This window comes from Nocardiopsis oceanisediminis (assembly GCF_048595525.1).
Lineage (GTDB): Bacteria > Actinomycetota > Actinomycetes > Streptosporangiales > Streptosporangiaceae > Nocardiopsis_A > Nocardiopsis_A oceanisediminis.
Genome location: NZ_JAFMZJ010000001.1, coordinates 160250 through 215251 on the forward strand (window position 1 = coordinate 160250; position 55002 = coordinate 215251).

General features: G+C 74.1%; 58 protein-coding genes and 3 pseudogenes (2 of these 61 only partly in view). 36 read left to right on the forward strand and 25 right to left on the reverse strand.

Annotated elements, in window-relative coordinates; translation table 11 throughout:
* Positions 1–27 carry the 5' portion of a sporulation protein gene (locus tag J0910_RS00980; protein WP_420156615.1) on the reverse strand. Its footprint begins 774 nt before the window's first position, so only the first 27 of its 801 coding nucleotides appear in the window; it begins with the start codon at positions 25–27; its stop codon lies off the left edge, out of view.
* A gap of 496 nt (positions 28–523) precedes the next feature.
* Between J0910_RS00980 and J0910_RS00985 the strand changes: the two genes are divergently transcribed.
* The 10 genes from J0910_RS00985 to J0910_RS01030 all read left to right on the forward strand — a co-directional run bounded on the left by J0910_RS00985 (position 524) and on the right by J0910_RS01030 (position 11754).
* Positions 524–1594 (forward strand): sensor histidine kinase, encoded by a 1071-nt coding sequence (locus tag J0910_RS00985; protein ID WP_420156616.1) that lies wholly within the window; start codon positions 524–526, stop codon positions 1592–1594.
* Positions 1591–2400 (forward strand): LytR/AlgR family response regulator transcription factor, encoded by an 810-nt coding sequence (locus tag J0910_RS00990; protein ID WP_420156617.1) that lies wholly within the window; start codon positions 1591–1593, stop codon positions 2398–2400. The genes J0910_RS00985 and J0910_RS00990 overlap by 4 nt, the downstream gene beginning before the upstream one ends.
* A gap of 382 nt (positions 2401–2782) precedes the next feature.
* Positions 2783–3331, forward strand: coding sequence for a hypothetical protein (locus tag J0910_RS00995; RefSeq protein WP_420156618.1), 549 nt, complete (start codon positions 2783–2785; stop codon positions 3329–3331).
* Positions 3328–5016 (forward strand): sodium/solute symporter, encoded by a 1689-nt coding sequence (locus tag J0910_RS01000; protein ID WP_420156619.1) that lies wholly within the window; start codon positions 3328–3330, stop codon positions 5014–5016. Before J0910_RS00995 ends, J0910_RS01000 begins: the two co-directional genes overlap by 4 nt.
* Positions 5017–5125: 109 nt before the next feature.
* Positions 5126–5509: a DUF485 domain-containing protein gene (locus J0910_RS01005; protein WP_420156620.1), complete on the forward strand. Its 384-nt coding sequence runs from the start codon at positions 5126–5128 to the stop codon at positions 5507–5509.
* A gap of 41 nt (positions 5510–5550) precedes the next feature.
* Complete coding sequence (locus tag J0910_RS01010) at positions 5551–7137, forward strand: solute symporter family protein (RefSeq protein WP_474646605.1); 1587 nt, start codon at positions 5551–5553, stop codon at positions 7135–7137.
* Positions 7138–7358: 221 nt separating this feature from the next.
* Positions 7359–8081, forward strand: coding sequence for a hypothetical protein (locus J0910_RS01015; protein WP_420156621.1), 723 nt, complete (start codon positions 7359–7361; stop codon positions 8079–8081).
* Between the two features lie 133 nt (positions 8082–8214).
* Positions 8215–8466 carry a GlsB/YeaQ/YmgE family stress response membrane protein gene (locus J0910_RS01020; RefSeq protein WP_420156622.1) on the forward strand — a complete coding sequence of 84 codons (252 nt, stop codon included), beginning with the start codon at positions 8215–8217 and terminating at the stop codon, positions 8464–8466.
* A gap of 268 nt (positions 8467–8734) precedes the next feature.
* Positions 8735–10213 (forward strand): LCP family protein, encoded by a 1479-nt coding sequence (locus J0910_RS01025; RefSeq protein WP_420156623.1) that lies wholly within the window; start codon positions 8735–8737, stop codon positions 10211–10213.
* Positions 10214–10434: 221 nt separating this feature from the next.
* Positions 10435–11754, forward strand: a complete 1320-nt coding sequence (locus tag J0910_RS01030) for a L,D-transpeptidase (protein WP_420156624.1) — start codon at positions 10435–10437, stop codon at positions 11752–11754.
* A gap of 90 nt (positions 11755–11844) precedes the next feature.
* Here J0910_RS01030 and J0910_RS01035 read toward each other — a convergent pair whose 3' ends face one another.
* Both J0910_RS01035 and J0910_RS01040 read right to left on the reverse strand, forming a co-directional pair.
* Positions 11845–12090 carry a hypothetical protein gene (locus J0910_RS01035; RefSeq protein WP_420156625.1) on the reverse strand — a complete coding sequence of 82 codons (246 nt, stop codon included), beginning with the start codon at positions 12088–12090 and terminating at the stop codon, positions 11845–11847.
* Positions 12087–12599: a hypothetical protein gene (locus J0910_RS01040; RefSeq protein ID WP_420156626.1), complete on the reverse strand. Its 513-nt coding sequence runs from the start codon at positions 12597–12599 to the stop codon at positions 12087–12089. The genes J0910_RS01035 and J0910_RS01040 overlap by 4 nt, the downstream gene beginning before the upstream one ends.
* A 218-nt stretch (positions 12600–12817) precedes the next feature.
* Between J0910_RS01040 and J0910_RS01045 the strand changes: the two genes are divergently transcribed.
* Complete coding sequence (locus J0910_RS01045) at positions 12818–13567, forward strand: GntR family transcriptional regulator (protein WP_420156627.1); 750 nt, start codon at positions 12818–12820, stop codon at positions 13565–13567.
* Positions 13568–13696: 129 nt separating this feature from the next.
* Positions 13697–13891 (forward strand): DUF397 domain-containing protein, encoded by a 195-nt coding sequence (locus J0910_RS01050; protein WP_420156628.1) that lies wholly within the window; start codon positions 13697–13699, stop codon positions 13889–13891.
* 1262 nt (positions 13892–15153) lie between these two features.
* Here the strand turns inward: J0910_RS01050 and J0910_RS01055 are convergent.
* On the reverse strand, positions 15154–15729 hold the full coding sequence (locus tag J0910_RS01055) for a dihydrofolate reductase family protein (RefSeq protein ID WP_420156629.1): 576 nt from the start codon (positions 15727–15729) through the stop codon (positions 15154–15156).
* A gap of 183 nt (positions 15730–15912) precedes the next feature.
* On the opposite strand from J0910_RS01055, the gene J0910_RS01060 reads away from it, so the two are divergent.
* Together J0910_RS01060 and J0910_RS01065 are read left to right on the forward strand one after the other, a co-directional pair.
* A complete protein-coding gene (locus J0910_RS01060; protein WP_420156630.1) occupies positions 15913–16896 on the forward strand; it encodes a LysR family transcriptional regulator in 984 nt (327 codons plus the stop codon).
* Positions 16897–16960: 64 nt separating this feature from the next.
* Positions 16961–17485: a DapH/DapD/GlmU-related protein gene (locus J0910_RS01065; RefSeq protein ID WP_420161856.1), complete on the forward strand. Its 525-nt coding sequence runs from the start codon at positions 16961–16963 to the stop codon at positions 17483–17485.
* A gap of 66 nt (positions 17486–17551) precedes the next feature.
* On the opposite strand, the gene J0910_RS01070 is transcribed toward J0910_RS01065, so the two are convergent.
* Genes J0910_RS01070 through J0910_RS01085 form a run of 4 tightly spaced genes read right to left on the reverse strand, consistent with a single transcriptional unit; the run spans position 17552 to position 19402 of the window.
* Positions 17552–17893: a hypothetical protein gene (locus J0910_RS01070; RefSeq protein WP_420156631.1), complete on the reverse strand. Its 342-nt coding sequence runs from the start codon at positions 17891–17893 to the stop codon at positions 17552–17554.
* Entirely contained in the window at positions 17890–18471 is a 582-nt protein-coding gene (locus J0910_RS01075; RefSeq protein WP_420156632.1) for a class IV adenylate cyclase, read from the reverse strand. Before J0910_RS01075 ends, J0910_RS01070 begins: the two co-directional genes overlap by 4 nt.
* Positions 18468–18983 (reverse strand): hypothetical protein, encoded by a 516-nt coding sequence (locus tag J0910_RS01080; protein WP_420156633.1) that lies wholly within the window; start codon positions 18981–18983, stop codon positions 18468–18470. The genes J0910_RS01075 and J0910_RS01080 overlap by 4 nt, the downstream gene beginning before the upstream one ends.
* 38 nt (positions 18984–19021) lie before the next feature.
* A complete protein-coding gene (locus J0910_RS01085) occupies positions 19022–19402 on the reverse strand; it encodes a VOC family protein (RefSeq protein WP_420156634.1) in 381 nt (126 codons plus the stop codon).
* Positions 19403–19668: 266 nt separating this feature from the next.
* On the opposite strand from J0910_RS01085, the pseudogene J0910_RS01090 reads away from it, so the two are divergent.
* Positions 19669–19836 (forward strand): annotated as a pseudogene (locus J0910_RS01090) (type II toxin-antitoxin system Phd/YefM family antitoxin); the annotation flags it as partial.
* A 90-nt stretch (positions 19837–19926) separates the two neighbouring features.
* Here the strand turns inward: J0910_RS01090 and J0910_RS01095 are convergent.
* Positions 19927–20616 carry an NsdA family TPR-like regulatory protein gene (locus J0910_RS01095; RefSeq protein WP_420156635.1) on the reverse strand — a complete coding sequence of 230 codons (690 nt, stop codon included), beginning with the start codon at positions 20614–20616 and terminating at the stop codon, positions 19927–19929.
* Entirely contained in the window at positions 20537–21361 is an 825-nt protein-coding gene (locus J0910_RS01100; protein ID WP_420156636.1) for an NsdA family TPR-like regulatory protein, read from the reverse strand. Before J0910_RS01100 ends, J0910_RS01095 begins: the two co-directional genes overlap by 80 nt.
* A gap of 19 nt (positions 21362–21380) precedes the next feature.
* On the opposite strand from J0910_RS01100, the gene J0910_RS01105 reads away from it, so the two are divergent.
* Positions 21381–21539 (forward strand): hypothetical protein, encoded by a 159-nt coding sequence (locus J0910_RS01105; protein ID WP_420156637.1) that lies wholly within the window; start codon positions 21381–21383, stop codon positions 21537–21539.
* 54 nt (positions 21540–21593) lie between these two features.
* A complete protein-coding gene (locus J0910_RS01110) occupies positions 21594–23216 on the forward strand; it encodes an asparagine synthetase B family protein (RefSeq protein ID WP_420156638.1) in 1623 nt (540 codons plus the stop codon).
* On the opposite strand, the gene J0910_RS01115 is transcribed toward J0910_RS01110, so the two are convergent.
* Positions 23164–23688, reverse strand: a complete 525-nt coding sequence (locus J0910_RS01115) for a GNAT family N-acetyltransferase (RefSeq protein WP_420156639.1) — start codon at positions 23686–23688, stop codon at positions 23164–23166. The genes J0910_RS01110 and J0910_RS01115 overlap by 53 nt on opposite strands.
* Before the next feature lie 56 nt (positions 23689–23744).
* Positions 23745–23870: pseudogene (locus J0910_RS01120) on the reverse strand (VOC family protein); the annotation flags it as partial.
* A 335-nt stretch (positions 23871–24205) separates the two neighbouring features.
* Between J0910_RS01120 and J0910_RS01125 the strand changes: the two are divergent.
* From J0910_RS01125 to J0910_RS01135, 3 genes are all read left to right on the forward strand, one after another.
* Positions 24206–25357 carry a methyltransferase domain-containing protein gene (locus J0910_RS01125; RefSeq protein WP_420156640.1) on the forward strand — a complete coding sequence of 384 codons (1152 nt, stop codon included), beginning with the start codon at positions 24206–24208 and terminating at the stop codon, positions 25355–25357.
* Positions 25358–25438: 81 nt separating this feature from the next.
* Positions 25439–25693 carry a type II toxin-antitoxin system Phd/YefM family antitoxin gene (locus J0910_RS01130; RefSeq protein WP_420156641.1) on the forward strand — a complete coding sequence of 85 codons (255 nt, stop codon included), beginning with the start codon at positions 25439–25441 and terminating at the stop codon, positions 25691–25693.
* A gap of 40 nt (positions 25694–25733) precedes the next feature.
* A complete protein-coding gene (locus J0910_RS01135) occupies positions 25734–26054 on the forward strand; it encodes an ASCH domain-containing protein (RefSeq protein WP_420156642.1) in 321 nt (106 codons plus the stop codon).
* Between the two features lie 505 nt (positions 26055–26559).
* Here the strand turns inward: J0910_RS01135 and J0910_RS01140 are convergent.
* Both J0910_RS01140 and J0910_RS01145 read right to left on the reverse strand, forming a co-directional pair.
* Complete coding sequence (locus tag J0910_RS01140; protein WP_420156643.1) at positions 26560–27402, reverse strand: hypothetical protein; 843 nt, start codon at positions 27400–27402, stop codon at positions 26560–26562.
* Positions 27403–27741: 339 nt separating this feature from the next.
* Complete coding sequence (locus tag J0910_RS01145) at positions 27742–28737, reverse strand: hypothetical protein (RefSeq protein ID WP_420156644.1); 996 nt, start codon at positions 28735–28737, stop codon at positions 27742–27744.
* A 284-nt stretch (positions 28738–29021) separates the two neighbouring features.
* Between J0910_RS01145 and J0910_RS01150 the strand changes: the two are divergent.
* Positions 29022–30749 (forward strand): annotated as a pseudogene (locus J0910_RS01150) (GAF domain-containing sensor histidine kinase).
* Between the two features lie 86 nt (positions 30750–30835).
* Entirely contained in the window at positions 30836–31210 is a 375-nt protein-coding gene (locus tag J0910_RS01155) for a hypothetical protein (RefSeq protein ID WP_420156645.1), read from the forward strand.
* A 40-nt stretch (positions 31211–31250) separates the two neighbouring features.
* On the opposite strand, the gene J0910_RS01160 is transcribed toward J0910_RS01155, so the two are convergent.
* From J0910_RS01160 to J0910_RS01185, 6 genes are all read right to left on the reverse strand, one after another.
* Positions 31251–31931 carry a response regulator gene (locus J0910_RS01160; RefSeq protein WP_420156646.1) on the reverse strand — a complete coding sequence of 227 codons (681 nt, stop codon included), beginning with the start codon at positions 31929–31931 and terminating at the stop codon, positions 31251–31253.
* 228 nt (positions 31932–32159) lie between these two features.
* Entirely contained in the window at positions 32160–32597 is a 438-nt protein-coding gene (locus J0910_RS01165) for an SRPBCC family protein (RefSeq protein WP_420156647.1), read from the reverse strand.
* Positions 32598–32687: 90 nt separating this feature from the next.
* A complete protein-coding gene (locus J0910_RS01170; RefSeq protein ID WP_420156648.1) occupies positions 32688–33974 on the reverse strand; it encodes an APC family permease in 1287 nt (428 codons plus the stop codon).
* Positions 33967–35049 carry a class I SAM-dependent methyltransferase gene (locus J0910_RS01175; protein ID WP_420156649.1) on the reverse strand — a complete coding sequence of 361 codons (1083 nt, stop codon included), beginning with the start codon at positions 35047–35049 and terminating at the stop codon, positions 33967–33969. Before J0910_RS01175 ends, J0910_RS01170 begins: the two co-directional genes overlap by 8 nt.
* An 11-nt stretch (positions 35050–35060) precedes the next feature.
* The gene (locus tag J0910_RS01180) at positions 35061–35393 is read right to left on the reverse strand and encodes a Rieske 2Fe-2S domain-containing protein (RefSeq protein ID WP_420156650.1); all 333 of its coding nucleotides are present in this window, start codon (positions 35391–35393) and stop codon (positions 35061–35063) included.
* Positions 35390–36736, reverse strand: coding sequence for an iron-containing redox enzyme family protein (locus J0910_RS01185; RefSeq protein ID WP_420156651.1), 1347 nt, complete (start codon positions 36734–36736; stop codon positions 35390–35392). The genes J0910_RS01180 and J0910_RS01185 overlap by 4 nt, the downstream gene beginning before the upstream one ends.
* Positions 36737–37091: 355 nt before the next feature.
* Here J0910_RS01185 and J0910_RS01190 point away from each other — a divergent pair, with 355 nt between their 5' ends.
* From J0910_RS01190 to J0910_RS01205, 4 genes are all read left to right on the forward strand, one after another.
* A complete protein-coding gene (locus J0910_RS01190; RefSeq protein WP_420156652.1) occupies positions 37092–37676 on the forward strand; it encodes a hypothetical protein in 585 nt (194 codons plus the stop codon).
* Between the two features lie 109 nt (positions 37677–37785).
* Positions 37786–38913, forward strand: a complete 1128-nt coding sequence (locus J0910_RS01195) for an epoxide hydrolase family protein (protein WP_420156653.1) — start codon at positions 37786–37788, stop codon at positions 38911–38913.
* 77 nt (positions 38914–38990) lie between these two features.
* Positions 38991–40055, forward strand: coding sequence for a hypothetical protein (locus J0910_RS01200; RefSeq protein WP_420156654.1), 1065 nt, complete (start codon positions 38991–38993; stop codon positions 40053–40055).
* Between the two features lie 168 nt (positions 40056–40223).
* Positions 40224–40427: a hypothetical protein gene (locus tag J0910_RS01205; RefSeq protein ID WP_420156655.1), complete on the forward strand. Its 204-nt coding sequence runs from the start codon at positions 40224–40226 to the stop codon at positions 40425–40427.
* Between the two features lie 119 nt (positions 40428–40546).
* Here J0910_RS01205 and J0910_RS01210 read toward each other — a convergent pair whose 3' ends face one another.
* The 3 genes from J0910_RS01210 to J0910_RS01220 are packed head-to-tail and all read right to left on the reverse strand — an operon-like array spanning position 40547 to position 43598.
* Positions 40547–41911 carry a HAMP domain-containing sensor histidine kinase gene (locus J0910_RS01210; protein ID WP_420156656.1) on the reverse strand — a complete coding sequence of 455 codons (1365 nt, stop codon included), beginning with the start codon at positions 41909–41911 and terminating at the stop codon, positions 40547–40549.
* A gap of 1 nt (position 41912) precedes the next feature.
* Entirely contained in the window at positions 41913–42593 is a 681-nt protein-coding gene (locus J0910_RS01215) for a response regulator (RefSeq protein WP_420156657.1), read from the reverse strand.
* A gap of 60 nt (positions 42594–42653) precedes the next feature.
* Positions 42654–43598, reverse strand: coding sequence for an alpha/beta hydrolase family protein (locus J0910_RS01220; RefSeq protein WP_420156658.1), 945 nt, complete (start codon positions 43596–43598; stop codon positions 42654–42656).
* 172 nt (positions 43599–43770) lie between these two features.
* Between J0910_RS01220 and J0910_RS01225 the strand changes: the two genes are divergently transcribed.
* Positions 43771–44367, forward strand: a complete 597-nt coding sequence (locus tag J0910_RS01225; protein ID WP_420156659.1) for a TetR/AcrR family transcriptional regulator — start codon at positions 43771–43773, stop codon at positions 44365–44367.
* A 243-nt stretch (positions 44368–44610) separates the two neighbouring features.
* Here the strand turns inward: J0910_RS01225 and J0910_RS01230 are convergent, their stop codons facing one another.
* Positions 44611–45084: a hypothetical protein gene (locus tag J0910_RS01230; RefSeq protein ID WP_420156660.1), complete on the reverse strand. Its 474-nt coding sequence runs from the start codon at positions 45082–45084 to the stop codon at positions 44611–44613.
* 142 nt (positions 45085–45226) lie between these two features.
* Complete coding sequence (locus J0910_RS01235) at positions 45227–45886, reverse strand: GNAT family N-acetyltransferase (RefSeq protein ID WP_420156661.1); 660 nt, start codon at positions 45884–45886, stop codon at positions 45227–45229.
* Between the two features lie 154 nt (positions 45887–46040).
* Between J0910_RS01235 and J0910_RS01240 the strand changes: the two genes are divergently transcribed.
* The 9 genes from J0910_RS01240 to J0910_RS01280 all read left to right on the forward strand — a co-directional run.
* On the forward strand, positions 46041–47036 hold the full coding sequence (locus J0910_RS01240) for an ATP-grasp domain-containing protein (RefSeq protein ID WP_420156662.1): 996 nt from the start codon (positions 46041–46043) through the stop codon (positions 47034–47036).
* Between the two features lie 3 nt (positions 47037–47039).
* The gene (locus J0910_RS01245; RefSeq protein ID WP_420156663.1) at positions 47040–48062 is read left to right on the forward strand and encodes a hypothetical protein; all 1023 of its coding nucleotides are present in this window, start codon (positions 47040–47042) and stop codon (positions 48060–48062) included.
* Between the two features lie 192 nt (positions 48063–48254).
* Positions 48255–48626, forward strand: coding sequence for a BlaI/MecI/CopY family transcriptional regulator (locus J0910_RS01250; RefSeq protein WP_017595903.1), 372 nt, complete (start codon positions 48255–48257; stop codon positions 48624–48626).
* Positions 48623–49501, forward strand: coding sequence for a M56 family metallopeptidase (locus tag J0910_RS01255; RefSeq protein WP_420156664.1), 879 nt, complete (start codon positions 48623–48625; stop codon positions 49499–49501). Before J0910_RS01250 ends, J0910_RS01255 begins: the two co-directional genes overlap by 4 nt.
* A gap of 110 nt (positions 49502–49611) precedes the next feature.
* Complete coding sequence (locus J0910_RS01260) at positions 49612–50037, forward strand: DUF6153 family protein (protein ID WP_420156665.1); 426 nt, start codon at positions 49612–49614, stop codon at positions 50035–50037.
* A 68-nt stretch (positions 50038–50105) separates the two neighbouring features.
* Positions 50106–51617, forward strand: a complete 1512-nt coding sequence (locus tag J0910_RS01265; RefSeq protein WP_420156666.1) for a multicopper oxidase family protein — start codon at positions 50106–50108, stop codon at positions 51615–51617.
* 448 nt (positions 51618–52065) lie between these two features.
* On the forward strand, positions 52066–53322 hold the full coding sequence (locus J0910_RS01270) for an MFS transporter (RefSeq protein WP_420156667.1): 1257 nt from the start codon (positions 52066–52068) through the stop codon (positions 53320–53322).
* Positions 53323–54087: 765 nt separating this feature from the next.
* Positions 54088–54426: a helix-turn-helix domain-containing protein gene (locus J0910_RS01275; RefSeq protein WP_420156668.1), complete on the forward strand. Its 339-nt coding sequence runs from the start codon at positions 54088–54090 to the stop codon at positions 54424–54426.
* A gap of 17 nt (positions 54427–54443) precedes the next feature.
* Positions 54444–55002, forward strand: partial view of an ImmA/IrrE family metallo-endopeptidase gene (locus J0910_RS01280; protein WP_420156669.1) — the 5' portion only. It continues 311 nt past the right edge of the window; only the first 559 of its 870 coding nucleotides appear in the window; it begins with the start codon at positions 54444–54446; its stop codon lies beyond the right edge, outside the window.

Genomic DNA, 55002 nt, shown 5'->3' on the forward strand with positions numbered 1-55002 from the left:
GGCCGCGAGCAGGCGCTTGAAGACCATGGGTTCCTCCGCCGGGGCCGCTCGGGCGCCCCGGATCGTCGCTGGTGGGGGGCGGTTCGGGTGGCGGGGGCGGCCTCCCGCCCCCGCACTGTCCGACGGCCCGGACGGCCGTTGAGTTCCGCGGGAGGGCGCGGCGGGGCGGTCGGGCGGCGTCGGGGTCGCGGCCGAGCGGCTCGGCGGGCCCGGCCGGCGCGGCATCGGCGCCGTCCCCCTCGGCGGCCGGGGTGGCGGTGTCGCCGTGCCCGGCGCCCAGGGCCACCACCCCGAGCAGGCTGCGCGCGCCGACCGGGGCGCCGCCCTGCTCGGCGGTCAAGAGGGGTGGGCGCCTTCCCCCGCCCCGGAGGCGCGCGCCCGCGCAGGCCGGAACCGGCCGATGGGCCCGGGGCCGGTGCAGGGAGGACGGGCGGCGGGCCCTGGATCTAGAATTCCGGTGTCCGTGTCCCGCATCACCCGCACCGACCGACCCGACCGCTCGCCACTCGTGACGGAACCGGCCATGCCATCGCGCCCCGCCCGACTCGACCGCGTCCCGTTCGTGCGCGCCCGGACGGAGACCGACCCCACCGCGACGCTGGTCGCCGCGCGCACCGTGACCGAGCGGCTGAAGGACGGGTTGTCCGGGCCCGGCTGCCGGGTCGCGGCGCGGCGGCTGCGCCGGCTGCTCGGCGCGCGCGGGCTGGCCATGGCCGACCTGTCCGGCTCCCCGGTGTGGGCCGGGCGGCCCGCCGAGCACGCCGACACCGCGCCGCTGCTGGACGCGGTGCTGCGCACCGAGGCGGCGGCCGGCCGGGCGCCGCTGGCGGCGGTGCCGCTGCACGTCGACGACGAGCTGGCCGGGGCGCTGGTGGTCTACGGCGACGTCCCCGCATCCGCGGTGCGCGAGGCGGCGGCGCTGGTCTCGGCCGCGCTGGAGCGGGCCCGGCTGGAGGCCACCGCGGAGCGCGCCGCCCAGGCGGAGTTCCGGGCGCTGCGCGCGGAGATCTCCCCGCACTTCGTGTACAACGCGCTCACCGTCATCGCGTCGCTGGCCCGGTCCGACCCGGACCGCGCCCAGGACCTCATGCTCGACTTCGCCGACTACACCCGGTACAGCCTGGCCTCGCACGGCGACTACACCACCGTCTCCGACGAGTTCCACGCCATCGAGACCTACCTGGCGCTGCAGCGGGCGCTGCTCGGCGACCGGCTCCGGGTGCAGGTGCGGGTGGCGCCGGAGGTCCTCGGGGTGGCCGTGCCCTACCTGGTGCTGCAGCCGCTGGTGGAGAACGCGATCCGGCACGGCATCGAGCCGCGCGCCGGGGCCGGCCGGGTGCTGGTCTCCGGCGAGGCCGAGGGGAACGACTGCGTGATCAGCGTGGAGGACGACGGGCGGGGCATGCCGCCGCGGACCGCGCGCGAGGTGCTGGCCGGCCGGGGCGACCCGGACTCGGTCGGGCTGGCCAACGTGGACCGGCGGCTGCGGCACGTCTACGGCCCCTGGTACGGGCTGGTCGTGGAGACCGCCGAGGACGCCGGGACCCGGGTGGTGGTCCGGGTCCCCCGGTTCCAGCCGGGGGTGCTGCCGTGACCGCCGGCGCGCCGCGCCCGCGCGCCCGGCTCCGGGTGCTCGCCGTGGACGACGTGCTGCCCGCCCTGGAGGAGCTGGCCCGGCTGCTCGGAGACGCCCCGGACGTCGCCGAGGTGGTCACCGCGGAGGAGCCGATCGGCGCGCTGAAGAGCATCCAGGCCGGCCGGTTCGACGCGGTCTTCCTGGACATCTCCATGCCCGGCCTGGACGGGCTGGAGCTGGGCTCGCTGCTGGCCCGGCTGAGCGAGCCGCCGGCGATCGTGTTCGTCACCGCGCACGAGCGGCACGCGGTCGCCGCCTACCGGATCGGCGCCGTGGACTACCTGCTGAAGCCGGTGCGCGCCGAGCACCTGGCCGCCGCGCTGGACAAGGTGGTGCGGATGGCCGGCCCGTCCCCCGCCGGCGCGCCCCGGGTGCCGCCGCCCGCCCCCGTCCCGCCGGACACCATGCCGGTGCTCCCGGTGGAGAACGCCGGGCGCACCCGCTACGTGCGCCGCAGCGAGGTGCTGTTCGCCGAGGCCAACGGGGACTACGTGCGGCTGCACACCCGCTCCGGGGTGCACCTGCTGCGGATGCCGCTCTCCCGGTTGGAGGAGTACTGGTCGGAGGCGGGCTTCAGCCGGGTGCACCGCGGCTACCTGGTCTCCCTGGACGCGGTCCGGGAGCTGCGCAGCGACACCGCGGGCGGCCTGCTCGCGCACACCGACATCGGCGACGTCCCGGTCAGCCGCCGGCACGCCCGCGAGCTCCGCGAGCAGCTGATGGCCGCCGCCCGCCGCGGCGAACTCGGCGGAGGCCGCCCATGACCGGGCCGGCCCCGGTCCCGGCCGGGCCCCGCGCCGCGGACGGGGCGCGGCGTTCCCGGCCCGCTCGGGAACCGGTGGGCGGAGCGCCCTGGCGGAGGGCGGCCGCGGCTCGCCGGTCCCCCCGCTCCGGACCGCCGCCGGCCGCCCGCGCGACGCGCTCCTGCGCCCGGGTGAAGGAGGCGGGCCCAGAGGCTGCCGGGTACGCGGCCGACCGCCGGGGGTCTTCGCCCCCGTGCCGCCCCGCTTCCCCGCTGATCTCGGCGCTGCGGCCCTATCAGGGCGCCCTGGTAGGGCCGCAGCGCCGAGATCGACGCGAGGGGCCGGGGCGGGCCGGGGCGGGCCGGGGTCCCGGCGGGCCCGCGACGGTGCGGGGGCGGGGCTGATGGAGCGGTCCCGGCGGGTGGCGGTGAGCAGTCCGCAGACGCGGCTGGCGCACGCGCGCGGGCGGGCGCGGGGGCGGTGGCGGGTGGCCCGGCTGGACCCCGGGGACGCCGAGCGGGCCGAGGCGCTCTACCGGCGGCAGCGGGCGCAGGCCGGGGTGGCGCTGCTGCTGGTCGCGGTGCTGGTGTCCGGGCTGCCGCTGCTGCTGTGGGCCCGGCCCGGCCTGGACGACCTGCGGCTGCTCGACGTCCCGGTGTCCTGGCTGATGATCGGGGTGCTGCCGTACCCGGCGATGGCCGCGCTGGGGTTCTGGCAGCTGCTCCGGGCCGAGCGGATCGAACGCGCCCCCGGCGGGCCGGACGCCCCCGCCGACCGCCCGCCAGGCGGATCCGCGGGACCGGCGGCCCGCCTCCCGGGCGGGCCTCCCGGCCGCCCCTCCGGCGAGGCGGCGGACCGGCCCGGAGGCGATCCGGAGTGCGGCCCCGACCGGCCGGCGGGGCAGGACTCCGGCGGGCCCGCACGGCGGCCTGATCCGGGCGAGGACCGGTGACCGCGTTCGCCGCGCTGGTGCCGCTGCTGGTGGTGACCCTGGCGATCGGGCTGCGCGGGGTGGCGGCGATGCGCACCACCTCCGACTTCCTGGTCGCCTCGCGGCGGGTGTCGCCGCTGCTCAACTCCGCCGCGGTCTCCGGGGAGTACCTGTCCGCCGCGTCCTTCCTCGGGGTGGCCGGGCTGATGCTCAAGCACGGTGCGGGCGCGCTCTGGTACCCGGTCGGGTTCGCCGCCGGCTACCTGGCGATGCTGGTGCTGGTCGCCGCGCCGATGCGCCGGTCCGGCGCGCTCACCGTGCCCGACTTCGCCGAGGCGCGGCTCGGCTCGCCCGGGCTGCGCCGGCTCGGCGCCGTGGTGGTGCTGGTCGTCGCCGGCCTCTACCTGGTCCCCCAGCTGCGCACCGCCGGGCTGGTGCTCAGCGCGGTCAGCCCCACCCCCTACTGGGTCGGCGTGGTGATCGCCGGGGCGGTGGTCGCCACCGCGCTGGCGCTGGGCGGCATGCGGGCCGCCACCTACGTGCAGGCCTTCCAGTTCTGCCTGAAGCTGGTGCTGTTCATCGTGCCGGCGCTGTGGCTGCTCGCGCTGGCCGGGCCGGACGTCCGGCAGGAGGCGCTGGACCCGGAGGCCTTCACCCACTTCGAGCGGGACACCCCGGTCTCCTTCCAGACCGCCGCCACGCTGCGGGTGAGCGAACCGGTGCTGATCACCGAGGCGGACGGCACCGCGTGGCGGGCCGCCCCCGGCGACCACCGGGTGGACGCCGGCCGCACGCTGGTCTTCGCCGAGGGCGGCCGGGTCCCCGAGGTGCTGGGCAGTGCCCCGCCGGGCGGCCCGGACTGGCAGCGGCCGCTGCTCGACGTGGACGGCTCCGGCCACCCGCTGCTGGGCACCCTGGCGGTGCTCACCGCGACCGTGCTGGGCACCATGGGCCTGCCGCACGTGCTGATGCGCTTCCACACCAGCCCGGACGGCCGGTCGGCGCGGCGCACCGCGGCGATCACGGTGGCGCTGCTCGGCGTCTTCTACCTGTTCCCCGGGGTGTACGGGGCGCTCTCCCGGGTGCTGGTGCCGCAGCTGTACCTGTCCGGCGCCACCGACACCGCGGTGGTGGCGCTGCCCGCGCAGGTCGACGACGGCTGGCAGGGGTCGCTGCTCACCGCGCTGCTCACCGCGGGCGCGTTCGCCGCGTTCCTGGCCACCTCGATGGGGCTGCTGCTGGTGATCGCCGGCGCGCTCGCCCACGACCTGCTGCCCGGCGGCGGGCTGCGCCGGCTGCGGGCGGCGGTGCTGGCGGCCGCGCCGGTGGCGGTGCTGCTCGCGCTGGCCGCCGCGAGGATCGACGCCGGCGTGCTGGTCACCTGGGGTTTCACCGTGGCGGCGTCCACCTTCTGCCCGCTGCTGGTGCTCGGGGTGTGGTGGTCCCGGCTCACCCCGGCCGGCGCGCTCGCCGGGGTGCTGACCGGGCTGCTGGCCTCCTCCGGGGCGATCGCGCTGGCGCTGTTCGCGCCGCCGGCCGACGGCTGGGCCGGGGTGCTGGTCGCCCAGCCCGCGCCGTGGACGGTCCCGCTGGCGTTCGCCGTGATGACCGGGGTGTCGCTGGCCGGCCGCCCGCCGGCCTGGGCGCGCACCGCGCTGCTCCGGCTGCACCTGGACGACGACCACCGCGGCCCCTCCCTGCGCTGACCCCGGCGGACGCCGCTCGTCGCGCCGGGGCGACCGCTCGTCGACCGCTCACCGCACCGTGCGGCGGTTCGGGCGAACGGAGGTGACGGGCCCGGACACCCGGTTTCTAATGTGGCGTGGAACACATGAACCCATCCCCCTGGAGGTCGAAGTGAGCGCCAGCGACGACGACGTGGGAGGCGCGCCCGAGCGCGACTGGGAGGAGGTGCAGTCCGGGCCGGAGTTCACCGAGCTGCGGCGGCGGCTGCGGGTCTTCGTCTTCCCGCTGACCGCCTTCTTCATCACCTGGTACCTGCTGTACGTCCTGATGGCGACCTACGCACCGGACTTCATGGCCGCCCCGGTGTTCGGCAACGTCAACGTCGGCCTGGTCTTCGGCCTGCTGCAGTTCGTCACCACCTTCGTGATCACCGGGCTGTACGCGCGCTACGCCAACCGGCGCCTCGACCCGATCGCCGACAAGCTCCGGCATGAACTGGAGGAGACGAAGTGACGACCCCCGCCTCCCTCCTCCTCGCCGACACCGGCGGCACCATCACCGAGATCAACCCGGTGCTCAACATGAGCGTGTTCGGGCTGTTCGTCCTGGTCACGCTCTTCATCGTGTTCCGCGCCAGCCGGAACACCAAGACCGCGGCCGACTACTACGCGGCCGGGCGGTCCTTCAGCGGGCCGCAGAACGGGTTCGCGATCGCCGGCGACTACCTGTCCGCCGCGTCGTTCCTCGGCATCTGCGGCGCCATCGCGATCAACGGCTACGACGGCTTCCTCTACTCCATCGGCTTCCTGGTGGCCTGGCTGGTGGCGCTGCTGCTCGTCGCCGAGCTGCTCCGCAACACCGGCAAGTTCACCATGGGCGACGTGCTCGCCTTCCGGATGCGGCAGCGCCCGGTGCGCGCGGCGGCCGCCATCGCCACCCTCGCGGTCTCCTTCTTCTACCTGCTGGCCCAGATGGCCGGCGGCGGCTCGCTGGTCAACCTGCTGCTCGGCATCGAGGGCGAGGTCGGCCAGAACGTGGTGATCGCCGTGGTCGGCGTGGTGATGATCGTCTACGTGCTGATCGGCGGCATGAAGGGCACCACCTGGGTGCAGATCATCAAGGCCGGGCTGCTGATCAGCGGCGCGCTGGCGATGACCGTGTGGGTGCTGGCGCTGCACGGCTTCAACCTGTCCGAGCTGCTCGCCGACGCCGCCGCCCGGCCGGACGGCAAGGGCGAGGCGCTGCTCGCACCGGGCGCCCAGTACGGCGAGAGCTGGCTGACCAAGCTGGACTTCCTCTCGCTGGGCATCGCGCTGGTGCTGGGCACCGCGGGCCTGCCGCACGTGCTGATGCGCTTCTACACCGTGCCCACCGCCAAGGAGGCGCGCCGCTCGGTGGTCTGGGCGATCGCGCTGATCGGGCTCTTCTACCTGTTCACCCTGGTGCTCGGGTACGGCGCGGGCGCGCTGGTCGGTGCGGACGAGATCAACGGCGCGCCGGGCGGGGTGAACTCCGCGGCGCCGCTGCTCGCGCTGGCGCTGGGCGGCCCGCTGCTGCTCGGCTTCATCGCGGCGGTCGCCTTCGCGACCATCCTCGCCGTGGTCGCCGGGCTGACCATCACCGCCTCGGCCTCGTTCGCGCACGACGTCTACGTCAACGTGCTGCGCAAGGGGGCGGGCGACCAGGTCAACGAGGTCAAGGTGGCCCGGATCACCGCCCTGGTGATCGGTGCCCTGGCGATCGCCGGCGGCATCCTGGCCAAGAACCAGAACGTGGCGTTCCTGGTCGCACTGGCCTTCGCGGTGGCGGCCTCGGCCAACCTGCCGACCATCCTCTACACGCTGTTCTGGCGGCGGTTCAACACCAGCGGCGCGCTGTGGAGCATGTACGGCGGGCTGAGCGCCGCGCTGCTGCTGATCGTCTTCTCGCCGGCGGTCTCCGGCGGTGAGAAGTCGATGATCCCCGGGGCCGACTTCGCGCTGTTCCCGCTGAGCAACCCGGGCCTGGTCTCCATTCCGCTGTCCTTCCTGCTCGGCTGGGTGGGGACGATGCTCTCCTCGGAGCGGAACCCGAAGAAGCAGGCGGAGATGGAGGTCCGCTCGCTCACCGGCGCGGGCGCGGAAAAGGCCGTCGCGCACTGACGCGGCACCGCCCCGTTTCCGCGGGGAGGGACGGGGGTTCCGATTCCCGCCCCTCCCCCTTCCGCTTTTCCGGAACCCTGTCCACACCCTGTGGATTTCCGGTCCTCGAACCGCCGGTGGACGGACGGTGCATTTCCGCTCGGACTTGACAATCCACCCTCGGCTCGCGAATGCTGCCGGATCACGCGCGGCGCCCCGCCCCCCGCCTTCCGGAGGATCCCGTGAACGAATTCCTGCTCGTGCTGACCGGCGGTGGAATCTGCCTGGTCAGCAGCGTGACCGTGACCTGGCTGCACTCCCGCCACGTGCACCGCGGCGAGGCGCGCACCGCCGCCCGCGAATCGACCCGGCAGCTCACCGCCCTGTTCATCGCCGAGCGGGACGCGGCCCTGGAGGGCGGCGCCCCCACCGACGGCCTGGCCGAGGCCGAGATGCTCTCCATCGCGGTGGCCGACCGCCGGGTCCGGGACCGGATCCGGGCCGCCGTCCGGCTCCTGCGCGAGCTGCACCTGCCCGAGCTGCAGGAGCTCAGCGGCCAGCGCCCGGAGGCCGGCCGCCGGATGCTCTGCGACCACGCCCTGGAGGTGCTGGGCGCGCACTACCGCGGCGAGCGGCCGCCCGCGGTGCCGCAGGCCATGCAGCGCATGCTCACCGTGGAGGACGAGGCGCTGAACATCCACACCGGCGGCGGGCCGGCGCCCGCTCCGGCGCCCGCCGCCCCTGCCGCCCCGGCCGCCGAGCCGGCCGCGGACAAGGAGCAGGAGAAGAAGGCCGCCACCCGCAAGCCGGGCCGGCGTCCGCGCTCCACCGCGTCCTCTTCCGCCGCCTCCCCGGCCGCCGCGGCCCCCGCCGCCACCGAGACCGAGGAGCGCCCCGCCTCGCGCCGCCGCACCGCCAAGTCCAAGACCAAGGACCCCGAGGAGAGCGACTTCTGGAACGGATGACCGCGCGCCCGCCCCGCCAAAGCGGCACCCGCACGCCGGTCTAGCAACGGCAAAAGCGCAGTTCAGAGACATTATCGGCCGTCCGGGCGGAAAGAAACCCCCCAGGGAGAGATCCCGATGGAGGGGGGATTCCATGACTATCACGGGCATCATCAGCGCGATCGTGGTCGGCCTGATCATCGGTGCGCTCGGCAGGCTGGTCGTCCCCGGCAAGCAGCACATCGCCATCTGGCTCACCCTGCTGCTGGGCATCGTCGCGGCGTTCGTCGGCGGGTGGATCGCCTCGCTGTTCTCGACTTTCTGGCTGTTCGTGCTGATCGTGCAGATCGTGGTCGCCGCGGCGCTGGTCTACCTCGCCGACGGGCTCTATGCGCGCAAGGCCTGACCTCGGCCTTCCGGGGGCGCGGCAACGCGCCCCCGGAGATTTTCCCCGGGTTTCCGGGCACCGTTCCTGAATTCGGGCGCCCCCCGCGCACATTAGGGCCCGGCCATCTCGTAGGATCTCCCTCACCGCCTTCCCCGGCGGTTCTGCGGACGCCCCCGCCGCACTGCGCTGTGATCCGCCCGGCCCCCGTCCCGGCAGCCCTTCCCCCGGCGCCCGGCGGGCCCGGTACGCCCCGTCCCAACGCCCTCTCGTCGAGAAGAACCCCTCCATGCCCGATGACGAAGCCCGCACGCCCCGGAACGACGGCGAGGCGGACGCCCCGCAGAGCACGGACAGCGCGAACGGCGGCAGCGGCACCGAAGGCACCCCGGCCCCGGCCGGGGAGGAAGGCGCCGCGGAGCCGCAGGAGGCCGCCGAGTCCGAAGAGGCCGCGGCCGCCGCGGAGCCCGCCGAGGAGAAGCCCGGCTCCGGCGATCCGGCTCCGGCGGCCGCCGCGCCCGCCCGCCGCCGGCGCTGGCCCCGGGTGGCGGCCTGGACCGCCGCCTGCCTGGCCCTGGTGCTGCTGGCCGGGGCGGCCGGCGCCTACGGCTACTACCGGTCGCTCCGCGCCGACATGGTCCAGCACGACCTGGACAGCGCGCTGCCCGAAGAGGAGCGGCCGGAGAAGATCGGCGACGACGTCAACATCCTGTTCATCGGCTCCGACGGCCGGGAGAACGGGAACGCCGCCTACGGCGGCCGCGACTTCGTCGGCGAGCGGTCCGACTCGCTGATGCTGGCGCACATCTCGCCGGACAGCCGGGTCACCGTGGTGAACTTCCCGCGCGACTCGCTGGTGCAGATCCCGCAGTGCGACGCCTACGGCGAGACCGAGGGGACCACCGGCTACTACGGCATGATCAACGCGGCGCTGTTCCACGGCGGCCCGCCCTGCGTGGTGAAGACGATCGAGTCGCTCACCGACATCCGCATCGACCACTTCGCCCACCTCAGCTTCGTGGGCTTCCGCGACATGGTGGACGCGATCGGCGGCGTGCCGATGTGCATCCCCGAGCCGATGCGGGACGAGCGGTCCAAGCTCGACCTGGACGCCGGCGAGCAGGTGCTCGACGGCGAGGAGTCGCTCGCCTTCGTCCGCGCCCGCTACGAGATCGGCGACGGCGGCGACATCGGCCGGATCGACCGGCAGCAGATGTTCCTCGGCGCCCTGGCCGCCGAGGCGACCAGCAGCGACGTGCTGACCGACCCGCGCAAGCTGGACGGCCTGCTGCGCGCGGTCTCCGCGCACACCGCCACCGACAGCGACCTGACGCTGGACGCGATGGTCTCGCTCGGCTCCACCCTGGCCGACTCCGAACTGGACGAGATCTCCTTCTACACCGTCCCGTGGGCCCAGGCGCCCACCGACCCCAACCGGGTGGTCTGGCGCGAGGAGGACGCCGCCCGGCTGTTCACCGCGATCAGGGAGGACCGGCCGGTCGAGGAGACCGGGCTGGAGACCGACGGGTCCGACGGGTCCGAGGACGGCGAGGAGGAGAGCGGGGAGGGCGGCCCGGCCCCGGAGCCGGCGAGCGGTCCGGCCCCCGCGCTCGCCGGGTCCGGTCCGTTCTCCCTGCCCGTCTCCCTCGGCGACGGGCAGGACCCCGGCGATGAGGGCATCGAGGGCCGCGACGCCACCGCGAACCCGTGCGAGGACGGGCTCGGCGAGGGCACCGAGGACGAGCCCTCCGCGGACGGCCGGAGGTGAGGGCGGATCCGGCCGGACCGACCGTCCGGCCGGATCCGGCCAGCGGGGCCCCTGCCGCTCCGGGCCCCGGACCGATGCGGTGAAATGGGCCCGGTGGATTATTTCGGGTCGATTCGGCATATCCCTGAACCGATCACCCGCCCCACGAGTCTCAGAGTGCGGAGGCGCCCCCGCCGCTGCCGCCGCGCCGCTCCCCCCTTTGAAGACGACCTGGAGGATCAGTGACTCCCCGCTCCCCCTTCCCCCTCGCCCTGAAGCACGGGGCGATCGGCGCCGCCGCCGTCCTCCTCGCCACCGGCTGCAGCACCGGCGAGGGAGATCTGACCGGCGCCGCGGAGGACGCGGTCATCTCCATCTCCCCTGAGGACGGCGCGAAGGAGGTCCCCTTCGGCGAGCCGATCACCGTCAGCGCGGAGAACGGCGAGATCACCGACGTGACCGTCGAGCAGACCGACCCCTCCGGGGAGGGCGAGCCCGACACCTCGATGACCGGTGCGCTGAACAAGGACAAGAGCACCTGGACCAGCCACTGGACGCTCATCCCGGGGAGCGAGGTGGAGGTCACCGCGGTCGCGGAGAACGCCGACGGCGAGGAGACCGAGACCACCGGCTCCTTCGTCGCCGCCGCGGCACCGGACGGCCAGCGGCTGGAGGTCAAGGACGACACCTTCGAGCGCGGCCTGGCCACCGACACCGAGGTCGGCGTCGGCATGCCGGTCATCATCGACTTCGACATGCCGGTGGAGAACAAGGCGCAGGTGGAGGCGGCCATGGAGGTCACCTCGGAGAAGCCGGCCAAGGGCGCCTGGAACTGGTTCGGCGACAAGCGCGCGGTGTTCCGCACCGAGGAGTACTGGGAGCCGGACCAGACCGTCACCGTCGACCTCAACCTGGCCGGGGTGGAGTCCTCCGACGGGGTGTACGGCATGGAGAACTCGTCGTTCGAGATGAAGGTCGGCCGGTCCCAGATCACCGAGATCGACAACGACACCCACCAGATGACGGTGGAGCGCGACGGGAAGCAGGTCAAGGAGTTCCCGGTCAGCCTGGGGCAGAACACCCAGCACCAGTTCATCACCCGCAGCGGCGTGCACCTCACCATGGAGAAGCACACCGACTACCGGATGAGCAACGACACCTTGGGCGTCAAGCCCGGCGACCCCGGCTACTACGAGGAGTTCGTGGAGTACGCGGTGCGGATCTCCAACAGCGGGGAGTTCCTGCACGCGGCCTCCTGGAACGGGCTGCTCGGTGAGGCCAACACCAGCCACGGCTGCGTGAACATGGCGGTCTCCGACGCCGGCTGGTTCTACGAGGAGTCGCTGCCCGGCGACCCGGTCGACATCAAGAACAGCGGCCGCGAGATGGAGGTCGACAACGGCTGGGGCTTCTGGGTCCGGCCGTGGGACGAGTGGGTGGAGAAGAGCGCCCTGGGCAAGGCCGACGACACGGGCAAGCCCGGCACCGCCGGCTCCCCGCACTCCACGGAGAAGAAGGACGAAGAGGGCGAGCAGGAGGAGAAGCAGGAGGCCGGCGCCTGAGCCGGAGCCCTGCCGCTGCTCGATCGAGCGGCCCGCGACGCGGAGGCGTCGCGGGCCGCTTTTCTCATGGCCGCTCTTCGCGGCCGGTGGTCATACCGGTGGGCCGGTGGCGGTCTTCCAGGGGGTGGGCAGTCGGCCGCCGGCGCGGAGGTGTTCGTCCAGGGCGGTGAAGGCGTCGTCGGCGGTCTGCTGGTTGAGCGCGCGTTCGGCCGCCGTGCGGCCGCGTTCCTTGAGTGCGTCGGAGAGGCGGTCGTAGAGGGCGTCGGCGGCGTCGGTGACGGGGTCGGGCCGGTGGACCCGGGGGTAGAGGAGGCGAGTTGTCTGTCCGGCGGTCATGCGGCTGCCGCCTCTCGGATCATCCGGGCGAGGAGGCGCTGCTCGGATTCGCGGGCCATGGTTGCGGCCCGGGGGTCGAGGGCGTAGGCGCGGACCCGGGGCGAGGGGGTGAACTCGGTGAGGGCGGCGTCGAGCAGGTCGGTGGAGGAGGCCGCCACCACGACGCCGTCTTCGATGAGTGAGGTGGCGGTGTAGCAGGCGTCCTGGCCGTCCTTGTAGCTCAGGCTCCAGCGGTTCTTGTGGCGCAGGGTGAGGTCGCACAGGGCGTTGTAGTCCGGGATCTGCCACCGGGTGTAGGGGCGGATGGGCGAGGGCTCGGCCTCGGGGCGCGCGGCGGGCGCGGGCGGCGCGGCCGCCGGTTCCGGAACCGGCTTCAGGGCCGGGGCGGGCCTGGGGGCGGACGCGGGTGCGGTGCGGCGGGCGGCGCGATGGCGTCCGGGCGGCCCCCAGGCCGGGAACCGGCAGACGGGGAGCCAGGCCAGGAAGGACAGGAGCAGTGAGAGCCGCATCAGCGACCTCCTCGAAGCGGGGCCGCCCAGCTTGGGACGGCGTTCGTCAGGAACAGACGGGCCGCACTACGGGCCCGGGCAGCGCAGTCGCCGGAGCCGTACCGGTGCTAATCTCACAATCTGCACGTGCCAGTTAAAAATCTGTACGTGCAGCTTGCTTCGGCACGTACCGCCTTGTCAAGCTGTCCGTGCAAATCGATCCGTGACGAGGAGCAGCCGTGGGCCGCCCGACCTATCAGCGCGTTGCCGATACGCTGCGGCAACGCATCATCTCGGGGGACTACGCACCTGGGGACCGCCTGCCCTCCAGGCAGGCCGTCGCGGACGAATTCAAGGTCGGCCCGCGCGTGGCCGCCGATGCCGTACAGCAGTTGATCACCGAGGGATACGTCATCTCCCGCACCGGTTCGGGGACCTATGTCCGGCCCCGTGCGCCGGTGCGGCGCCTGACCCGCTCCTGGTACCGGGAGAACAGACCCGGGAGCCCGTTCCGCGCGGACATGGCCGCCCAGGCGGTCAGGGGCGGGTGGGAGTCCGCCTCGGAGCCGGTGCCGGCCCCCGAGGCGGTCGCGCAGCGGCTCGCGATCGAGCCCGGCGACGAGGTGATGCGCACCGTCTACACCTTCACCGGGGACGGCGAGCCGGTGATGCTGTCGACCAGCTACGAGCCCTTGGAGATCACTCGCGGCACCGAGGTCGTCCTCCCCGAGGACGGCGTGCACGCGGGACGGGGCGTGGTCGAGCGGATGGGCCTGATCGGCCACCGCATCACCCAGGCCGACGAGGTCGTGAGAGCACGCCCCGCCCAGGCGGAGGAAGCCGACCGCCTCGGAATCGGGCGCAACGCGCACGTCCTGGTGATCCAGCGGACCTACTGCACCGAGGAACGGCCCGTCGAAACCGCCGACATCGTTGTTCCGCCGGACCGCTACGAGCTGGCGTACACCATGCCGGTGCGCCAGGACTGAGCCATCGATCGTGCGTTCCTTAGCCGTCCCCTATGGACGCCAAGCCGGTACGCCCCTCCGTGAAGCGCCGCCCGGACCAACCGAACCACGTCCGCTCTGTAGCCGTCTTCCGCCACCAAGGGAGCACCCATGACCAAGACATCCCGCCTGGTTTTCCGCAAGAGCAGCTACAGCGGAGGCAAGACCCAGGACTGCGTCGAAGTCGCTGAAACCGCCAGCGGGGCCGCGATCCGCGATACCAAGAACCGCCACCTCGGACACGTCTCCTTCGGAGGCACCGAGTGGCGTGCCTTCGTCGACGCCCTGAAGGCCGGCGAGCTGTAGCCCGAATACGAAGACGGCCCCGGCTGCCCGCCGGGGCCGTCTTCGTGTTCACTAAAACATCCCACACGCATAGTACACATTCCGCGACGCTGCGCCTAGCGATAGGAGAAGCCCACCCTTTTCCATCAGCGGTCCAGCGTTCCGGCCGAGCGCGGCGTCTCGCGGAGCGGGGGTTCAAACGGGCGGCGACGGCGGGGAGGGGACCGGCCGGCTGGTCGGTCGAGCGCGGCGCCCCGCAGAGCGAGGGTTCAAGCAGACAGCGACGGCGGGAGGGGGTTGGGGCGGCCGGTCGGGTGCGGCAGAGCGGGCAGGGGCGTCGGGATCGCCGCGCAGGCGCCGCCCCGGCGCCGGGGCCGGCCGCTCTTGAAACCACCACCCCTCCCTGACCTGGGCGAACACGCACAGTGAAGGCGAGGAGGGGCGCCCTGCGCACCGCGAGAGCACCCCGGTGATTCCTGGGCGCGCATCCCGGCCTGGATCGGCCCTCCAGGGGCCCGAACGGGGCCGATCGGGCCGGCGCTCAGGGATTCGAGCCGCCTGCAAGGCCGCAAAGCAGAGGTCCGGAACCCGGGGAAGGCAGAGGTGGGGCGAGATGTCGCATTTGCCCTGCCGGGAGGGCCCACCTTGGCCACTCTGGGTAACCGGGGAGGGGGTGGTGGGGGCTTCGTGGCTTACTACTCGCTGGTAGATGTAATCGGGGGTGCCGCGGAGGTGCGCAGGGCGCCCCCGCCCCGCCCGATCCTCGGCGCAAACCCGGCATAGGGGATATGACCCCCTGGTGGGTGCGGGCGGCCCGGCCGCGCCGCAGGGACGCCGCTTCCTCCCGCTAGGAGCACGCGCCGAGCTGGTGAACGCGGCCACCCCGCCCCTCCCCGCCTTCGCCGCCCGCTTGAACCCCGGCCCCGTGGGGCACCGCACCCGACCGACCGGCCGGTGCCCCTCCCCGCCTTCGCCGCCGGCCTGGACCCCCGCCCCGCGAGGCGCCGCACCCGGGTGAGGCGCCCGGCCCCGCCCCTTCCGCTGCCGTCGCTGCCTGCTTGAACCTTCGCTCTGCAGAGCGCCGCACCCGACCGACCGGCGGGTCCCCCTCCCCGCCCTCGCCGCCGGCCTGAACCCCCGCCCCGCAAGACGCCGCGCCCGGTCGGAACGCCGGACGGGAGAAGGGGGCGACACCGTCAAGATCAACGCCCGGAGGAGGCCGGCCTCTCCCATCAACGATCCGGATGGCGACCGCCGGGCCCCGTGAGACCTCAGCGGAGGCCTCAGCGCACGACGTCGTAGACGACCTTCACCACGCCGTTGCCGTAGCTCTCCGACTCGCGCAGGGACAGGTTCCGCTTCTCCCGGTCCTCGCGGCTGAACAGGCTCTTCCCCGCCCCCAGCAGAACCGGGAACACGAGCAGGTTGTAGCGGTCGATCAGGTCCGCATCCGCCAGGCGGCGCGCCAGCTCCGCGCTGCCGTGGATGAAGATCGCCCCGCCCTCGCCCCGCTTGAGCTCCGCCACGTCCTCGGTGGACCGCAGGATCGTGATCTCCCCCCAGTCCCCGACCAGCTCGTCCTCGCCCAGCGAGCCGGACACGACGTACTTCGGCAGCTCCTTGTAGGCCGCGTGGTCCTCCGATTTCGGCCAGATGGGAGCGAACGCCTCATAGCTGCGGCGCCCGAACATCAGCGCCGAGGTCTCCGCGATCTCCTCGCCCTTCAGCGAGTACGCCTCCGGCACGAACGGCGTCTGCATCACCCATCCGCCGCTGCGGTGCCCCTCGGCCGTTCCCCCGGGCGAGTCCACGACGCCGTCCAGCGACATGAACCCCGTGTAGACCAGCTCTCGCGCCATGGCGATCTCCATTCGACTCCGCTACCGGCCCGCTACCGGCCCGCTGCCGGGCGACTTGATCCGACACTGTAGGGACAGGCTCCGACATCAGACTCCGCCACGCCGCCGGATCGGACCCGCCCCGCCGGACAACCGCCCCCTGACGAGCCACAACGATCGGTTGTGCACTCCTAGGGTGCTCCCGTGGACACCGAAGCACTGCGAACCTTCGTCCGGGCCGCCGAGCTCGGGCGCCTGCAGCACGCCGCCGACGAGCTGGGCGTGACGCAGCAGGCCGTCTCCAAGCGGATCGCCGCCCTGGAGCGCGAGCTGGAAGTCCGCCTGTTCACCCGCACCGCCCGAGGGGTCGAGCCCACGCCCGACGGCCAGGCCCTCCTCCCCCACGCCCGGAGCATCGTCGCAGAGGTCGAGCGCGCCGTCGCCGCGGTCAGGCCGGGCTCCCGGGCCCTCCGGATCGACGTCCTCGGCCGGCGGAGCGCGCAGGCCGCCGTCCTGCACGACTACTGGCGCTCGCACCCCCGCACCGACCTCGACGTGGTGGCCCTCAAGGACACCGACCCGCGCGCCGCGGCCGCCGCGGTGGAAGCGGGCGACGTCGACGCCTCGTTCCGCAGCGTCACCGACCCGGCCGCGCTCCCGTCCGACCTGCGGATGATCCACGCGTTCGACTCCCCGCTGGAACTCCTCACCGGCCCGAGGCACCCGCTCGCCTCCGCGCGCGCCCTGCCCCCTGCCCAGCTGCGCAAACACCGGATCTGGGTGCCCGGCATCGTGCCCCGGAGCGAGTGGGCGGAGTTCTACGACGAGCTCGCCGCCCGCTTCGACCTGCGCATCGACGCGGCGGGGCCGCACTTCGGGGACGAGGTGCTCCTGGACGTCCTCGCGGAATCCGCGGACGTGGCCACCTTCGTCGGCGCGCGCGACCGGTACATCTGGCCGGCCGGGCACGACCTGCGCCGCATCCCCATCGTGAACCCGGTCCTCGCGTACCCGCTCTCGCTCATCCTGCCGAGGAGCAACCCGCATCCGGGCCTCCGCGGGATCATCGCCCACCTCGAAGGCCTGCCGCCGATCCCCGGGGAGGTCTGGCGCCCGTCCTGGGCGCCGGCGCCGCGCCACGGCGGCGGCAACCGCGGCGACGACGGCGGCCCCGCCGCCGCCCGCTGAATCCCGTCCGTCCCTACCGAACCGGAGAGAAGGATCTTCCGTGCCCAAGCCCAACGAACGCTTCATGCGCATTCACGGTGACGAATTCCAGGCCATGGTCGAACGGGTCATGCAGGTCACCGAGCTCACCTCGCGGCTGAACGTGCTGCCCTTCGGCGACGAGGCGGGCAAGGCGGAGCTGCTCGAGCAGATCCTCGGCGGGCCGCTGCCGGCGGGGGTGACCGTCTACCCGCCGTTCTACACCGACCACGGGCTCAACCTGGACCTCGCGGAGCGGGTGTTCATCAACCAGAACTGCACGTTCCTGGACTACGCCGGCATCCGGCTCGGCGAGAAGACGATGATCGGCCCGAAGGCCACCTTCATCACCGGCGGCCACCCGATCGACCCGGCGGAGCGGAAGGTGTGGGTGAACTTCGCGCCCATCGACATCGCGGAGAACGTGTGGATCGGCGCGGGCGCCACGATCCTGCCCGGCGTCAGCATCGGCCGCGACTCCGTGGTCGCCGCCGGCGCGGTCGTCGCCGACGACGTCCCCCCGGCCACCCTGGTCACCGGCGCCAAGGCGACCGTGAACCGGCAGTGGTGACGGCCGCCCCGGGGCGCGCTCCCCAGCAGGGATTCGGCGTTCTCCGGGCCGGGTGAAGGGCCGCCGTCACGGTGCCAGGGCATCGCGCAGCACCGCGGCCAGGCGCTCCCGCGCGACGCGCGCGGACTCGGGGTATTCGATGACCCAGTCGACTTTCACGGTGATCACGCCGTCAGTGTTCGACACGGTGACGTCCCCGGTGCGGTGGAACCCGGCGACCCGCTCCCGGATCCTCCGGCGCTGCTGCGGGTCGAGTCCGGCGCAGGCGGTGCTGTCGAGGCTGAGCTCGGTGATGAACCCGCCCAGGGCGGGGTCGGCCCGGCCGGCCGCCGGATCGGGGGGAAGCCTCCACCGCAGCGCGTCCTCGGAGATGGTGAGCGATTCGCCGACGCGGAGCCCTGGTGTCATCCGGTCATGCTCGCACGGTCGCCGCCCCGCTCCCCCTCCGGGAGCCTCAGGTCGGTGACGGCCGCCAGGTCGATGCCGTGGCGGGCGTAGACCTTGGTGGTGTTCTCCCCGGTCAGCCGCTCCTCCTCGTACCCGAGGAGGGCGGCGGTGCGCACCACCTGGTCCCGGTCGGCGGCCTCGATCTCCAGGTAGGGCGGGATCAGCGGCCAGGAGTCGATCTCCAGCCGGGCGCCCTGCAGGGTGAAGCTCCGGCGGTGGTTCTCCTGGTAGGCCTTGGGCCGGTAGCCGAGCTTGCCGAGCAGGGCATCGGCGGTGGCGAAGTCGGAGACCTCGACCTCGGTCTCCCGGGTGCCGCCGATCTCGTCGGAGTCGATCTCCTTCACGGTGAGCGTGACCGCCGACCCGGTGTCCCGCAGCCGGATCCAGCGCCCCTCGTCACCGGGTTCGATGTCGTAGACGTAGCGCCGCTGCAGGGCCTCGCCGGCCGGCTCCCCTCCTTCGGCCAGGATCCTGGCGGTCAGGGCCTCGGGGTCGATGTCGAGGACCTTGGCCTCGTACTCGATGAAGGTACGGCTCACGTCGGGGGTTCCTTCCGGTTCGCGGCCAGGGCCGCGGTGGCGAGGAAGACCAGCGAGCTCGCGGACGAGAAGACCACGAACGGCGCCGCCGACTCCCAGTCGATCAAGGGGGCGGCGACCGGGAGCACGATGACGAGCAGGACCAGTGAGGACGCCAGCATCGCGATCCCCAGGGTCCGGACCGGCCGCTCCGCCCCCGCCCACCGCAGCACCGGCACCGCCACCGGGGCGAACACCATGCCGACCGCGAGGAGCCACAGCGAAAGCGCCTCGGACTCGGCCTCGCCCGTGTGCTGGGGCTCGAAGAGCAGGCCCAGGAGGAGCACCATGATCGCGATGCAGGGGTAGAACCACACCCAGCCGAGGACCGCGGTGCCGGCGAAGCCCAGCGGCCGCCTCCACCGGGCGGGGACCCGCGACCGCTTCCCGCCCTTGCCGGGGGCTTCGGGCCCCTGCCCGGATCCGGAGAGCGCCGCGGCCTCTCCTCCCCTGCACCCCTCTCCTTCACCCATGCGGGCTCCAGAAGGGCGCCCGGGCGGCCGATTCAGCGTCAGAGCGCAGCAAGGCGGGCCTTGAGCAGGCAGAACTCATTGCCTTCGGGGTCGGCGAGGACATGCCACGGCTCCTCACCGGTCTGCCCGATGTCGGCCGGGCGGGCGCCGAGCGCGAGGAGGCGCTCGAGTTCGTCGTCCTGGTCGCGGTCGGTGGCGTTGACGTCGATGTGCAGCCGGGACTTCCCGGGCTCCGGCTCGTCCCTGCGGCTGAGGATGATCGTCGGCTGCGCACCGCCGAACCCTTCGCGCGGCCCGATCTCCACCATCTCGCCGTCCTCGCGGTCGAGCACGACGAAGTCCAGGACCTCGCACCAGAACCGCGCCAGCGCCTCGGGGTCGCGGCAACCGAGCACGAGCTCACTGATACGACACGCCATTGGCGGAACCCACTCTCAGCTCGGGGACCACCGGCGGGACCGCACGCGATTCCCACGGCCCCGGCGGCGGGAACGACCGCGCGGACTCTACCGAACGGGACCGCACGCGCGAAACGGTTTTCCGGGCTGCGAGCGGACGGCCACCGCCCTCCCCCGGGGGTGGTGCCGCGCGGGGCGGTCGGCCCCGATCCCCGGACCGAGACGTACGGCTTCCTGTACAACGAGGGTGATGCAGGTGCACTGCGGAAGGCTGTGACATGAAGACCATGGCCTACTCCGAGTTCCGCGCCGACTGCGCGGCCGCTCTCGACTCCGTGACCGATGGCCGAGAAGAGCTCGTCATCACCAGAGCAGGGCGCGAGCCGGTGGTGATGACGGCTCCCTCCGAGTACAAGGCCCTGCAGGAGACCGCCCACCTTCTGCGCGGTCCCGAGAGCGCCCGGCGCTTTCCTTTTCGTCCCCCTACTCCTGCTGGGACTGCACCTCTTGTAGGTAAGACCCGCGCCGCAGAGGCGACTGCTCGGTCAGGAGAGCGCGGAGGCACCGCTCACCCGTGCAGCGACCTGCCGGGCGCGCGCGTTGCCGCGGTGGCGGCGGGCCGCGCCGCGGATGCGCCGCACGGCCGCGTCGGCGCGGCCGGCCCTCAGATGCGGGTAGTCGTCGAGGAAGGCGTCCCAGGAGTCGCAGGCGGCCTCCAAGTGCCCGGCCCGGTACTGCATCTCGGCGAGCTGGGCGGTGGAGATCGCCCGGGAGCGCCGCTCGGCGGCGGGCCTGCGGCGGTTGGAGGTGCGCATCGCCTTCACTGCGCCGTCCAGGTCACCCAGGTGGGAACGCAGATGCGCCTCCTGGTAGGCGAGGCTGGCGTGGTGGTAGGACCCGAAGGTCTCCACCTTCGAGGTGGCCGCCTCCAGGTGCCGCTCCGCCTTGCCGAACGAGTTGAGCGCTGAGCGGCGGTCGCCCAGTGCGGCGTGGGCGACGGCCTCCTGGCCCAGCAGGAAAGCGCGCATCCGCGGCGGCGCCGCCGTCCCGGCGGCCGAAGTGGCGGCCTCGACCAGGTGCAGCGCCTCGGTGCGGTGCCCGAGGTCGCCGGCCTGAATGCTCATGCCGCGCAGCACGGTGGCATAGGTCAGCGGGTCATCGGCCTCGGCGGCCAGGCCCAGCGCCTGGAGGAAGTAGCGCTCGGCCAGCCCGTGGGCCTCGTCGTCCCAGGCCATGAACCCGGCCAGGTAGACCAGGTCGGCCGCGGCGGCGTGCAGGGCCCGGCGCGGCGTCGGCGTGCAGCCAGCCGGCCAGGTCGTTGGCGATGTAGGCGGCCACGGCCGAGCGGGCGTGCCCGCCGCCGAACCGGTCGTCGACGGTGGAGAACGCCTCGGCCATCGTGGAGACGGCCTCCACCTCGCCCTCCCCCACCCGTGGGCCCGCGGCGCCGGCGGCCCGGCCGGCCCTCTCGGCGATCTCCTCCCAGGCCGGGACGGCGGCCGCGGCGGCCACCGAGTAGACGATGCCGCGCAGCATCCGGCGTCGGCTGATGTCCATGTCGGCTCTCCCCAGCTCGGCCAGTGCGGACACGGTACCGCCCTGCCAGTCCAGAGCCCCGGCGCCCGGCAAGGACTCGGGCCGGCCCATGCCGGTCTCGGCGAGGGGGACCGGCCGGCCCAGGCGGCGGGCGGCGGCCTCGGCGATGAGCGCGGGCACCGGCGGGCGGGGCCGGGAACCGGTCAGCCAGTGCGCGACCGAGGTGCGGTCGTAGTGCAGGTCCAGTCCGGTCTCGGCGCCGACGCGGTTGACGGCGCGGGCCAGCGCCTCATAGCTCCAGTCGGTCTCGGAGACCAGGGCCGCCAGGGCGGTGTTGGGGGTGCGCGGTCGCGGCATCAGGGGCCCTTCGGCGTTCAACACGTTCAACACCTCCACCTCCCCGCGGGCCTGGGCGGTGAACCCGGATCGTCCTGTACTGGTCACGTACCGAGAGGAGGTGACCATGACGAGCACGACCGCAGCGGCCGGCAGCCCGGCCGCGGCCGAGGAGCTGGAGGAGCTTTTCGCGTCCCCCGAGGTGCTGACCACCGTGGAGGTGGCCGCGGAGTACACCAAGAAGAACGGCTCCAGCGACCACCCCAAGCAGTACGACGAGATGTGACCCCCGGGGCGGCCCGCGGCGTGCGGGCCGCCCGCTCCGTCGAAGGGAGCCCCCGTGTTCCGGTTCCGCCTCGCCCGCCCGTTCACCGCCGATGACCTGCCCGCCCTCCGCAGCGCCGCCGCCGGTGGCCCGTTCCTGGAGGTCTTCACTCATCCCGCCCTGGAGCATCAGGCAGTGCTTCGTTCAGACGGGGGCGGGTTCATCGTCAACCGCGAGCGCCTGCGCGGCCGCCCGGCGCCCCCGCCGGAGCGGACCGTGGGCGAAACGGCCTACGACCGCGCCCTGGCCGACGCCCTGGCCTGGCCGCTGGGGTTCGTCCTCATCGAGTTCGGACCCACCCGGGTGCGGCTGCACGCGAGCCAGTGGGGCACCGCCCCGCTGCACCTCGCCGCCGCCGGCGGGGCACTGCACGGCTCCTGGGACCTGCTCGACGTGGTCCCGCACATCGACGCCGCCCGGCTGGACCCCCAGGAGGTGACCGGCTTCCTGACCTACCGGGGCCTCTACTCCCGCCGCACCGTCCTGGCCGAGGTGCGCACCCTGACCGAGCGCGCCACCGCCGCCTTCGACGGGACCCGCCTGTCGATGGCCTACCCCGAGCCGGGGCTGCACGCCCGACCGCGCGAACTGCGCCCGGGCGCCGACGTGATCGGCGCCTTCGAACGCGTCCTGGCCGCGGTCGTCGAGCAGTGGGACTACGCCCCCGAGCGGGCGGTGGCCGACCTGTCGGGCGGCATGGACTCGGCCAACACCGCCCTCACCCTCGCCCGCCTGCACCCCGGCAAGGTCGCCACCGGCGCGATGATGTTCCACGGCCCCATCGGCGCCCAGCAGGCCCGGCGCCGCGCCGAGCTGCGCACCGCCGGCTTCGCCGAAGACCACACCCTGGACCTCGTCGAGCACCTGCCCTTCGCCCCCGGCGGGCCCCGCGACCGCGGCGAGCCCTTCGACCCGGAGGAGGGCCCCTACGCAGAGGGCCGCAACACCCTCCTCGACGCCTACGCGCAGGCGGGCAAGACGGTGGTGTTCACCGGGCTGGGCGGGGACGAGGCGATGAAGCTGCGCGCGAGCGAGCGCGAAGCGCTCGGGATCGCCCCGGCCCCGGTGCCGCTGGAGACCGGCGCCGACGACCTGCCCGCCTACCTCGGCCCGCGCGCCCGGGAAGTCATCGCCGCCGGGCCTTCGGAGGCCGCCCCGATCGGCCCCACCCTGTGGTCGATCCTCGACTCCTTCGCCGCCCTCTACCCGCACTACATGCGCCGCGGGCTGTGGCCGATCAACCCCATGGCGGCCCCCGGGTTCGTCCGTCTGGCCGAGTCCCTGCCGGCCGCCTGGCGGGCCGACAAGCGGCTGCTGCGCTCCCGGCTGCGCGCGGCCGGGTTCTCCCGCGACGCCGCCCACCCGCAGCTGGCCGAGAACTTCCAGCACATCCTGAACACGGCCATGGACCGCCACGGTGTCTGCAAGTTGACCGACCTGCTGGACGAGGGCTCGGTGCTGGTGCAGGAGGGGTTCCTGGGCGAGGCCGAGCTGCGCCGTGCCGCCCGCCGCTTCGCCGGGACCGGCGACCACCGCCTCTACGAGGTCTACCGGCCGCTGATGCTGGAGACCGCCCTGCGCTCGCTCAGGCGGCGGTCTTCACCGGCAGGTCGGGCTGCGGCTCGGCCGGGCGGGTGAGGATGTAGGCGGTGCGGCCGCGCCGCTGGAGGGTGCGCAGCAGCTCCCAGCCCTGGACCTCGGTGTAGTAGGCGGCCAGGCGCTCGTGGAAGCAGCCGCGGCGCACGTGCCGGAGTTCCTGGTGGGCGGCGCGGTCCAGGGCCCAGCGGGCGATGAGGCGGCCGTACCTGCGCCCGTCGGAGGGCAGGGTCCAGGTGGAGGCCAGGAACAGCGCGGGCTCGGCGCGCTCGGCCTCGGTGAAGCACCACTGGGGGGACTCCTCCAGCACGGTCGTGCAGCCCAGCAGGGCGCCGTCCTCGTCGTGGAGGACCCAGACCGGCCAGTCGGGGTCACCGGCCTGGGAGGCCAGGGTCTCGGCGATGTCGGAGGAGGTCCTCAGGCCGCGCTCCTGCATCCACGCGGCGCGGCGGCGGACCATCGCCGCAACGGCGCCGGCGTCCTCGGCGGTGGCCGGGCGCATCTGCAGCACCATGGATCCTCCCTGATCGCCTGCAGACCACCAGCCTAAGTGACAGTCGGGAAATGCGGCCCGATCTCCACCATCTCGCCGTCCTCGCGGTCGAGCACGACGAAGTCCAGGACCTCGCACCAGAACCGCGCCAGCGCCTCGGGGTCGCGGCAACCGAGCACGAGTTCACTGATACGACACGCCATTGGTCGAACCCACTCTCATCCGGCGGGAAAGAAGCCGCACGACTGTACCGAACGGAACGGGCACGGGTGAAGCGGTTTCAGGCCTGTCGGAATGAGTAGGCGGTGATCGCCACCGAGGTCTCCCATCACCTCGCCCCTGACCGCCTTCGGCCGTTCTCGTGACAGGGAGCGATCACCGGACTACCGTCACATCCGACCGGGAGATCGCAGGCAGGGAGACCAGCCCCCTTGGGAAAGCACGACGACACCGCGGACTCCGACGGCCACAAGCCCGACCGGCCCATCCCTCCGAAACGGCCCGGCGACGAGGGTGGCGGCGGCGGTAAGCACGAGAAATGACCTCCCCGGCCTCTGCCGTTCAGGAGCGGCTGGCGGAGCGGGTGGCGCTGCAGGACGGCGTCCCCGACGCGGTCGCCGCCGCGGTCCGGGCCGTCCCCCGCCACCTGTTCGTGCCCGACCGGATCCGGGTGGACGGGCGGTGGCTGGAGCGCTCGGCCGACCCTCAGGCGTGGCTGGAGGCGGCCTACGCAGACCGGCCCGTCATCACCCAGCTCGACGACGGCCGCCCCGGCGGCACCGGCTATATCTCCAGCTCGATCTCCAAGCCCTCCCTCGTCGCCGAGATGCTCGCCCGCCTCCAGGTGGGCGGCGGCGACCGGGTGCTGGAGATCGGGACCGGGTCGGGGTGGAACGCCGCCCTGCTGTGCGAACTGGCCGGTGAGGACGGCACGACCACGATCGAGGTCGATCCCGATCTGCACGCCCGGGCCCGCGCCGCGCTGGCCGGGGCCGGCCACGCCCCAGAGGCCGTGCTCGGCGACGGCCTGAAGGGGCACCCGCCGGGCGCCCCCTATGAGCGGATCATCTCCACCATGGCCGTCCGGCACATCCCCTGGGCCTGGGCCGAGCAGCTGGCCGGCGGCGGGATGCTCCTCACCCCGTGGGGCACCGCCTACCACAACGGCGTCCTGGTATCGCTGCGCCCCGATCCCAGAGGGCGGAGCGCCTCGGGGCGCTTCTTCGGCGACGCGGCGTTCATGTGGGCGCGTGCCCAGCGCACCCCGCACGGCGCGGTGGAGGACCGGGTCCGCCCCGGGCACGACTACGCCGAGACCGCCACGGAGCTGTACCCGGCCGAACCGCTCGGGGAGGCGTCCTTCGCCATCGGGCTCGTGCTCGAAGGCGTGAAGAACACCGTCGTCTGGGAGGACGACGTGCCCGGTTCCGACCGGTTCACCGTCTACCTGATGGACCCGCGCACCGGGTCGTGGTCCTCCTGGCACGCCGATGCCGCCGCCGGCCGCTACCCGGTGCGCCAGCACGGCCCCCGCCGGCTCTTCGACGAGCTGGAGGCCGCACACGCCTGGTGGGTGAGGGCCGGCCGCCCCGATCACACCCGGTTCGGACTCACCATCACCCCGGACGGGGAGCAGGCCGTATGGCTCGACGGCCCTGAGCACCCGGTCCCTGCTTCTCCGGCGCACTGACCGAAGAAGAGACTCCGTACCGGGACGTACGGCTTCTTGTGCAACGGCAGCGGGTCCAGGCGCGCTACGGAAGGCCGAGGCATGAAGACCATGACCTGTTCCGAGTTCCGTTCCGACTGCGCCGCCGCGCTCGACTCCGTGATCGATGACCGGGAAGAGCTCGTCATCACCAGAGCAGGGCGCGAGCCGGTGGTGGTGATGGCTCTCTCCGAGTACGAGGCCCTGAAGGAGATCGCCTACCTTCTGCGCAGTCCTGAAAACGCCCGGCGCCTTGTGACCGCGATCGAGGAACTCGAGGCCGGCCAAGGGGCATCAGCACTTGGAGGCGACTCATGACCGATCGACTGATCTCGCCCAGCGCCCTCGCGTGCATGAGATGGGGCTCTACAAGCGCTACTTCGACCTGGTCGCTTCGGGCGGGAAGAGGATCGAGGTCAGGGTCGACGATTCATCGCGCAAGCGGTTGGAGGAAGGCGACCTTCTCCGGTTCGAGTGTCGCGACGAGGAAACACGCACGCGGATCACCCGAATTGCACGATACGCCGACTTCGACGAGATGTTCGACCATGAGCCGGTCTCGTCGGTCGACCCGACCGCGTCCCGTGAAGACCGGCTTCGCAACGTTCGGGAGATCCATCCGCCCGAGCATGAGGCCTTGGGTGTGGTCGCCATCGGAATCGAACTCGTCGGCGACTGATCCGGCTGCCGGTGGGCCGTCAGGCCCGCAGGTCCCGCACCTCTGGGGGCGGGTGGGCCCGATAGGCGGCCTCGGCCCATGACCGCGGCGGTGGGGATGGAAACGGTGACCACCCGGTCCAAGGCGATGATCTTGACGTTGCGGGGGTATCAGGGCGCCCTGATACCCCCGCGACGTCAAGATCATCGGGGGAGCCGGAGGCGTGAGTGCCGGGAGGGGGCGGGGGCGCCCGGTCCCCGACCCCTCGCTTCTGGAGAAGGCGCGCCGCCCGCGATCCCAGCGGAATGATCGCGGGCGGCGCGCGGGCCCGGCGGCCGAGCCGCCGCCGGGCCCGTGCGCCGCCGCCTCCGGCCTGCGGGGGCGGTGCGCACGTCCTGCGGGGCGGGCTCCCTACCGCTCCTCCCCTCGCCGGGGCCGCCGGACGGAGGCGGCCCGCTGAAACGGCGGGGAGCCCGCTGCGTCCCCGGGTGGGGGGACGCGCCCGGGGTCTCGCGACCCCGGGGGCTTACAGCAGCGTCCCGAGGGGGCCGCCGACGGAGATGCCGGCGTCCTCCAGCGGCCCGCCGGACTGCGGGACGGTGGGCGGCTCGGGCAGCACGGAGAGCGGGTCCTGCAGGGTCTCCGCGGTCTCGGCGACCGCGTTCTCGTCCACCGAGACCGGCGGCTGGGCGGCCACCTCGTCCAGCTGGGCGGTGGTGCTGGGCAGGGTGGAGCGGACCGCCCCGTCCACGGCCTCGACCGGGGCGGGCAGCGCCTCGGTGACCGGCGCGGGCGCCACCTCGGAGACCGGGCCGGCGACCGCGCCCGGCAGCGCCTCGGCGGCCTGCGGCTCGGTCTCGCCGCCGTCCTCCAGCAGCTTCTTCGGGTCGTCCTGCTCCATGTAGACGACCATGTCCATGGCGGTCTTCGCGGTGCCGCGCAGCGTCTCGCCGACCTTCGGGCCGACGCCCGCCAGGTCGCCGGCGGGCCCGCCCTGCGGGACCTCGGCCGGGGAGAGCTGGGAGGTGCGCGGCGCGGTCGCGGTGCGCACGTCCTCCACCGCGTCGTCCACCGCGGTGAGGCCCGCCTGCAGCTGCGGGCCGGTGTCGGACATGTCGCCGGTCGGCCCGGCGACGTTGCGGGTGTCCGGGGCGGGCAGGGTGGTGGCCAGCTTGGGCAGCTCGGGCAGCCGCCCGTCGAGCGCCGTGCTCACCACCTCGCCGGCGAGGGTGCCGACCGGGTCGGTGGCCGGGTCCAGCGGGGAGGGAGCGGTGGCGGCGCCGGCGGCGCCTGCTCCCAGGGCGACGAAGCCGACGGCTCCCGCCGCCACCAGAACGGCCTTCGCGGAGCTCCGAGCGAACTGGAACATTGAACGATCCTTCCGGATTGCGTTTCTCGCGTCGTTTACGTGGGGATCGGGCGGAGCGCTCCGCCCGGTGCGACCGCGCCCCTGGCCTGGGGGCGGGGTGCTTCCGGGTGGGTGGGGTGCGCTTCCCGGGGGCCTGGGGCCGCCTCTGGCGGATGCGGCCTGCGGGTCTCCGGGACCGTCCGGCGGATCTGGCGGACCGCCGACCGGCGTGAACCACTGCCTTTTCGGAAGGGGCTCACGTCGGCCCCCAGCGCTGGTCTGGGAAACGGAACGTGCTGCCAGAAGGGAGGGACGGCGGGGCGGGCGCGGCTCGGCGGCGCGGCCCGCTCGGCGGGGCGCCTAGTCCGGGGAGAAGGACGGCTCCGCGGCCGGGTCCTGCGGGGCGGGGTCGCCGGGGCGGACCGCCTCGGCGGGACGGCCGCCGGCCGGGACCAGGTCCACGGCGGACGGCGGGTAGCCGGGGACGCCCAGCGGCGCCGCGGCGCCCTGCTGGGCGGAGCCCACGGCGGCCGCCCGCTGCACGCCCGGGTCGGCCGGGGCCGTGCCGGACGGCTCGGCGGCGCGCAGCCCGCGCTCGGCCGCGGCGGCGACCGGGGCGCGGTCCTGCACCGCGGCGGGGCTCCCCGCGCAGGCGGGGGCGGCGGCCGGCACGGGGCGGTCGGCGCGCTGGGCGCCGCTCTTCCCGCCGGCCGGCTCGGCGGCGTCGCCGTCCCGGCGCCCGCCTTCCTCACCGGGCGCCGGGGCGGCGGTCTCGGGCCGGTCGATCCCCTGGAGGCCGCCGGCGACGGCGGAGACCAGGTCGCGGCCGATCCCGCCCGGGGCGTGCGGCAGCGCGGACGGCGGTACCGCGGGCACCTCGGGCCGGTCGGGGGCGGTGCTCCGGACGTTCCGGCCGGCGTCGCCGACCGCGCCCACCGCGGCGTCGACCGCCTCGGCGGCCGACCGGGCGGTGGCCTGCACCGCTCCGGCCTGCGGGCCGTGCCCGCCGGCGCCCTCCGGCGCGGAGGGCGCCCGCGCGGGGCCCCCCGCGACCAGGGTGTCCAGCAGCCGGTCGGGCCGGGCCCGCTCCGTGCCGGGTCCGGCCGCCGGCGGTTCCGACGCCTCGGGGGCCTCCGGGGCGGCCTCCTCCGGGAGCGCCGCCACCTGCCCGGCACCGGCGGCCGGGGCCCCGGGGACGTCCGGCAGGTCGGCCGCGGAGGCCGCGGCGGAGCCGGTGAACCAGGCGGCCGCGGCGATCCCGGCGACGCACAGCGCCCGGCCGAGCAGCGACCCGGCGCGGGCACGCAGGGCGGCCGCGGCGCTCGGGGCGCCTGGGAGCCGGTCCTTGCGCTGCACGGGGCCGTCCTCGGTCGGGTCGGGAAGCAGAGGAAATCCGGGCGGACGGCAATGGCCGGAGGCCACAGGGCCGGCATCGGCCGGAAGTCCGCACCCGGCTGAACGCGACCGTAGCATGATCCTCGATACGGACGACCCCGAACCCGATGAATTTCCGTCCGGAAGACCGGGCTCCGGGACGTCCGGGCCGGAAGGAGGCCCAGGGCCGAAACCGGAGCCCCCTCCCGGCCGGTAGTTTGCGCGGTGCGGAGCGTCGAGGAGCGATAGCGTTTACGGCCGGAGGTATCGACGAAGTGCCCGAGCCCCCAGAGACCCCTCGAACCGGCCTTGACGAACTCCTCTCCGAACTGAACTCTCGGCTGCAGAACGAGCTCTCCTCCCGCGGCCGGGTGCACGCCCTGCTCGAAGCGGTGCTCTCCATCGGCGGCGACCTCGACCTGGCCACCGTGCTCCGGCGGCTCGCCCAGGCCGCCGCGGACCTGGCCGGCGCCCGCTAAGCCGGGCTCGGGGTGCTCGGCGAGGACGGCGGCTTCAGCGAGTTCATCCCGGTGGGCCTCACCCCCGAGGAGGTGGACCGGGTGGGCCGCTTCCCGCACGGCGGCGGCATCCTCTCCGTCCCCTCCACCGAGCACGGCCCGCTGCGCATGCAGGACCTCACCGAGCACCCGCAGAGCGTCGGCTTCCCGCCGGACCACCCGCCGATGCGCTCCTTCCTCGGCGTGCCGATCCAGGTCCGCGGCGAGGTGTTCGGCAACCTCTACCTGACCGAGAAGCGCGGCGGCGGCCGGTTCGACGCGCACGACGAGTCGATCGTCACCGCGCTGGCCACCGCCGCCGGCGTGGCCATCTCCAACGCCCGGCTGTACGAGAAGACCCTGGCCCGGGAGCGCTGGCTGACCGCCTCCACCGAGATCACCACCCGGCTGCTCTCCGGGGACGACGGCCGCACCGTGCTGGAGCTGCTGGCGCGCAGCGCCCGGGAGCTGTCCGGCGCCGACGTCTCCGTGGTGCTGCTGCCCGAGCCGCGCGGCGTGGAGCTGATCGCCGACACCGCGGACGGCCCGGTGGCCGAGGAGGTGGTGGGCACCCGGCTGGTCATCGAGGAGACCGCGTGCGGCTCCTGCTACCGGGACGGCGACGCGGTGGCCATCCCCGACCTGCGGCAGGCCGACTGCCCGATGCTGACCCACCGCGGCTTCGGCCCCGGCCTGCTGGTCCCGCTGGGCACCCCGGACCGCACCCGCGGGGTGCTGCTGCTCGGCAAGCGCACCGGCCGGGCCCCGTTCGCCGAGCCCACCCGGCAGATGATGGACGCCTTCGCCGGGCAGGCCGCGCTCGCCCTGGAGCTGGCCGACGCCCGCCGCGACACCGAGCGGCTCGCCGTGCTGGAGGACCGCGACCGGATCGGCAAGGACCTGCACGACATCGTCATCCAGCGGCTGTTCGCCTCGGCGATGAGCCTGATGAGCACGGTGCGGCTGATCGAGCACGACGACGCCCGGGACCGGGTCCAGCACACCATCGACGACCTGGACGAGACCATCCGGGAGATCCGGTCCACGGTGTTCGCGCTGAAGACCCCGCCGAGCCGGCGGGACACCTCGCTGCGCGGCCGGATCCTGGCCGCCGCCGAGGGGGCGGCCCGCTCCCTGGGCTGCCAGCCGGGCGTGCGGCTGGAGGGGCCGATCGACGCCTCGGTCCCGGGCCCGGTCGCCGAGCAGCTGCTCGCGGTGCTCGGCGAGGCGCTGTCCAACGTCGCCCGGCACGCCCGCGCCTCGGAGGTGCACGTCTCGGTGGACGTGGACGACCGGGTCACCCTCCAGGTGACCGACAACGGCCGCGGCATCGAGCCCGGCGGCCGCCGGAGCGGCCTGCGCAACCTGGACGAGCGCGCCGCCGGGCTGGGCGGCTCGTTCTCCGCCGGCCCGGCCCCGGGCGGCGGCACCGTCCTGCTCTGGTCGGTCCCGCTCCCCGCGGACACCGCCCGCACCGAGCCCGCCGGCCTGCGCTGACGGAGGCCGGGGGCCGCGGCGTGTTCGGAGCCCGCGATCCGGGGAATCAGGACCACCGCCCCCTGTCCCCCGTCCCGGAGGCCCGCGTGTTCGACCTGCTCTTCACTCTGACCGGTTTCGCCTGCGGCATCGGCATCGCCGTCGCCGCGAAGCGGTCCGAGCGCATCCGGGCGGCCATCGATTCCCGGGAGGAGCGCCGCGAGACCACCCCGCTGGAGGCCGAGCGCGAGCGGCTGAGGGCGCACCGGACCACCCTGAACCTGGGGCGCTCCGCCGTCCTGGTGCTCCTGCTGCTACTGGGCGCCGCCGTGGCGAACGCGGCCCTGACCGGCGACTGGACCGGGAGGCCCCTGTACAACACGGTCATCCCGATCGCCCTGCTGGCGTGGAGCGGGTACGGCCTGGTGGTGAGCCGCGATCAGATCGAGCGGTCCCGGAAGCGGATCGACGCGCTCGGCTGACCGGCCCGGCGGAGCGCGCCGGCCGGGCGGGCGCCCCCGGTCACCAGGGGGCGCGGTCCGGGCGGTTGCGGGTGCGCAGTTCGGCGACGAGCACCGCGGCCTGGGTGCGGCGCTTCAGGTCGAGCTTGGAGAGCAGGCTGGAGACGTAGTTCTTCACCGTCTTCTCGGCGAGGTAGAGGCGCTCGCCGATCTGCCGGTTGGTCAGGCCCTCGCCGATCAGGTCGAGGATCTGCCGCTCCTGCGGGCTGAGCTCGGCCAGCGGGTCGGGTTCGGCCGGGGTGCTGCGCAGCCGCTCCATCACCCTGCCGGTGCTGCCGGGGTCCAGCAGCGAGCCGCCGGAGGCGACGGTGCGCACCGCGCCCACCAGGTCGGCGCCGTGGATCTGCTTGAGCACGTAGCCGGCCGCGCCGGCCAGCACCGCCTCGAACAGCGCCTCGTCGTCGGCGTAGGAGGTCAGCATCAGGCAGGAGATCTCCGGGCGCGCCGAGCGGATCTCCCGGCAGACGCTCACCCCGGACCCGCCGGGCAGCCGGACGTCCAGCACCGCGACGTCCGGCGAGGCCGCGGGGATCCTGGCCAGGGCCTGCTCCGCGGTGCCCGCCTCGCCGACCACCTTCATGTCCGGCTCCCCCTCCAGCAGCGCGGACACGCCTCGGCGGACGACCTCGTGGTCGTCCACCAGGAACACCTTGATCGGCTGCGTGGCAGCACCGGACGCCATCGGCTCCCCTCCCCGGTCCGCTGGAGGCCCCGGCGGCGGGGCCCGCCGGCGGCATCGACGCAAACGACGTTAATGCCCCGCAGGTACGCGCCGGACGCCGAACGGCACCAATGCCCCGGGGCCAAGGTCCCGATCAGGGCATCCGCGCACCGATCGCCCGGCCCCGGCGGGCGCCGGGGGACCGGAGGGCGGGGCCGGATCCGGACGGGCCGGGCATCCGCGCCGGGGTCAGCCCGGGGGCCGCCCCCGCTCCGCCTCGGCGCGGTCCTTCAGGGCGGCGGCCTCCTGGTCGACCATGCCGCGGACCTTCTCCGCGCCGATCCGCCCGGCCAGGTCGCCGAGCGGGCCGGAGAGCCGGAACGCGAGGGTGGCCAGGGAGCCGCCGGCGCCGTCCGGCTCCACCCGGTGGCCGGCCTGCTCCCGGTAGAGGGGGCCGCTCCGCCCCCAGATGAAGGCCTCCCCCGGCCGGACGGCGGCGACCCGGTACTCCACCGGTGCGCGGTCCGGCTGCTTGAGCCGGACCCGCTGCCCCTCGTGCAGCGGGCCGCCCTCCACCCGGATCCATTCCGCGGTCGGCAGCCACTCCGGCCACAGCTCGACCCCGGACAGGATCCGCCACACCTCCGCCGGAGGCGCGTCGATCTCGATCGTGCGGACGTGGATCACCCGGTACCCCTCTCCCCGTGCTCGGACCCCACCGAGTGTCGCCGGTCCGCCGGGGCGGCACAAGCCTCGCCGCCCCGGCGGTCCGGGCCGTCACCCGGCGGGCTCCGCCCGGCGCGCGGTCACCCGGTGCGCCACCGCGCCCGCGGCCAGCAGCACCGCCGGGAAGACCAGCAGCGGGCCGAAGCCGGCCAGCACGGCCAGCGCGGGGAGCGCGGCCAGCACCGCGAGCGCCCGCTGCCACCAGGCCCGGAAGACCGCCCCGTAGGCGAGGGCGGACAGGATGTAGCCGACCAGGAAGTTCACGCTGGACAGCCGGAAGACCTGGTCCAGGGTGAGCAGGCCGGCGCCGTACCCCAGCACCACGCCGCCGAACATCAGCACCGCCACCAGGATGGCCGGGACCGGGGCGCCGTTGGCCGGGTTCACCCGGGCCGCGGCGAGCGGCAGCAGCCGCTCGCGCGCGGTCGCGAACACGATCCGGGAGGTGGCCCAGGTGCCGCCCATCAGGGTCGCGAAGATGATGAGCGCGCCGAGCAGCCCCGCCGCGACCCCGGCGGAGCCGCCGAGGACCCGGCCCAGCACCGCCACCACCGGCGCCGTGCCGGTCAGCGGGTCCTCCGGGTCCAGCGAGACCTGCACCGCGGCGGCCACGCCGACGTAGAGCACGATCATGATCAGGAACGAGGCGCCGACCACGATGGGCAGGTCCCGGCGCGGGTTCCGGTACTCCTCCGTGGTGGAGGCCACCAGCTCCCAGCCGGTGAACGCGAAGAACACCAGGCCGATGGCGGGCACCAGGGCCAGCGGGTCGGAGGGGAGCGCGACGGCCCCCTCCGGCTCGTAGCCCGGTGCGGCGAACGGCACCACCGCCACCAGGGCGATGAGCAGTACCAGCACCGCGGTCACCGCGGTCTGCAGCCCGGACGCCAGCTGGGCGCCCTGCGCGTTGAGCACCCCGACCACGATCAGGTAGACCGCCGCCGCGGGCAGCGCCCAGTTCGCCGAGCCGAGCAGCGAGGCGACATAGTTCGCCCCGGTCAGCGCCATCGCTGCGCCGCCGAAAGCGGTCGCGCCGAGCAGCACGTAGGCGATCGGGCCCGCCCCGGCGCGGCCGAAGCCGGCCCGGAGGAACCCGATCACCCCGCCGGCGTTGGGGAAGTGCGCGCCGAGCCGGGCGAAGACCAGCAGCAGCGGCAGCATCACCACGGCCGCGGCGATCCAGGCGAACACCGCCGCGTCGCCGAACTGCGTGAAGGTCAGCCCGGGGAGCACCAGCAGTCCGCTGCCGACCACCATGCTCACCGCGACGCCGATCCCCCGCGTCACGCTGAGCGTCTTGTGCAGCTCCCCGGCGGCCCGCTCACCGGTGTCAGCCACGGTCCGCCTCCCGCGCGGTTCCGTCCGGGCGGACGAGGATCCGCTCCCCGTCGTGCTCGGCGAGGAGCGGGACGCGCTCGCCCGCGGCCACCGCGACCGGCCGGTCGAAGGTCTGCACCGCCTGGCGCCAGTGGGTGCCCTTGGCGTGCGGGCCGTTGGAGAGCACGGTGCTCCCGTCCAGGTCCAGGTCGAACCAGACGACGATGGCGTGGCAGCTGCCGCCGCCGGTGGCCGGCGGTGCGACCGCGGCCGCGGTGTCCCCCTTCCCGGTCCGGAAGTCGAAGTCCATCAGCGGGAACGGATCGGTGAGCGGGCGGTGCTCGTAGGTGTCCAGGTAGGTGGAGAAGTACTCCAGGGAGCGGAACCGGTTGAACCGCGACACGTCGAAGCCGCACGCCCGGTCGGCGTGGTTGCGCTCGTGCAGCTCGGGGCTGTCCACCAGCCGCCCCCAGACCCGGGCGCGGCCCGGGACGACGGCCGCGTCCGGCGCCAGCAGCGCCTCCCGGGCGTGCGCGAACGCGGCCAGCGCGCCCTCGCCGAGCAGCCCGCAGTCGAAGATCTCCGAGACCAGCACGTCGGCGGGGCGGGGCAGGTCCGCGCCGACCCGCAGGGCGGTGGAGAACCCCTCGACCACGGTGATCCGGTCGGCCATGCCGTTGTCGGCGATGATCTCCCGGGCCACCCCGGCGATGAGCGGCTCCGCCTCGCAGGAGACGACGTGCTCCGCGCCGGCCTCGGCGGCCAGGAGCGCGAGCAGCCCGGAGCCGGTGCCGATGTCGAGGACCAGGTCGCCGGGGCGGACCCGGGCGCGCACCGCCGCCCGGTAGGCGTCGTTGCGCCCCTGGTCGTTGAGCATGGAGAAGTGCCAGCGGGGGACGATCCCGCGCAGCGCGCGGTTGTAGAGCCGGTCGGCGGGGCCGTGGCCGCCTCCGCCGTGCCCGGCCAGGGCGAGCAGGTCCGCGGCGACGGCGTAGTCGCGCCGCCGCATCGCGTTCTCGGCGTGCCTGACCAGGGTCCGCGCCGGAGCGTCGAGCGCGGCGCCGGCCGGTGCTTCGGGTGGGGCTGATGCCTTCATCACACGGACACTCATTTCGCGAGGACGATCTGGTGGGCGGAGTGCGCGGAGTCGCCGGGGGCGGCCGGCGGGTAGGCGTGCACCTCGCCGCCCGCCTGCACGGTGGGCACCCCGCGGGCGCAGAGCCGCGCCAGCGGGAACTCGGTGCCGTGCCAGGGGCAGCGGAGCCGCTCGGCGCCGCCCTCCGCGCTGACGGTCCCCAGGTGCAGCGGGCCGCCGCGGTGCGGGCACCGGCTGCGGATGACGCTGACCCCGGAGTCGCGCTCGATGCGGAAGTACAGTTCGTCGCCGACCCGGACGGTGTTGTCCGCGGGGCCGAAGCGGACCCGGAGGCGGCCGCTCATCGGGCCGCCGGCGGGGCGGGGGAGAGCACCGCGGCGGCGCCCTCGCCGAGCGCGGCCCCGTACAGCCGGCCGCGCGGCACCAGCACGCCCTGCCCGGCGGCGAGCTCCAGCGGCGCCCCGGTGGGGGTCCAGTGCAGCGCGGCGGTGCCGGACTCCACCGAGAGCAGGGTGTCCCGGTCGGCGACGCGGGTCTCGAAGCGGCCGGGCTCCAGCCGCTCCCCCTCGGCGCCGGGGGCGGCCTCGACCGCCTCGGGGCGCCAGGTGATCTGGGCGTGCAGGTCCTCGTCGCCGAGCCGGCCCAGCAGCCGGACCTCCTCGATGCCCCGGACCATCTCCTCGACCGCGTGCGGGCCGTGCTTGCGGCCGAGCGGGAGGAGCAGGTCGTAGACGGCCATCCGGCCGTGGTGCTCGTCGATGTGGGCGTGCTCGTCGAAGTAGCGGGTGTCCACCGCGTCGCCGTAGACCGCGCGGAAGGTCTTGGTCATCGCCGCGAACGACGGCGCGAACGTGGCCTCCAGGAACGCCATCCCGCCGATGTAGCGGAAGAAGTCGGTCCGGGAGCGGGTGACCTTGTAGAAGTAGTTGTTCCCGGCGATCCACGACGGGAGGTAGAAGAACCAGTAGTGGTGCGGCTCGTCGCTCATCCCGACGCTCCGGCACAGTTCGGCGAAGAGGGTGCTGTGCTTGGCGTCGAAGACGCCGTAGCCGAACTCGTCGATGAAGATCTTGAACAGCTCGCTCTGCTCGGCGCCGAACGCGCCGCCGAGGTTCTGCGACATGGCGGTGGCCTCGGTGAGCCCGTCCAGCGCCATCTGGGCGATCATCGCCTCCGCGGCGCGCTCGGGCTCGGCGGACTCCTCGATCGCGCGCAGCACCGGCCGGTCGGCGGAGGTCGCCTCGCTGATCGCGGCGGTGACGTGCGCCTCCAGGGCGTCGGTGTCCCAGCGGCCGGTGAGCCGGACCTCGGAGTCGAGGAACCCGAAGACGAACCGCTCCGCCTCCGGGCGGGCGAGCTCGGCGTTGCGCAGCGCCTCAGTGCTGTAGAAGTCCTCGAACTCGGCCCGGCGCCGGTCGAGGCCGTCCGAGGGGAGGAACAGGGCGCCGCTCTCGTAGAAGTTCATCAGCAGCCGGTTGGCCATCAGGCCCGGGTCGCTGATCCAGTTCCGCTCCTCCAGCGGAGCGGCCCAGGGGACGGCGGCCAGCCGGTCCGCGTCGAGCGGCCGGTGGTAGGGGGTCCTGGTGATGAAGGGCGATGGGCTGGGGAGGTAGTTGACCCCCTCGGCGAACGCGCGGACGGCGTCGGTGAGCGGCCCGGCGGATGCGTGTGCCTCGCTGATGGTCATGTCCGGCTGGCTCCTGTCGGATGCGGCATCGGGGAAACGGCACGTCCTCGGAACCGGATCGTCGCAGCTCGCACTCGCATGAATTTCACGCCGCCATCACACCGCTTTCACGCCGCCCCGCAGCGGTACTGGCCATGACCGGCCAGAATGGATTGCCCGTCTTGACCGGGGCGCGTTTCCCCGAACGCCCTGTTCAGGCGGAGAGCGGAAATCCAAGATCACCGCGGCCCCGCCCGGAGGGGCCGCCGAACGCCGGAGAGCGCTGTACACTCCGCTTGGCGCAAAGGACATTTCGGTGTTTTCTCGACACCGCCCGCCTCTCTCGCATACCCCGTTGCAGACGGACGGAGAAAGCATGGTGGAGAAAGCCCGGCCATTGGAGGCACCCGCCCGGCAGCGGGTCGACACCCTCGGCGGCTGCCGCGTCGACGGACTGCCGGTTTCCAGCGCACGGGCCGTGGAGCTGGCGGTCGCGCTCGCCGTCTCCGGCGGCGCGGCGCCCCGGGACTGGCTGCTCTCGGTCCTCTTCGACACCGACCCGGCCCCGTCCAGCCTGCCGACCCTGGCGATGCGCGCCCGCGCCCTCGACCTCGCCGTCGGCTACCTCCCCGACCGCCATTCCTACGCGCTGCTCGCACCGATCGAATGCGATCTCGTGGAATTCTTCAGAGAGATGAAATCCGGCGACCCCCGCCGGGCTCTCTCCCTCTACCGCGGCCCTTTCATGCCCCGCAGCCACAGCCCTTTCGCCTCCGGCATGCGCTCCACCATCGAATCCCTCGTCGGAACCGCCGCGCAGAACGGCGACACCGCCTTTCTCGCCGAGGCCGACCGGCTGATCAAGCACCCCGACCTGAGCCGCCGCATCGTCTCCGCCGGCGCCGACCCGCTCGCCGTCTCGCTCAGCCGGACCTGGCTGCGCACCCTCGAATCGGCCTGAGGCGCGCCCCGGCCGATGGACCCGGCCGGCGGGCCCGCCGATGAGAAGGGGCCGCCCCGCTCGTCTGTACCGGAGACACCCGATACCGGAAGAGCGAGGAGCACAACCGATGAGCGACGCGACCGGAATCCGGCCCGATCGGATCGCGATCCCCGACGAGGACCTGGCCGACTTGCGGGACCGGCTGGCACGGGCGCGCTGGGCGCCGGAGCCGGCCGGCGGGAGCGGGTACGGGGTGCCCACCGCCCGGGTGCGGGAGCTCGCCGAGTACTGGCGGGACCACTACGACTGGCGCGCCTGGGAGGCCCGGCTCAACGAGCACCCGCAGTACTCGACCGTCGTCGACGGCACCCGGGTGCACTTCCTGCACGTCCGCTCCCCGCTGCCGGGGGCGGTCCCGCTGGTGCTCAGCCACGGCTGGCCCGGCTCGGTCTACGAGTACCTGAACGTGCTGGGACCGCTCAGCGACCCGGCCCGGTACGGCCTGGACACCGGGGTCTCCTTCGACCTGGTGCTGCCCTCGCTGCCGGGGTTCGGCTTCTCCGGCCCCACCCCGGACACCGGCTGGGGCGTGCAGCGGATCGCCCGCGCCTGGCTGGAGCTGATGACCCGGCTGGGCTACGAGCGGTTCGGCGCGGTCGGCAGCGACTGGGGGTCCGGCATCTCGGTGGAGCTCGGCCGGATCGCACCGGACCGGGTGATCGGCGCGCACGTCGCGCAGACCTGGTGCGAGCCGCCCGAGGACGCCCCCGGCCTGGTCGATCGGCTCTCCCCGCGGGACCGGGCGGCGATGGAGGCCTGGAACGACTACCTGGCGAACGAGGCCTCCTACGGCATCGTCCAGGGGCAGCAGCCGCAGACGCTGGCGCACGCGCTGTGCGACTCCCCGGTCGGGCTGCTCGGCTGGAACGCCCAGGCGATGCACGAGCACGGCCTGGACACCGAGGCGATCCTGACGCACGCCTCGGTGCACTGGCTGACCGGCACCGCCGGCTCGGCGCTGCGCATCTACGCCGAGGAGATGCGCGACCCGGCCACCGACCGGTCGGACTTCCCGCTGGCGGTGGCCCAGTTCCCCGGCGACCTCCCGTCGGTCCGGGCCTTCACCGAGCACAACCACGACCTGCGCTCCTGGACCGAGTTCGACCGCGGCGGCCACTACGCCGCCTACGAGGCCCCCGACCTGCTGGCCGGCGACGTCCGCCGGTTCTTCGCCGCCCTGCGCGACGAGGGCTGACCCCGCCCCGCGCCGCGCCGCCCGCAGGGCCCGCCCCGCCGATGGCGGAGGGGCGCGGCGTGGGGCAGGATGAACGGGTGAGGTACACCGTCACCGCCGACCTGCAGAGCCCGCCGGAGCTCTTCCAGATGGACCCGCTCCAGCGGGAAGGGGCCATGTCGCTGCTGACCGGCGCACTGGCCCGGTCCGAGGGCATGGAGGGCCCCGGCGGGCTGCAGGTGCTGGTCGAGGACTTCGTCGTGGCGCTCCGACCGGGCGGGGCGCTGCTCACGGTGGGCGTCGAGGCGCCCGCCCTGGAACCGGCCGAGGAGGCCGTCCGGCTGCTCTGCGAGGACCTGCTCCGGCACACGGCGGCGCTCGAGGAGTGGCGCCTGCACAGCTGCGAGGTGCAGCTCCAGGAGGACCTGGCCCGGGAGAGCCTGGCCGCGGCCGAGGGGCCGGACGCGCCGCCGGAGGACATCGGCGCCCGCCGGGCCCGGCACGCCCAGGCCTCCGGCGAGGACCCCGCGGCGCTGCTCCCCGGCCCGTCCCCGGAGCTCACCGCGAAGATGGCGGAGCGGATCCGGGCGCTCGCCCCGGCGCTGGCCGCGTTCGGCCCGGAGTGGTTCGGCCACTCCGGCGAGGAGGGCTCCCCGGTCGGCCGGGAGGCGGCCGAACTGGCCGCGGGCGCCCTGGTCCACGGCACCGACACCTTCCTCGACGAGCTCTTCCACGACCTCGAGATCCTCGGCTCGGAGGAGGCCACCGGGGTGGACTGCGAGGCCGTCCTGCTCCAGCTGGACCGGCTCCCGGAGGGGTTCGCGCACTGCTACGACGCGTCCTTCGCCCGCCGCTTCCTGGTCACCGCGGTGGCGATGACCGGCCGGTTCACCGGCGGCGGCGCCCCCGAGCCGAGCTGCACCGCCGAGGAGCTGGCGCTCAACCTCCTGCTGGAGGAGGCCGAGACCGTACTGGACCTGTACGGCCTGCTCACCGACGAGGTCACCCGGGCCCTGGAGATCTTCGCCGACCGGGTCTACACCGACACCGACTACGAGTGGCTCTACGCCGCCGACCCGGACGGGGCCGGCGGGGTCGACGCCTGGTTCTACCCGTTCGACCCGACCCGCCGGGTCCACCCCTACATCCTGAACGGCCCCTGACCCGCCCGGGACGCCCGGGGCCCGCCGGAGCGCTCCGCCAGGCCCGCGCACCACTCTGGGGGACGGCGGCTGAGAGCCCGCTGAGAAGCGCTCAGAGGGATCTCAGCGGCCGTGCTCCACGGTGGGAGCCGCCGGTGAGGGACACCGGCGGCTGCAGTAAGGAGCGGTATGGATCTGAAGAAGAAGCTGGCCCTGGCCGCGCTGATCGTCCTCCCCCTCGGGGCGGGCGCGGCCGGGACCGCCTACGCGGCCACCGCCGCCCCGGAGGCCCCGCCGGAGCCCGCGGTGCAGGACGTGCAGAACCCCTCCGACGAGGCCGAGGGCTCCGGCGGCGAGTCCGGCGGCAGCGGTTCCTCCGGCGACGACTGCTGACGGCGCCCGGCCTGACGCCGGCCCCCGGGCGGGCGGTGTCCCGGCGGCGGCCGCGGGCTCCTTCCCCTCGTCCCCTCCGGTCACCCGCGGCCGCACCGCCCGCCCGGCACGGGCCGGCGTCAGGCCCGGGGGAGGCGCACCCGGAAGAGTGCGCCTCCCTCCGGGGCGCCGGCGACCTCCGCGCTCCCCCCGTGCTCCCGGGCGATCCCGGCGACGATCGCCAGCCCCAGCCCGGCCCCGCCGGACCCCCGCCCGCGGGCCGAGTCCAGCCGCACGAACCGCTCGAACACCCGGACCCGGTCCTCCTCGGGCACCCCCGGCCCGTCGTCGGCGACCTCCGCGACCGCGTCCTCCCCTTCCGCGCGCACCGCCAGCACCACCCGCCGCCGCGCGTGCCGCACGGCGTTGTCCGCCAGGTTCCGCGCCAGCCGCACCAGCGCGTCCCGGTCGCCGACCACCTTCACCGGCTCCAGGACCGCCTCCACCTCCACGTCCGGGCCGGCCGCCGCGCGCAGCCGCAGCCGCTCGCCGTCCAGGACGTCGTCCAGGTCCACCTCCTCGCGCCGCAGCCCCAGGCCGCTCTCGTCGGTGCGGGCGAGCAGCAGCAGGTCGTTCACGAGCACCCGGATCCGCCCCAGCTCCTCGTCGGCGGTGCGCAGGGAGCCGGGGTCGAGGCGGCCGCCGTCCCGCCGGGCCAGCTCCAGGATCCCGGTGACGGTGGTGAGCGGGCTGCGCAGCTCGTGCCCGGCGTCGGCGACGAAGCGCCGCTGGTTGCGCTGGGCGGCCTCCAACCGGGCGAGCATGGCGTTCATCGTGGTGGCGAGGCGGGAGATCTCGTCGCCGCCGCCGGGCTCGGGCACCCGCCGGGACAGGTCGCCGCCCTCCCCGATGGAGGCGACCCGCTCGCGGATCCGCTCCACCGGGGCCAGGGTCCGGCCGGCCAGGGCGTGCGCGGCGGCGGCCACCAGGAGCAGCATCAGCGGGAGGGCCGCGGCGATGAGGAGGACCGCGGTGCGCAGCGCGACGTCGGCCGGCCGGGAGGAGACGCCGACCACCACGACGTGGTCGGCGCCGTCGAAGCGGACCCCCCGGGCCAGCACGAACAGGCCGCCGGGCGTGCGGCCCTCCACCGTCTCGCCGGGCGCGGGCGGCGGTCCGCCCAGCGGGCCGGCGGAGAGGTCCGCCGAGGGGGCCGCGCAGTCGGATGCGGGGCTGCCGCAGCCCATGACGGTCCGGCCGCCGGGGCCGCGGAGCTGCGCCAGATCGACCTTCCGGGGAGGCTTCCACTTCGGCTCGCCGGCCCCGAGGCCGTCCTCGATCTGGGCGGCGGCCGACGCCAGCGCGGTGTGGGCGGAGCGGTTCAGCGCCTCGTTCAGCACCAGTACGCCGCCGACCGAGCCCGCGAGGAGCGCGGCCCCGGTCACCAGGACGGAGAGCAGCACCAGCCGGCGGCGGACCCCGCCGCGCGCCGCGGCCCCGGCCACCTCAGCCGCCCTGCGGGTCGAGCAGGTAGCCGGCCCCGCGCACGGTCCGCACCGCGCCGCGGCCGAACGGCTCGTCGATCTTCTTGCGCAGGTAGCGGATGTACACCTCCACGACGTTGCCGTCGCCGCCGTACTCGGGGTCCCAGACGTTGTCCAGGATGTCGGCCTTCGAGGCGACCGCGCCGGCGCGGCGCATGAGGAACTCCAGCAGCGCGTACTCCCGGGGCGTCAGCGGGATCTCCCGGGAGCCGCGCGACACCCGCCGCCGGGCCGGGTCCATGGCCAGGTCGCCCGCGGTCAGCACCGCGGGGCGCACCGCGTCGCCCCGGCGCGCCAGCGCGCGCAGCCGCGCGGCCAGCACCACGAAGGAGAACGGCTTGGTGAGGTAGTCGTCCGCGCCCAGGTCGAAGGCGTCGGCCTCGTCGTACTCGCCGTCCTTGGCGGTGAGCATGAGGACGGGCGTCCACACCTCGCGCTCGCGCATCCCCTCCAGCACCTTGTAGCCGTTCATCCCGGGGAGCATGATGTCCAGGACCACGGCGTCGTAGCAGGTGCGCTCGGTGGCGGCCCACAGCCCGTCCACACCGTCGGCCTCGGTGTCGGCGGAGATGCCCTCGGCGGCCAGCCCGCGCCGGACGGTCTCCGCGATCCGGGGGTCGTCCTCGATCAGCAGGATGCGCACACCGGCATGGTACGCGGGCCCGCCCCGGGCGCCCCGGGGCGCCCGGGGCGGCGGTGCCCGCTACTTGGACTCGACCCGTCCGAGCGGTTCGGGTCCGGCGGTCAGCGCGTCCCGCTCCGCCCGCCAGGCGGGGTCCCCGGGGTAGAGCCGGCTCCGGAGGTAGGCCGCGGTGAGCCGCTGGACGGCGGCGACCCGGACCGGGTCCTCATCGGTGGTCTCGGCGAGGTCGTATCCGGCGACCCCGCCGAGCCCGTGCTCGGCGCCGAACAGGGTGAGCAGGGTCTTGGGCCCGGGAGAGAGCCGGTAGGGGTCGGTGTGCCAGTCCGCTCCCCGGACCGTCAGGTGGGCGGACGCGTCCTTCTCCCCGGCGACCACGAGCGCGGGCTGCGCCATCCCGGAGAAGTCGATGGCCGAGAGGAAGGGGTAGTTCCGGGCCGCGTCCCGGGTGAGGGCGTCGCCGCCCCGGCCCGGTGCGGCGAGCAGCACGCCCGCGCCGATCCGGGGGTCGGCCAGGTCCTCCTGCGCGCCGCTGTGCGGGTCGGTGGCCCGCGCGCCCAGCAGCAGGCTCGCGGTGTGCCCGCCCATCGAGTGCCCGGCCACCGCGACCCTGCTCCGGTCCAGGCGGCCGGCGAGCCCCGGGACGGCGGCCTCGATCTCGTCGAGGCGGTCCAGGATGAGCGTCATGTCGCGGGCCCTCGACCGCCAGTACATCGGCGCCTCGGGGTCGCCGGTGTCCGCCAGGTCCAGCGCCGCCGAGCTCAGGTGGGTCGGCTGGATGACCGCGAAGCCGTGCGCCGCCCAGAAGTCGGCGAGCGGCGCGTAGCCCCGCAGCGAGGAGATGTGGTTCGACGGGCCCTGGCCGTGCGAGAGCAGGATGATCGGCAGCCCGTCCCCGCTCACCGGTACGGAGACCTTCAGCTGCAGGTCCACCGCGCGCCCGGGGACCGCCGAGACCACCGGGCCGACCGTCAGGACGGGGGCGGGCGCCCGAGTCGATTCGCTCATGATGTGTGCTTCCCTTTCCGGAGAGGTCCGGCTGCGGTCTCCTCCGGCGGACCGGGGGAGGGCAGGCGGACGGGGGGCGCTCCGCGCCGCCTCCGAGCAAAGCGGAGCGTTGTTCCGGAACAATATGGAACGGTGTTCCGTTTTGTCAACGACCGATCGGAAGGAGCACGCGGTGGCCGCCGCAGACCAGCCCGGGAAGGCGCCCGCCCGCAGCAGGCGGGCCGACGCACTGCGCAACCAGCGGACCCTGCTCGCCGCCGCCGCCGAGGTCTTCGTCGACTCCGGGGTCGACGCCCCGGTCCGGGAGATCGCGGCCAGGGCCGGCGTCGGGCTGGGCACGATCTACCGCCACTTCCCGACCAGGGCCGACCTGGTGGTCGCCGTCTACCGGCACCAGGTCGAGGCCTGCGCCGAAGCCGGCCCGAGGCTGCTGGCCGAGGCCGACTCCCCCTTCACCGCGCTCCGCCGGTGGATCGACCTCTTCGTCGACTTCCTGGTCACCAAGCACGGGCTCGCCGGTGCGCTGCGGTCGGACGGCAGCGGTTTCGAGGCGCTGCACGCCTACTTCCTGGAGCGCCTGGTCCCCGTCTGCGCCCGGCTGCTCGACGCGGCGGCCGAGGCCGGCGAGATCAGCGCCGACACCGGCGCCGTCGAGCTGATGCGCGGTATCGGCAACCTCTGCATCGGCCGCGGCGACGATCCGGACTACGACCCCCGCCGGCTGATCGAGCTGCTCCTCCGGGGGCTGCGGCAGGCGCCGCCGCCCTGACCCCGGGGGCTCCGCGGCCGGCCGGGCCACCGGCCCCGGCGGGAGGCACTGCAGGGCGGCCACCGGGGCGGAGCGGGCGGAGGGCCGCCGCCCGGGAAAGGGGTGGCCGGGAGGGAGCCGGCCGGGAGAGGTGATGGAACCGCCGGGGCGGACCCCGAGCGCCGCGATCCCACCACCCTCGGTGATCGTTCAGGCCCGCACCGGGGCGGGGACCACCGTCATCGGAAGGGACTCGGAACGGGATCAGCGGAAGGTGAAGCCCGCGTCCACGTTCGCCGGGTCGGGGCAGAGGAAGCCGCCCTCGTGCAGCGGGATGCTCACCGAGGCGTTGTAGGTGCGGGTGTCGCCGTCGCGCTGCGCCGACATGTCGGTCGCCTGGTAGCGGCAGGTGACGCCGACCATCGTCACGGAGATGTCCAGCACGTCCGCGGTGATGGTGCCGGCGGCGTCGTCGAAGGAGACGGTCGGGTCGTTGTTGAGGACCGCCGTGGTCCCGCCGGCGCAGGACAGGTTGGCGTTGAGGGACGCGCGGTCGACGGTCAGGGTGTTGGGGGCCTGGTCGCTGGTGACGGCGTCGGTCCAGGTGCAGGCCTGGCCCTCGGCCGTGATCGAGCCGTCCATCGCCCCCTGGGCCGCGGCCGCCGGGCTCGCCGCGAGCCCGGTCAGCGCCAGGGCGCCGAGGAGGACACCGATGGGTCTGGGGGATATGCGAGGCATGCGTCTACCTCCGTAGCGGGGGTTACCGACCGGTGTTTCCGGCCGGTAATTTACGTGACGGTAATTTCGCGATGACGGCGCGTCAATCCCCCGAAAGCAGGCGGATCCGGCGAAACCAGAGCCGCCCCCGCCCCGCCCGGGGTCACAGCCGGAGGAGGAACGGAACCCAGGGCTTGCCGTCGATGTCGTACTGCACGGGCTGGGCCTCCCACCCCAGGCGCCCGTAGAAGCGCTGGGCGGCCTCGTTGCCGTGGCCGGTGTAGAGGTGCAGCCACTCCACCCCGTGCACCCTGGCGATGCCGGCGAACCCGGTCACCAGCGCCGCCCCCACGCCGCCGCGCCGCACGGCGGCGTCCACGGCGATATGGCTCAGGGCCCCGCTCCGGCCCCGCTCTCCGCCGGCGGCGGCCGCGGCGCCGGTGCGGCGCATCCCCTTCAGGTAGCGCCGGGCGCGGGTGCGCATGAACCGGACGGTCAGCCCGGGGCGGACCAGCAGCGAGGTGACGCCGGCCCGGGCCAGGTCCCAGCGGCTGAAGTGCATGACGTGGCGGCGGTGGACCGCCTCGTCGGTGGAGCCCACCAGGAAGCCCGCCGGCCGGCCGTCGACCTCCGCGACCAGCGCCACCGCGGCGGGGCTGGTGAGGAAGGTGCGGTAGTAGCGGGCGAGGAAGCGGTCCCCCAGCTCCACGAAGAACCCGCTGGGGAGGTTGGCCCGGTGCAGCCGGACGGCGGTGGGGACGTCGTCGAGTTCCATGACGCGCAGCGACACCGCAGGTGTCTCCGTAGGCGATGCGGAAGGCATGCCGCCAAGCTACTACAAGTGTAATAATAAGTCCGCCGCCGTTTTCGGCGGCCGACGGCGATCGCACCCGCCACCTGCGACAAGACTCTATTACCAATGTAGTAGAAAGGGAGGGTGCGCCGCTTCGCCGCGCATCGACGAGGAGGACGGTCCCATGCCGGAAGAACCCACGAGCATCCTGGTGACGGCCGCCGGCGCGGAAGGCACCGCCGGCAAGATCACCCGGCTGCGCGACCGCGGCTACCGGGTCGTCGCCGCCGACTCCGACCCGGACGCCCCCGGCCTCTACCTGGCCGACTCCGCCCACGTGGTCCCGCCCGGCGGCGACCCCGCCTTCCTCCCCGAGCTCCGGCGCATCTGCGCCCGGGAGGGGGTCAAGGCGGTGGTGCCGCTGGTCGACGAAGAGCTCCTCGCCGTGTGGGGGCTGGCCGCGTCCGGGATCGAGGTGCTGCTGCCCAGGCCCCAGCTGGTCGCGGTCTGCCTGGACAAGCTGCTGCTGATGGAGACGCTGGACGCGGTCGGGGTGCCCGTGCCCCGCACCCGCCTGGGCGTGTACGGCGCCGACGGACTCGGCTACCCGCTGATCGTCAAGCCGCGCATCGGGCGCGGCGGCCGCGGCGTCTCCGTCGCCCGAGACAAGGCGGAGCTCGACGAGATCCTCGCCCACTGGGCCGGCGACCTCGGCCGGGTGCTCCTCCAGGAGCTCGTCGAGGGCCCGGAGTACTCCGCCTCCGTCGTGGTCTGGCGGGACGGCCGGGTCCAGGCCGTCGTGCCCAAGGAGGTCGTGCTGAAGGACGGCTCCTCGCGGTACGCCGTCAGCCGCCGCGACACCGCCGTCATCGAGGTGTGCACGCAGGCGGCCGAGGCGCTCGACGCGGACGGCCCGATCAACGTCCAACTCTGCGTCGACCGGTCCGGGGTCCCCCGCGTCTTCGAGATCAACCCGCGCTTCTCCGGCAGCTCCACGCTCACCGCGGAGGCCGGGGTGGACGAGATCGCCGGGCTGCTCGGGCAGGCCCTCGGCGAGGCGGAACCGCGCTTCGGCGACGGGTGGCGGGAAGGCGTGGCCATGGTCCGGCACGCCACCGAGACCTTCGTCCCCGAGCACGCCCTCATGACCCGCCGCCACCTGCTCGAACGGAGCCGGTGACCGATGCGGGGGAACGGACCGGGGGAACGGCCGCCGCGCGGCGGGGGCGGTCGGGCGCTGCGCCGCGCCCTGGCCGCGCTCGCCGCGGTCCCGCTGGCGGCCGGGTGCGGCGCCGGGGCCGCCGAGGAGCCGTCCGGCGCGCAGGCCCCGGAGCTGCCGGAGACCACGGCGTACCGGGTCGCCGAGGGCGAACCCGCCGCCCAGGCGAAGCGCGCCGCCGTCGGCTTCCTCGAAGCGGTGCTCAACTACGAGCGGGGCGGGGGCGATCCCGAGTCCGCCCGGGAGCGCCTGCGCGCGGCGGGCCGGGACGGCACCGCCGTCCCGGACGGCTTCGACCTGCTCGCCGAGGACGCGGCCGGCTCGGCCCAGGTGGTCTACCCCTCGCTGGGCGGGCTGACCGGGGACCGGGCGTCGGTGATGACCGTGGTGGAGACGTCCCTGCTGCGCGGGGAGGAGCTCACCTCTGCCGTCCGCACCGTCGACGTGCGGCTGAGCCGGAGCGGCGACGGCGCGTGGGACGTCACCGAGATCGCCTCGACCGGCGGCGCGCCCCCCGGGGAGGGGGCGGACGGCTCCCCTCCGCCGGCCGCCTCCCCCGGGGGCGCCGCCGGAGAGGTCCTCGCCTCCGACCGGATCACCCTCCCGGACAGCTCCCGCTGGGACGTCATGGCCGGGCGGACCGACGAGCGGCTGCTCCGGATGATGCTCGACCTCTCCGCGGAGCACCCCGTCTCGGTCGCGGTCCTGACCAGCGGCCACCCGGTGAACGTCTTCGGCAGCGATTCGGTGAGCAACCACACCCGGGGGCGCGCCGTCGACATCTGGGCCGTCGGCGGCACCTCCGTCTCCGACCTGCGCCTCCGCGAGAAGGAAGGGCCGGGCGGGCCGGTGCGCGCGCTGATGGAGCTCGCGCTGGAGAACGGCGCCACCGAAGTGGGCGGCCCCTGGGCGCTGAACACCCCGGCCGGGGCGTCCTTCACCGACACGGTCCACCAGGACCACCTGCACATCGCCTTCAAACGGTGAGCAGGGCAAACGGTGAGCGGGGCAGGAGATGAACGGGAAGCAGAGCGGGCGGAGCGCAGGCGTTCCACCGGGAACAGGGCGGACGGGGGGCCGGGGCGAGCGCCGCCGGCCCCTCCGCCCCGGCCGGGATGGGCGACAATGGCGGTGGCGCGGTGCAGCGCAGAGGGCGATCTGGGAATTCTTGAGGATTCGATGTCACGGAGACGGCTCGGACAGCTGGAGGCCGAGGTTCTGGCGGTGCTGGCGGGGACCGACGGGTTCCTGTCCACCGGCGAGCTGCGCGAGAGGCTGGACGGCGACCCCGCCTACACCACGGTCAACACCGTCCTGTTCCGCCTGCTCGACAAGGGGATGGTCGAGCGGTCCCAGCGCGGCCGCGCCTTCGTGTACCGCCTCGTCGTCGACGAGTCCGGCCTCGCCGCGGAGCGCATGTTCGGCCACCTGCGCCTGGCCAGCGACCCCTCGGACGTGCTGAACCAGTTCGTGCACGGCCTCAGCGCGGAGGAGGCCGCCGCCCTCCGCTCGGTCCTCAACGACCACGGAGAGCGGGCGGAAGAGCCATGACCTGGTTCTCCTTCCTCCCGGCCGCCGTGCTGACGGTGCTGGCGCTGGCCCTGGGCCGCCGCCCGCTCCCGCTCCATCCCGCCTGGTCGGCCCGGCTGCTGGCGGTCGTGTCCGCCGCGGCCGCGCTGACCGTGCTGAGCACCTCCGCCCTGGTGGCCTCCGCCTTCATCGCAGGCCTCCTCCCCGCCGAGGCGGTCGCGGGCACGGAGAAGGGCCGGCTGCTGCTGGACCACGGCCCCGTACCGGCGCACATCGGGGCGGCCGCCCTGGTGCTGATCGCCGTGGCGCTGGCGTCCACCGCGCGCCTCGCCGGGCGCTGGTGGCGCGGTGCCCGCGAGGTCCGGCGGCACGGCACCGGCGTCACCGACCACGAGCACCCCGTGGCCATGGCCGTCCCCGGGCGCCGCGGCGGCGTCCTCGTCTCCAAAGGGCTGCTGCGCGCGCTCCCCCGGGAGCAGCTGCAGGTCGTCTTCCGGCACGAGCAGGCCCATCTGCGGCACCGGCACCACCTCTACGCGGCCGCCGGCGCGCTGGCCGCGGCCGTCTTCCCGCCCCTGGCCCCGGCCCGGCGGTCGCTCCGGTTCGCGCTGGAGCGCTGGGCCGACGAGGAGGCGGCGGCGAAGACCGGGGACCGCGTGCTGGTCGCCCGGACCATCGCCCGGGTCGCCCTGGCCGCGCCGGGGCCCAACCCGACCTGGCACCCGGCGCTGGCCGACTTCCAGGTCGTGCGGCGGGTGGAGGCCCTGCTGGGGGATGCCCCCTCGGCGAACCCGGTCGCGGGCCCCGCGCTGCTCGGCGGCACCGGGGTGGCCTCCGGCGGTGTGGCCTCCACCTGCATCCAGCTGCACCACATCTCATTCCTGCTGCTCCTGTGACCTGTTCCACGGCGGAACCGGGGGCGGGATCCCCGCGGATGAGGCAGGCTGGGAACGACACCTGTAGTAGGGCGGGCGGAGCCCCGCGGCGCGGAGGAAGGCGGGGAGCGATGCCGGCGACCGGGACGGGCCCGCGAGCGCCCCGGCGCGCCGCCGGGCGGTCCGCGGCCGTGCTCGCGGCCGTGCTGCTCGCGATCCTCGCGCTCACCGCCCACCACGGCATGGTGCACTGGGCCGCGTCGGCGGCGCCCGCCGGAACCGCCGCGGCGGCCGAGGCCCCGGGTTCCGGCCACGGCGGCGCCCACCCCGGCACCGACCGGTCCGACTCCGGCCACTCCCCCTCCGACCAGGCCGATTGCGGGCAGGCGGCGGGGAAGTGCCAGAGCGCCAAGGTCGTCGTCGACGTCGCGCTGCCGCCCCGGGCCCGGCTGGTCCTGCCGTACGCGGCGCCCGCCCCGCCCACCGCCTCCCGCACCGCGCGCACCGCCGCGCCTTCACCGCCCGACCTGGCGGAACTGTCGATCCTGCGGATCTAATACCCGGCGCTCGAACACCGCCGATTCCGATCCGCAACCCCCCTTTCCAAGCGAAGGACAGTTCAGCCATGCCCGAAATCAACCGCCGCTCGTTCATCGGCGGAGGGATCGCCCTCTCCGGTCTCGGCCTGCTCGCCGCCTGCGGGCGGAGCGGCGCCTCCTCCGGCGGCCTGGTCAAGCCCACGGACGCCATCGTCGACGCGGTCGAGAAGGAGCGCGCCGGCACCGGCAAGGTCCGGAAGTTCACCCTGCGCGCCGCCGAGACCGAGTTCGACCTCGGCGGCCGCACGGTCCGGACCTGGGGATACGGGGACGAGCTCCCCGGCAAGGAGCTGCGCCTCACCGCCGGGGACACGCTCGAGGCCACCCTGGAGAACCGGCTCCCGGAGGAGAGCTCCGTGCACTGGCACGGCCTGGCCATGCGCAACGACATGGACGGGGTCCCGCACGTCACCCAGGACCCGGTGCAGGCCGGCAAGGACTTCACCTACCGGTTCATCGTGGACACACCGGGCACGCACTGGTTCCACCCGCACACCGGCACCCAGATCGACCGGGGCCTGTACGCGCCGATCATCGTGGACGACCCGCGCGAGCCGCTCTCCTACGACGAGGAGTGGACGGTGATGCTCGACGACTGGCTGGACGGGGTCGACGGCACCCCCGACGACGTGCTCAAGGATGTGCGCGGCGGGATGGACCACGGCGCGCACGGCATGGGGGGCGGCGGCCCGATGCGGATGGGCGCCATGCTCATGGGCGCCACCAGCGACCTGCTGGGCGGCGACGCCGGGGACGTCTTCTACCCGATGCACCTGATCAACGGGCGCCCCGCCGCCGATCCGCGGACCTACTCCGCCAAGCCCGGCACGCGGGTGCGGATCCGCCTGGTCAACGCCGGGGGCGACACCGCCTACCGCGTCGCGCTGGGCGGGCACCGGATGACGGTCACGCACACCGACGGCTACCCGGTCGAGCACCGGGAGGTCGACGCGGTGCTGCTCGGCATGGGCGAGCGCTACGACGTGCTGGTGACCCTGGACGACGGCGTCTTCCCGCTGGTCGCGCTGGCCGAGGGCAAGGACGAGACGGCGCTGGCGGTGGTGCGCACCGGCTCGGGGAGGGCCCCGGGCGAGAAGGTCCGCCCGGACGAGCTCGACGGCGAGGTCGTGCACTCCACCGAGCTGACCGCGGACCCCTCGGTCCGCCTGGAGAAGCGGAAGCCGGAGGTCCGGCACGAGGTCGAGCTGACCGGGGGCATGGCCGCCTACGACTGGGCGATCAACGGCCGCCGGTTCGACCACGCCAAGCCGACCGAGGGCGCGTTCACGGTGGAGCAGGGCCAGCGGGTCCGGGTGGTCTTCACCAACTCCACCGGGATGTGGCACCCGATGCACCTGCACGGCCACACGTTCCAGGTCGGTTCCACGGGGCCGCGCAAGGACACGCTGATCGTGCTGCCCGGCGAGACCGCGGAAGTGGACTTCGACGCCGACAACCCGGGCCGGTGGCTCGTGCACTGCCACAACATCTACCACGGCGAGGCCGGGATGATGGGCCTGGTCGCCTACACCTCCTGACCCGCCGGGGCGGCGCCGGACCGGCCCCTCTCCCCCCGGCGCCGCCCCCTCTCGACTGCGCGGAGTCCCCGCCCCCTCTTTGCCGTGCTTATCGATTCTCGATAGATCCACGTCGCGGTCCGATCGCAGGAGAGCCATGGGAAGGCCGACGCCGCTCACCCGGCCATGGAAGGCCACGGCCCCGCGCGGCCCCTGATCACCCCGCCTCCCGCAGCGCTCCCGCGCGAACCGCCCCGCCGGTCGTCGTTGAGGACCCGAAAACAGGAACTCCCCGGAAATCCACAGCGCAACGGCCCCGATGACTCCATGAACGGACCCCAGAAAAACGAAGAACCACTCCTCATTTCCATTTATTTCCTCCGCCCCCATCGCTACCTGGGGCGGGTGAGAGCGAGCCCCGCTCCCGCTAAGCTCCGAGAGCAGCGGTCGCCGACCTCCCGGAGGGTTCGTGGAAGACGCGTCCAGAACCGCTCCGGCCGGGCGGGAGCGGCCCGGCGGGCTGCTCTTCCGCAATCGTGATTACACCGGATGGTGGATCGGCGACACATTCGCCGATTTCGGTACGGCGCTCTCCCTTGTCGCTTATCCGCTGCTGGTGCTCGCGGTCACCGGTTCGGTGGCGGGCGCCGGGACCGTCCAGGCCGCCGCCATCGTCGGCAGCCTGGCGACGATGCTGTTCGGCGGCGCCTGCGCCGACCGCTCCTCCCGGCGGGCCCTCATGATCACCGGACCGATCGTGCAGTCCGCGGCGGTGGGCACCGTCGTGGCCGCCGTCATGGCGGACCAGGTCGCCCTCGGCCACCTCGCCGCGGTCGGGTTCGTCCAGGGCCTGGCCAACGGGATGACCCAGGGCGCGCAGCTCGCCGCACTCCGCCGCCTGGTGCCGGCCGAGCAGATGCCGACCGCGTGGGGCCAGTACGAGGCCCGGACCATGACGATCAGGCTGGTCGGCCCGGCGCTCGGCGGCCTCCTGTTCGGCCTCGCGCGCTGGGCGCCGTTCCTCATCGAGGCCGTGGCGTTCCTGGGCAGCGTGATCGGCACGGCGCTCATCCGGCGCCCGCTCGGCCCGGACCCCGGCGGGGCCGCTCCCCGCGAACCGGTCCTCGCGAGCATCGGCGCCGGCCTGAGGTTCATCCGCGGCAACGCCTACCTGCGCTTCTCCGCGCTGTGGGTCTCCCTGGTCGCCGCCTGCCACACCGGCCTGGTGCTGCTGGTGATCGTGCTGGTCGACGGCCGCGGCGGCAGTGCCGCCCTGGTGGGCGCGGTGAGTTCCGCGGGCGCGATCGGCGGGCTCGCCGGAGCGCTGCTGTCGAACCGGATCGCCGGGCGCGTCCCCGGGCGGCGGCTGGTCATCGCGGTGTCCTGGCTGATCGTGGCGGTGGCCCTGGCCCTGGGCTCCGTCCCCGGCACGTGGACGGCCGGCGCGCTCCTCGCCGTGCTGATGTTCCTCAACTCGCCGCTCAACGTGGTCCTCGCCGCCCACGAGATGAGGATCGTCCCGGATGAGCTGATGGGCCGGGTGCAGAGCGCGATGAGCGTCGCGGCGCTGTCCCTCCAATGGCTCGGCCCCCTCACCGCGGGCCTGCTGGCCTCGGCCTTCGGCCCCACCGCGGCCACGGCCGTCTTCGCCTGCGCGGCGGCCGTGCTCGCGGTCGCCACCCACCTCTCCCGAGGCCTGCGCTCCCTCGACGCTCCCACCCGGTGACCGAAACCACCCGGCGAGAGGCGTCCCCGGAGCCGCCCCTGCGGGGGAAGCGCCCCTTGGAAACAATCAAGCCCTGACCTGTCACTCCAGGTCAGGGCTTAACTGTCGCTGTCTCAAGGCGGCGCACTCGGGAGGACTCGAACCCCCATCCTTCTGATCTGTAGTCCGATTGACCCCATTACGCCTTCTTGCGGGGCGTTGTGGATGGCGCTGTCCTGTTGTGCATCTTCCCAGGCCACGAGAGCATCATCTTCTGCTTGGTATCAACGGGCGCCAGGCAGTGCCCAGAACTCTGCCCCCGTCGCCGCCCCCGCTAGAGGAACCTGCGGTGCCTCTGCCATGACGCAATCAGATGGTCGGCACGCCTGGCTGGACATCTTTCACCCCTAGCCTCAGCGACGGCGCCGGAGCCTTCGCCGGCCAGGGGTCTATGCACGCCTGCAGAAAGTCTGCTCACGGGAACACTGGTGAACGATGAACATCCCCTCGGCCGAGGAGCCCTCTTCGGAGGCAGGCCTGCGCGCTGTCGAAGCGGCTCGGAGGGGACCCACCTCTGACCTTGTGGGAGAAGGCCCTCCTCGAGGGGCTGCTCCCTGGTCCCGGCATGGAAGGTCGCCGCGGGTCGGAGTGAGCTGTCCTGACTGCGCCCTCTGTCCTCTGGCGAGATGTATCCGGCTGTTCGGACTGTGGTGTCGCGCGAAGCGTACGGCTATACTTGAATCAGATTGACAGACACTGATTCAAGCTGGTGGCGAGGTGATGGCGATGGCAGTGTCGGATGTCGGCGTACGCATCGAACGCGCCCGTGCTGCAGCGGGCCTGAGCCAGCGCGCCCTCGCTGACGCCACGGGGATCTCTCAGTCCACCCTGTCGCGGATCATCTCCGGGGACCGGGCGGCGAAGATGCCGGAACTCGTAGCGATCGCGTGGGAGACCGGGCATACGGTCGCCCAGCTCACCGGGAACGGGGCCGTGTCCGAGCGCGTGGAGTGCGCGGCTCGGGCGACTAATGGCTCAGACATGGACGCCATGCGCCAGGCGCTGCTGGACTTCCTGGAACTGGACGCTTACCTGGACGACCAGGCCATTCCCGCCACGGTCTGAAACGGAGCCGGAGAACTGTGAGCGCTGAAGCCGAAGGCCGTGCTGCCGGCGAACGGTTCCGCCAGGAACAGAGCCTGGGCGTGCAGCCATTGGGCGACCTCGTGGCGATCATCGAGCAGGCCACAGGCATCGACGTGGCCGTACTCGAAGCGGACCAGGACCAGCACGGCATGATGATGCGGGACCCCCAACGCGACGCCGTGTTCATCGGCGTCGCGTGCACCCGCCATCCGATGCGGCAACGCAGCACGCTGGCCCATGAACTCGGCCATGTCCTTTTCGCTGACGTCAAGGACGGCTCGGCAGGCGCTTGGAGCCACCGTTCCGCCGAAGAGATCCGAGCCGACGCGTTCGCCCGGCACCTGCTCATCCCGATCGAGGGCCTGCGTGAGTTCCTCGGAGAACGGGGGCCGCTGACCCAGGCCGAGCTCTCCGAGGTCGTCCAGCGGTTCCTGGTCTCACCTAAGATCGCCGCGATCGCACTGTGCCAGGCGGGGTACATCGATGACGCCACCAAGCAGGAGTGGCGGACGCTCACCGCGCCGCGGTTGGCCACGCGGTTCGGCTGGAGTGACC

Excerpts from the sequence above, each read along its gene's own strand:
- J0910_RS00985 (WP_420156616.1), top strand. The coding sequence starts at position 524 with ATGCCATCGCGCCCCGCCCGACTCGACCGCGTCCCGTTCGTGCGCGCC.
- J0910_RS00995 (WP_420156618.1), top strand. The coding sequence starts at position 2,783 with ATGGAGCGGTCCCGGCGGGTGGCGGTGAGCAGTCCGCAGACGCGGCTG.
- J0910_RS01005 (WP_420156620.1), top strand. The coding sequence starts at position 5,126 with ATGTGGCGTGGAACACATGAACCCATCCCCCTGGAGGTCGAAGTGAGC.
- J0910_RS01020 (WP_420156622.1), top strand. The coding sequence starts at position 8,215 with ATGACTATCACGGGCATCATCAGCGCGATCGTGGTCGGCCTGATCATC.
- J0910_RS01025 (WP_420156623.1), top strand. The coding sequence starts at position 8,735 with ATGCCCGATGACGAAGCCCGCACGCCCCGGAACGACGGCGAGGCGGAC.
- J0910_RS01035 (WP_420156625.1), bottom strand. The coding sequence starts at position 12,090 with ATGACCGCCGGACAGACAACTCGCCTCCTCTACCCCCGGGTCCACCGG.
- J0910_RS01040 (WP_420156626.1), bottom strand. The coding sequence starts at position 12,599 with ATGCGGCTCTCACTGCTCCTGTCCTTCCTGGCCTGGCTCCCCGTCTGC.
- J0910_RS01050 (WP_420156628.1), top strand. The coding sequence starts at position 13,697 with ATGACCAAGACATCCCGCCTGGTTTTCCGCAAGAGCAGCTACAGCGGA.
- J0910_RS01055 (WP_420156629.1), bottom strand. The coding sequence starts at position 15,729 with ATGGCGCGAGAGCTGGTCTACACGGGGTTCATGTCGCTGGACGGCGTC.
- J0910_RS01065 (WP_420161856.1), top strand. The coding sequence starts at position 16,961 with ATGCGCATTCACGGTGACGAATTCCAGGCCATGGTCGAACGGGTCATG.
- J0910_RS01070 (WP_420156631.1), bottom strand. The coding sequence starts at position 17,893 with ATGACACCAGGGCTCCGCGTCGGCGAATCGCTCACCATCTCCGAGGAC.
- J0910_RS01080 (WP_420156633.1), bottom strand. The coding sequence starts at position 18,983 with ATGGGTGAAGGAGAGGGGTGCAGGGGAGGAGAGGCCGCGGCGCTCTCC.
- J0910_RS01085 (WP_420156634.1), bottom strand. The coding sequence starts at position 19,402 with ATGGCGTGTCGTATCAGTGAGCTCGTGCTCGGTTGCCGCGACCCCGAG.
- J0910_RS01095 (WP_420156635.1), bottom strand. The coding sequence starts at position 20,616 with ATGGCCTGGGACGACGAGGCCCACGGGCTGGCCGAGCGCTACTTCCTC.
- J0910_RS01105 (WP_420156637.1), top strand. The coding sequence starts at position 21,381 with ATGACGAGCACGACCGCAGCGGCCGGCAGCCCGGCCGCGGCCGAGGAG.
- J0910_RS01115 (WP_420156639.1), bottom strand. The coding sequence starts at position 23,688 with ATGGTGCTGCAGATGCGCCCGGCCACCGCCGAGGACGCCGGCGCCGTT.
- J0910_RS01125 (WP_420156640.1), top strand. The coding sequence starts at position 24,206 with ATGACCTCCCCGGCCTCTGCCGTTCAGGAGCGGCTGGCGGAGCGGGTG.
- J0910_RS01130 (WP_420156641.1), top strand. The coding sequence starts at position 25,439 with ATGAAGACCATGACCTGTTCCGAGTTCCGTTCCGACTGCGCCGCCGCG.
- J0910_RS01135 (WP_420156642.1), top strand. The coding sequence starts at position 25,734 with ATGGGGCTCTACAAGCGCTACTTCGACCTGGTCGCTTCGGGCGGGAAG.
- J0910_RS01140 (WP_420156643.1), bottom strand. The coding sequence starts at position 27,402 with ATGTTCCAGTTCGCTCGGAGCTCCGCGAAGGCCGTTCTGGTGGCGGCG.
- J0910_RS01160 (WP_420156646.1), bottom strand. The coding sequence starts at position 31,931 with ATGGCGTCCGGTGCTGCCACGCAGCCGATCAAGGTGTTCCTGGTGGAC.
- J0910_RS01175 (WP_420156649.1), bottom strand. The coding sequence starts at position 35,049 with ATGAAGGCATCAGCCCCACCCGAAGCACCGGCCGGCGCCGCGCTCGAC.
- J0910_RS01180 (WP_420156650.1), bottom strand. The coding sequence starts at position 35,393 with ATGAGCGGCCGCCTCCGGGTCCGCTTCGGCCCCGCGGACAACACCGTC.
- J0910_RS01185 (WP_420156651.1), bottom strand. The coding sequence starts at position 36,736 with ATGACCATCAGCGAGGCACACGCATCCGCCGGGCCGCTCACCGACGCC.
- J0910_RS01190 (WP_420156652.1), top strand. The coding sequence starts at position 37,092 with ATGGTGGAGAAAGCCCGGCCATTGGAGGCACCCGCCCGGCAGCGGGTC.
- J0910_RS01195 (WP_420156653.1), top strand. The coding sequence starts at position 37,786 with ATGAGCGACGCGACCGGAATCCGGCCCGATCGGATCGCGATCCCCGAC.
- J0910_RS01205 (WP_420156655.1), top strand. The coding sequence starts at position 40,224 with ATGGATCTGAAGAAGAAGCTGGCCCTGGCCGCGCTGATCGTCCTCCCC.
- J0910_RS01220 (WP_420156658.1), bottom strand. The coding sequence starts at position 43,598 with ATGAGCGAATCGACTCGGGCGCCCGCCCCCGTCCTGACGGTCGGCCCG.
- J0910_RS01230 (WP_420156660.1), bottom strand. The coding sequence starts at position 45,084 with ATGCCTCGCATATCCCCCAGACCCATCGGTGTCCTCCTCGGCGCCCTG.
- J0910_RS01235 (WP_420156661.1), bottom strand. The coding sequence starts at position 45,886 with ATGCCTTCCGCATCGCCTACGGAGACACCTGCGGTGTCGCTGCGCGTC.
- J0910_RS01240 (WP_420156662.1), top strand. The coding sequence starts at position 46,041 with ATGCCGGAAGAACCCACGAGCATCCTGGTGACGGCCGCCGGCGCGGAA.
- J0910_RS01245 (WP_420156663.1), top strand. The coding sequence starts at position 47,040 with ATGCGGGGGAACGGACCGGGGGAACGGCCGCCGCGCGGCGGGGGCGGT.
- J0910_RS01250 (WP_017595903.1), top strand. The coding sequence starts at position 48,255 with ATGTCACGGAGACGGCTCGGACAGCTGGAGGCCGAGGTTCTGGCGGTG.
- J0910_RS01255 (WP_420156664.1), top strand. The coding sequence starts at position 48,623 with ATGACCTGGTTCTCCTTCCTCCCGGCCGCCGTGCTGACGGTGCTGGCG.
- J0910_RS01260 (WP_420156665.1), top strand. The coding sequence starts at position 49,612 with ATGCCGGCGACCGGGACGGGCCCGCGAGCGCCCCGGCGCGCCGCCGGG.
- J0910_RS01265 (WP_420156666.1), top strand. The coding sequence starts at position 50,106 with ATGCCCGAAATCAACCGCCGCTCGTTCATCGGCGGAGGGATCGCCCTC.
- J0910_RS01275 (WP_420156668.1), top strand. The coding sequence starts at position 54,088 with ATGGCAGTGTCGGATGTCGGCGTACGCATCGAACGCGCCCGTGCTGCA.